Source organism: Glutamicibacter protophormiae (genome assembly GCF_016894325.1).
Classification (GTDB): Bacteria; Actinomycetota; Actinomycetes; order Actinomycetales; family Micrococcaceae; genus Glutamicibacter; species Glutamicibacter protophormiae.
In genome coordinates, this window is the sequence record NZ_CP069807.1 from 1 (window position 1) to 57,392 (window position 57,392).

Genomic DNA, 57,392 nt, shown 5'->3' on the forward strand with positions numbered 1-57,392 from the left:
AAGCATGCTCAAGCTTCACGATTTTTGCAACAGAGCCGTTTTGGCGTAGGTCGTGGGATCAAGAGAAGTGCCAGGCTTTTTCAGCTCTATATGCCCTGTCATGAGCCCGTTAACTCGTGCCCCATAGTCAGGCCGAACCGTGCCGGAATCTTCACGTACTTCTTTATGCATCACCGTTTTAAGGCTGAGAAGGTCACTTGATATTCCGGTTATCAGCTCTGTCACTGGCTGCGACAAAGCCGCTTCCGGCTCACCAGGGCCATTGAGCAAGTCTTTCGCTAATGCACCGTACTGTTCTACCAAGTCAGCGAGTTCAACCATAGATCAAACTCTACTTTGTCCAGCATTGAATGATGAACAATATACGTGCGTTCACCATTGCCAGTACGGGAGAAAGAATCAGGGATACTGGAAAGCATGAATACTTTTTCTGCAGTACCTGAAGATTCTGCAAAAAGTGATGGAACTAAGCGCAACTTGTCGCTAATGATTTTATTTGTAGTTGCGATAGTTGCTATGACGCTTCCATTGCCGTTGATCTTATTAGGAAGGCCCGCAGATGCCCTGGCTGTAATCTATTTTTTCCCAAGCGTATTTTTCATGGGCCTCATACGGGCCACAGCACAAAATGGTCAGGTAATGAAAATCCTTTGGAGGGTCGCCGGCCTCGCGTTATCCGTTGGGTTCGTATTTATTTTCGCGAATGCACTACCTAACAATGCATTGACTGTCACTCTTGCTGTCGCTGGATTAATTTTATGCCTCGTGTTTGAGCTCATTGCGCCAAGCAGTGTTATGAAAAAGCAGGTGTTTTAGGTCGCCAGCGAAGTGATCTAAAACGGTCGTTATTGAAACGCGCAGCGAACCCCGGCGACACGCCGGGGTTTTTTGTTTCAGAAACGTCTTTCAAAACTGATTCATTGCACAACCTGGCTGTGTACCGTTTTTGATATGGCAGTCATTGGATATGCGCGAGTTAGTACGCGCGAGCAGAACCCGGAGTCGCAGGCGGCCGAGCTGCGCGCGGCCGGAGCAGGGCAGATATTTACTGACCGTGGGGAGTCGAGCAGGGAGGCTGCGCGGCCGCAGTGGGTGGCGTGCAAGGAGCAATTGAAGCCGGGGGATACGCTGATCATCCGTGCCCTGGATCGCGTGGCCGGTGAAGAGCGAATGGCCATTGAGATTATCCGCGAGCTGGGGGAGCGTGGCGTGAGGATCAAAAGTCTTACTGAGCCGTTTTTGGACGTGGACATATCTACGCCGATGGGCGAAGCCATTGTGGGCATCATGGCGGTTATGGCGCAGCTGCGCGTTTCTATGATCCGGGAGAACACCCGCCGGGGTTTGGCGCATGCGCGCGCCCAGGGCCGGGTCGGAGGCCGGCCGCGCGTCATGGATGCAGACCGCATCGACACGGCGCGGCAGCTGCGCGAAGAGGGGAAGAGTTATGCGCAGATCGGCAAGATTCTTGGTGTCAGTGCAGCGAGTATTTACCGTTCGTTATCGAGCGAAAATCGTTGATTCAGAAATATAACTAATGTTATATTGGAAGTGAAGGAATTTCTATTTTGAGGTTTAGGAGGTTGTTATGAGCCAGTTGATGGAACGTCCGCAGCATGATGAAATGCGTGCGCGGCTGCTGAAAGCTCGGCAGCGTATGGAAGTTGATTCGCTGGACTATAAGCGGACTTTGAAGGCTGCTGCGGGCGGCATGACTCAGAAAGAGATGGCGGCGCTGCTGGGCATGTCTCAGCCAGCGGTGGCGAAGGCGTTGCAGCGTGCCCAGGCGGTACCGGAAGTGGTGGGCGAGTTCAACGCTGCAAGTCCTTATGAGGTGTGCCAGCGGTACGCGGCCGGGTTTATCGACCGTGAGGAGCTGGTGCGTGTGCTGGTCGCGTGGCCGTACAAGCCGACCCCTTGGGCGAACGAGTATGGTGAGTACGAAGAGAGCCTGGACGGTACGTGGGAAGAAGTAGGCGACGCGCTGCGGCATGAGCTGATTGATGCAGCTACTTACGATGAAGTGTTGACGAAGACGGCCGATTAGGCGGCGAGCAACCGAAGGGCGGATCGTTGGCTAACGACGAATCAATAGAACGACATTACGCGGCCCTGCGCCAGGTGCTGGCTGATCCTGATATGAATCCGCGCGGGGCATACTCGACGATCAGACAAGGGCAGTATTTCATCCAAAGCGGATCGCGGCCTCGTGCCACATCGGAACGGGAACTCTTGCACAAGAAGTGGATGCAAGAAGTGGTTGAGGACTCTGCTAAGCGCGGAGAAATCAAGCACGAGGGAAAAGCTATTGTGATGGCTGGGCCGCCCGGAGCTGGCAAAGGCACTGTGCAGCGCGAACGCTTGAATGATGTTCCTGGTTACGTTCAGTGCGACCCGGATATTTTCAAGGAGAAGATCATCCAGCACGAGCTGGATAGCGGAAACCTGGATCGTCTGAAAACGCCATTGGTGAAAGAGCTTGAAGCCCAGGGGCACAAGTTCGCTCCAATGGAGTTTGCTGCGTTGGTGCATGAAGAGTCGTCCATGCTCAGCGCCAAGCTACAGAAAGACTTGCGCAAGGACGGCACGAACTATGTCATTGATACGGTGCTCAAATCGCAAGGGTCGGCGCAGGAAGTTGCCGCTACTTTGGACAAGCGCGGCTACACCTACGATGTGGTGAGTGTGCAGGCCTCATTCGAGGAGTCCAAGGCCGGAATTTATGGCCGGTGGCAGGCCGGGCGCGATGCTTTTGAACGCGGAGAGAGTCAGCTTGGCGGCCGTCCGGTGCCATCTGATTTTGCGAATAATTTGGTAACGCCGGAGGGCAAGTCTGCTACCGAGGAAGCGGCAAGGTGGTTGGCTGAGAACGGCAAGGGGGTTGCCAGTTTCAAGCAGTTCCGTCGAGGTTCTGCGATCCCTGAGATTGATCAAGTGAAGCAGGATGGCAAGCTCATGGCGCGTCGTGCAGCGACGGCACGGCAAGGTTTTCCCAAGGGCCACGGGGTGCCGAAAACTATCGGGAAGTCTAATCGATCCGGTCGGGATCGAGGTACTGGAATCGGAGAATAAAGTCCGAACGATTCAGGGAGCTTTATCCTGGCGGGTTGCCATTACTAGAGGCCGTGCACGGGCCGCGATCACTCGTCGTAAGTGAACTCAGGTACCGCAGCTAGTGGCTTGTGTGCGGGCGGTCGATTGGTTCCTGCTGTCCATCATGTGTGCGAAAAAAGCAGCGGAGCGGGAGGGCTTTTTTCGTGCCCATGTGGGCAGGAGGCTACCTGACGTAACCAGGTTTAAAAAATGGGCCGGCACTCACCTTTGGGTGAGTGCCGGCCCATTGCTATGTGCTCGTTTAGCTCTCTGCTGGTGCAGTCGTTTGGTCGGCTTTTTTGCGAGGCCGGCGACGGGATGGGGAGCCAATTTTGTTCAGCTCGGTTTGCGTCCATCCCTTCTTCAATGCAGCGGCGAAAGCTTGCTTTTCGGCGGCCTTAGCTTGTTCCAGCTGCTGCTCGGCTTCCACACGCGCGGCAACGGCTTGGGCGATGTCGTTAGCGGCTTGCATGCGCAGGTCGTTTTGCGCTTGGAGCTGTTCGAGGATGCGGCTTGCTGCGTCACTCATGGCTTGAACCTTCCGATAGGACTGGGCTACTTCGGCTAGGCCGATCTGGCGAACTTGTGATGCTTCCAGCGTAGCGCGGGCATCTTCTTATGCCAACGCATGTTGCACTTACTAAAGACGAAGTGCCCCGCCGAAGAGGCGGAGCAAGCTATAGACTTAGCACGGCTAAGTTGCTTGTATCCTTGATCTTCGATTCTGCGGGTGGGACAATTGACCTTGTTAGGTCGATTGGCGTTGCACTGGGCGGGAGGTTGGTTCGCATGGCTCGTTTCGATTCGCGCAAGCGCCAGCCGAATGCGGCCGGTGGCCGTTCGGTGCGCCGCGAGGTGAAGCTGACCGTGGAGCAGAACCTGGCGTTGCAGGTCATGGCCGACGAAGTTGGCGTGTCTGTTCCTCGGTTGTTGGTGGAGTCAACGTTGTCGCAGTCTCGTGGTGAGACTGCCGCCGAACGTCATGAGCTGATCACGTCGCTGTTCTTGTTGCAGCGTGGCCTTGCTGCTGCGGGGAACAACATCAACCAGATCGCCAGGGCCGCGAATGCGACCGGTGAAATCAAGGGCGAGCTGCACGATTCGTTGGAGCATCTGCGGGAAACCGTGAAACGTATTGACGAGGTTTTGGAGTCGTTGAAGATCGTTGGTGATCCGGCATGATTCCGAACGTTACTCGCGGCGGCCGTATGGCCGGGTTGATGAACTACCTGGTTGGCCCTGGACGTTCCAATGAGCACGAGAACCAGCGGCTAATCGCTGGCGATGACCGCGTGACTTTCGCTTACGCTCCGGGCGTTGAATTGTCGAAGTATGATGCGTTTGAGATTGCCGAGATTCTGGATGCCCCGCGCAAGCTGCACGGCACCGAAGTGGCCAAGCCGGTGTACGCGAAAGATGACGTTGCCGGCGGGTTCTTGACCGATGAACAGGGCAAGAAGATCAAGGTCGGATCGACGCCAACGCATGTGTGGCACTGCTCGTTGTCATTGGCCGAGTCCGAAGGATCGGTGTCTGATGCGCAATGGAAGAGCATCGCAGAAGCCTTCGTTGAAAAGATGGGTTTCATTGACCCGGACGGTGCGAAGTCCTCGCGCTGGGTTGCAGTGCATCACGGGGCTTCGAAGAACGGCAACGACCACATTCATCTGGTGGTTCAGATGGTGCGCGAGGACGGCACCAAAGCGAATACCCACAACGATTTCCATCGTGCCCAGGTCGCCTGCCGCGAGCTGGAAAACGAATACAACTTGCGTGCCCTTGAATCCTCGGTGACGCAGCAGCAAGGCTTGTCGGGAGAGAAGCCAGCGGAGCGCGAACGGGCAGCCCGTGAAAGCTACGCGGTATCGGATCGGGTGGAGATTTCCCGCCGCATGCGCGCGGCACTGGCAAGCTCGTCGAGTGCTGATGATTTCATTCGCCAGCTGCCTCAGATGGGGGTGCAGGTTGCCCCGCATTTCGCCAAGGATTCCACGTCTCGCGTCACCGGTTACAAGGTGTCTTTGGGAACGAAATCCGGTGAGGATCAGGCAGTGTGGTACGCGCCGTCAAAGCTGGATCGCAGTCTTGGGTGGCCATCCATCAAGGCGCGTTTCAACGGGGCTGGGGTGCGCGAGGCGGAACAGTTCTTGGCTGACCGCCACAGCAGTGCTCGGGTGCAGCGCGCGTCCGGTTACCGGGCGTTCGATTTGTCGCAGTCCACTTCCGCGAAGTTGAATGGCGGACAGCTTGGGCCGGATACCTTGGCGAACATCTACGCGCGGTTGTCGTTGGAGCTGGAAGGGAACAAGCCTGGCAGCTTGGCACGGTTGAGCACGCACATGGCCAGGGCTGGGCAGGGCATGGGCAACCGTGCTTACGCTGCGCGTTTATCGTCGCGTTTCGGTTCGCGTTCTGCGGAGCAGGGCTGGATGGCGGTGCTGCGCCAGGCTAACCGCTTGTCGCGGGTGATGATGCAGGGCCGCATGGCCTCCGAACGTCCGCAACTGGCCCAGGCTGCGCAGCAGGTCGTGGCGATGGCGGAGAAGATTGTACGAGATGCCGAGCAGCGTCTACCGGCTCATGCGGTGGCGCAGCCGGGTGCGCGAATGACCAAGAAAGATCGGGATCACGGCTTAGGCCGGTGACCGAACAGAGATGGGAGAGTGCAGGACATGGAAAACGACGAAGAATCAGATATTTCGATGGAGTTCGGCCGTGTGCTGCGCATGGCCCTGGGCGCTGCGATGCAGGTCAAAGAAGCCGCCGACCGGCGCGCGGCGAACCAAGACCCCGAAGCCCAAGCTCACCGGTTGCAGCAGCAGGTCGCCTCGCTGTTGAAGAAGGACATGGCTTCACCGGATTTCGTGAAAATGAGTTCCCAGCAAATCGCTGACCGGATGACCGTGGCCTCGGAACTGTCGGCCCGCCATCCCGATGCCTCGAAAGCATTCATGGCCGGATCGGATCGGCTGCGCAACGCGCTGGGAATCAATATCGAGGACATTTACAAGAACCATCCCCAGTCGCCCATGGAACGCTACCAGGCGTTGCGCAATGCCATCGATGACTACCAAGCCAGCGCCCGACTAGACCATGAAGCGAACGCAGAACGCGGCCACGACGCACCAGAAGCTTCCACCCAGGCTGAGGCGAAGGAAGAACAATCCCAGGCCCGTGAAGAAGCTGCCGAAGGGCATCTGGACAAAGCTGAACAAGCAGAAGGCGAAACCCAGCTTGATGCTCGGGATCGTGATGCTGCCGAAGGCCGCGAAGCAGTCAACGCGCCGAGTTTGGGCAGGCCCGAAACGCAGCATGCGACCGGTGCCAGCGTGCATCCGGATGATATGGGGCAGGGATCTAAGACTGCGGCGGCCGTGCTCGCCCGAGCGAGGGCCGTCCACGGATTCCCCACCAAGCCCGGTGAAGCGGTGCGCTTCGGTACATCGAGCAGGCCGGCAGCGCAGCATGGCAGCGGGCAAGCACGAAAGCGTGGACAGAGCGCGGAGGTGACTCGGTGAGCTTCATCAATGATGAACACCTGGAACAGTCCGCACCAGCCGATGAAGGACAGGGCGAGGATGCGGAGCACCCGTTAGCTTTTGAGACGGAAGAGGAATGGCTCACCGGGTGGGCTTTGCCCAACTTCCGGCGGCGGCTGAATAAGGGGGAGTTCCGGTGGGATCCTGAATGGTGGCGTTATGAAGAAGCGATCACGCTGATCACCTCGTTGTGGTTGAGCTTCGAAAAAATGCGGTGGGAGGGCGCTACCGGCATGGCTTCGTACATGCGCGATTACTTCTATCCGTTGATGGGGGAGCTGACTTCACCAGATGGCCCGTTCTGGGATTACGACCCGCCGGTGCGCGAGGACGTGCCAGAGCAGTGGCCAGTCCAGGGCATGCCTGAGGAAATCAGGGAGTCCGTGAACTAGTTCCATGCAAGCGAAAGGTGCCAACACCCATTGGGTGTTGGCACCTTTCATTGTTGACGGGTGGCTACTGAACGAATTTCTCCACGTTCTCGTAGTAGTCCTGGGACAGCTTCACATCTTGGCCATAGGGCTTTTGGGAGAAGTGCACGAGTTCGAGCAGTCCGGCGGGAATGCCAGAGCCGGTAATGATGGCACGGCCTCTAGGCAGTGCGCCAAGGTCTGAGACTTCCAGAATGGATTCACGCTGCATCGAGCTGGACACGGAGCGACCGTTGCGGCCACTGGTGCTGGACGAGCGTTTGAGCACGTCGCGGGCACCGATCAGCTTTTCCAGATACGGCAGGAACTTATCGTCAGACAGGCCAGATCCGGCAACGCGGATATTCGATGCGCCCCAGAGCTTATCCATGCCGTCTTGCCCGTAGGCTTCCACGCCTTGCTTGTAGGACTGGAAGAACGTGGACACCACGATGCCGCGTGAACCGTAGTGCGAGTACACGTCGGGCAGCTCGCGCCAACGCACCACGTTCGCCGCCTCATCGAGTACGGCCATCATCGGTGTTGTTAGCCGGCCACCGGGCAGCGCGGCGGCAGTCTTTTCGGCGGAATCCATCACGGCCATCACCAATGCGGCGGTGATGGCGCGGGCCGTGCCCGCACCTTCCTTGGAAACCAGATACAAGGTATCGGTGCTCGTTGCGAATTTGCGGTGATCGAATTCGGGACGGGCAAAGTTCCCATTCGGGCGAATCCAAGGGGTGACTTCCTCGTAGGAAAGCACCGTGATCCATGGGCGCATCGTGCCATACACGCCATCACGCTGCTTGGGGGTCAGTCCTTGGATCTGCCAGAGAGCGGAGGAGAAATCCTGGTACCCGTGCTCGTCCAGCAGGTCTCGTGCGGTTTTGTCCTCGGGATCTTGCGCCCACGCGAACACGTCGGTGATCGGCCGGTTGGCAATCGCCGCAGCAAACAGGAAATGAGACAGCAGGCGCTTGCCATCCGATTCAAAGTACGCGTCGGACTTGGCACCGGCTGAGGTTTCCGAAGCAATAAACACATCGGCCAGCTTGACCGCAGTTTTCATATCGGTCACGAAGGAGAGCGGGTTCCACCACCAGGAAGGTTCTTCACCGATGATTCCCTGCACGTCGTGAACCCAGACGGTGCCCACGCGGGCGCGCGGGCCACGAGTCATGTCCACAATGTCGCGCTTGTTCGAGGTGGCCAGCACCGGCCCGCCGGTTTCCAGGATCTGCGGGACACACACGCACGAGGTCTTACCGGCACGTGGCCCCATCAACCAGATCTGCACCCATTCGTAGGAAGCAAACAAGCTAGCCTTGTTGTTTACCAGTTTGGCTAGAGGTACGCCTATACCGGCTTTTTGTGCTCCGAGGCGTTCCGCGTCGGCGCGGGCCGCTGGTTCTTCCAGGCTCTTGAAGTCCTTGGCGTGAGCCATTTCCTTGGCCAGGTGATCAATGCGGGAGCTGGTGCCCCGGCTGCGCCGCCACACCACCACGAGCATCACGATGACCGCCAGCAGGAGCAGCAGGCCGAGGGCGAACACAGCGATTTGCAGCCCGCCCACGGGCAGGTAGCCGCGTGATTGATCCATGAGGATCTGCACCGGATTATTCGATGAGTTCTCCACCGTGGGATCGAGGATCGCCCCAAGCGACCACAGCAGCACACCCATGATGCCTAAGGTGAGGATGCCGCCGCCAACCATCCATAGAGTGTCGTCGTTGGCTGGTTGGTTCTTGCGCCCTGAGCGCGGATCGGCGTTGAACATTATTTGACCATCTCCCACGCCCGGTTGGTATCAGAGATCTCGAATTCCAGATCGGTGAGTTGCGTTACGAACGGGGTACCAGGATTCTTGCCGACCTTCATGATGAAGTGCCCTGCACCAGGGCGGCGGGATGCCTTGTTGGTTTTCGGATCAACCACGGCTTCACCGGTCCAGTCGGTCATCAACGCTTTTTCCTTACTGGACAGGGCGAACACTTCTTCCAGGTTGCCCATTTCCGACGGTGCCAGCCCGCCCAGGAACACTAGCGCGGAGCGTTCCACGAACCCCCACGCGGTGGCCGTCAAGTAGTCCTTGGACAGTCTGAGGTCGTTCATGGTGTGGGTGATCATGACCTGCCCGATACCTCGCCCGCGATTCAGGCGGGTGATGGTGTCGATGAAGTGCACCATGTCATCGCTGGCGCGCAGGATGCGCCACAGCTCGTCCATGACCAGGAAGTAGGTGCGCCGCTGGCGTTTTCCCGCTGCCGCCAGGTGCTGCTCGGCAGAGACGGTGGCTGAGCCGAGGTTCCAGCACAAGGACTGTACGGCAGCGACCAACACTGAGTCGTTCTCGTTGACCCCGGAAATGTCGAACACCACCGGCACGCCGGGAGTGATATGCGCATCCGAAGGCTTGGCGAACATGTCCCCGTACGCGCCGGAAGGGCCGAGATTGATCAGTGCGTCCAGCAGCGCTTGGAGCCGCTGATCGTATTCGTGGTCATCATCGTAGGCCAGCACGTTCTGGCGCAGCACCTCAGGCCGGGAACGAATGAAATCGACCAGATCACCGATCAACGGCGCGCGACGCAGCTCGGGATCGAGTTCGTTGATCGCCACCGACAGGCAGGTGGATTCGTGCGGCTTCAAAGGCCGGCCCAGCATCATCGAGGCGATGCCTTCCATCAGGGAGCGGCGGCGGCTGATCATCTCCTGGATCGCAATGTCCCGCGCTTTTTCGTCGTCGATCTCGTTCAAGCTGGCCACCAGCGGCCCAAGATCCAAGGGGTTCAGGTGCCCCTGGCCGGGGGAGAAGGTGATGACCTGCCCGCCCAGGGCGCGGATATGCGGCACATAATCAGGGCGGGAGTCGGCCAGGATCATCGGCACCACACCCCAGGCGGAGAGCACTGCCAAGAGGCGGTGCACCAGCGAGGTCTTGCCTAGTCCTGGCTGGCCGAGGATGAACGCGGACGGGTTGGAAATGATGCCGTTGAGGAACCAGGAAATCGGGTCGCCGGTCACCAGGGTGTTGCGCAGCAGATGGCGGCCCAACGGGGCACCAATGGTCGGCAATCCGGCACCGTTGACGAAGGGCCAGAACCCGCACACTTGGACGGCTGAGCCTTGAATCTCTACCGGGTTTTCGATGTAGTTCACCGGCCCGCCGCCACGGCGGTTCCAGCCCGCATCGCCTGGGACATGCCGGGACTGGGCACCTTCGGCCAGCAGGCGGGAAAGCAAGCCTGGTTCCTTGGCTGGCTTGGGTGCTGCCTTCTTCGCAGAGCGTTCCAAACGGGCCACGTCGCGCTTGGACAGGGTGAGGCTATGGGACTCGGTGAGATGTGAGAGCGCCAGATCCTCAGGGCTAGTGTGCTGGCGTTTCTTCGAGAGTTTCAGGGGAGTCATTAGAACCACGTCTTAATCTCGTCGGGGATCATCATGTGATCAGGCACCACCATGCCCAAAGGCAAGCCAGCCTGGAAGGTCACTGCCTGGTTCGCCAACGCTTCGCGTACCCGCAGTTTCGCGTGGGACACCAGGCCGGGAACGGTGCGGTCGAACTTCTTCAGTTCCGCCTGATCCTTGACGCTGATCGTGATGATCAGCCCGAACCGGGTCAACCCGGAACCCAACGCTTCTTCCTGGGCTGTTTTCTGCGCTGCCGCCAAACGCTGGCGGGCACGCACGGACACGCGCTGCTGGGAGCCGGAGAACATCGCATCTTTCTGCTCGTTCTCCACCACGGTGGAGGTCTGATCCGCTGGGATCGGACGGTACAGCAGGGTCACGCGCTTGCGCAGTGCCCCCTCGCTGGGGGCGGTGAGGCGGGCCAGTGAGTTGGACATGAAAGCGCCGCGCGGGCCTTCATACATCGTCCAGGACTTCGACACGGCCCGGTCGTGCCGGTAATGGTCGAATGCGTCTAACGCGAACGATGGGCCAGCATCCTCCCACGCCAGGCCGGTGCCGCCAGCAGCTTGCGCTTCTTCCACGGCGACAGCGGTGGTCGGGTCATAGGCGACGCGGGTGAAGTCGATGATTTCCTGGGCCGTGTTAGGGCGTACTGCTCCGGCTCCGGTGTTGGCCAGCCCGGAAATGATGCCGGGGAGCTTGTTGCCGATTTCCTCGGCCATCTCTTCCATGCCCCGATCCCCGGCCTTGCCATCAAGGCGGCGGCCGTCAAAGGTCAGGGTAATGCGGGCTACGACCTCGGGAGCAGCGGAGTTATCAGTCTGCGCGATGCGTTCCACGACCTGCTTGGCGAACTCGGGTGCGTCCTCGCGGTGGTTATCAGCCAACAGCTTTTGCAGCCGCAGGCCCGAGTCCTGGGAGGATTCGATGGTGACCGAAGCGCCGCGGATTCCCTCGTCCAGGCCGCGTTGGGTCAGCCAGTTCGCCCAGTGCGCCACCTGGTTATCCACGTCGGCCTGGTCAATGAGATTATCCCCGTTGGGGAAGCATTCGAGCACCACGGAGTAGTTGTGGTGGCCACGGGAGGAGAGGCGGATCAGCCCGAAGGGGTTGCCGTAGGAGTCCATGGATTCAGTCAGCTGGGACTTTGCCATCAGACCGGGCAAGCGTACCTGCCCATCGGGGGTGAACCCGGTAGGGCCGGAAAGATAAACGTGCTTTTTGGATGCGACCTTCTGCCGCTGCGCTAGACGAAGCATGAGTCTCCCATAGATTGAACGGCCTTGTTTCTTTGTGACCAGAAGCAGCACGGCACCGAGGATGGTGGCCAGGGCGATGATGACAGCGGCCATGATCCAGCCGCGCGCTGCGGTGACAATGACGATCAGGACGATGGGCACCAGCATGAGGCTTTGGCCCATGGACAGGCCCAGCAAGCCTGAGCGGCGCGGCACGGTCAGGTTGCCGAAGGTGTTCGGTTCGATACGCGTATCTGTGATGGCCATGATTATTCGCCGTCCTCGTCTACAAGCTTGCTGGGATTTGCCCCGTTGGCGATGCCTTTAACGTCGCCCATTTTCTGCATTGCCTCGTTGAGCTTGTTTGGTGCTTTTGCTCCTGAGGGGCCACCGGAAGGTGGGGTGCTTGAGCCTGGGTCTTTCCCGCCCGCGGTTTGGGATGCGTTGCCGGAATCTGAGGAACTGGCCCCCGAAGGAGCGGGGGTAGAGGTAGAAGAAGTAGACCCGGTTCCGGTAGATCCGGTGCTGCTGGAAGTACCGCCGGTAGATCCCGCACCGGTAGATCCCGCACCGGCAGATCCGGTGCTGCTGGAACTGCTGCCGGTTGATCCGGCACCGGCAGATCCGGTGCTGCTGGAACTGCTGCCGGTTGATCCGGCACCGGCAGATCCGGCACCGGTAGATCCGGCACCGGCAGATCCAGTGCCGTCACCCGAGGAAGCGCTGCCACCGCTCACAGTGTCCGAAGCACTAGAACCGCCTCCCGTTGTTCCTGCGCCACTGCTGGAACTTCCAGTAACGGCGGAAGACTCAGCACCTTTCCCGGCTGCTGCCGTGGAAGCTGATGTTGAGGCTCCTTGTGTCGTTGTTGCAGCGCCCTTCCCGGCTGCTGCGGCCGCCGCGCCCGCGCCACCAGTTCCCGCGAGAACTGCGGCACCGGCTGCGAGCGTGACACCAGCGCCCAGCGCTGCACCGCCGGAGAATGCGCCCGCGCCAACACCGGCAGCAGGAACAATGAACTTGATCAACGCAGGCAACGCCAGTGCCGCCAACAACATAATCAGCAACGCAATGAGGGTGGCATGCATCGCCTCCGGAACTGAGGGTTCTTGTCCTTCTGGGGTGCCGGTCGGGGCAAGAATGCGCAGACCCAGCGAGTAAATTCCCGCCGCCACGGGTTTGAACAACAATAGGGCGACCAGCCAGCCGTTGGCTTTACGCCAGGCTTGCCGTCCCTGCTCGGAGCCACTGGCCGCAGCCAGCACGACGATGAATGCTGAGAGGATCAGGAACATCACGTCGCGAAAATACATGAACAGGAGGTTGATGATGGAGCCTAGAAGCAACAGGATATACAGCAAAAAAGCGGTGCCGGGGCTTGCGATGAGGGCCGAGACGGTGGGGAGCATTTGGGTGAGGTCCACTTCGCCCCCGGTGGATCGCTGCACAATCCATTTGGAGAACTCGTCCGAAGCCGTCAACAGCACCCCGATGCCGACAGCGTAGGCGGTTGCGGCGAGAATCAGGTTCACGATTGGGGTTGCCAAACCGATCAGGCTGTTCTTCACATCTTGGGACATGACTAGCTTGATCAGTCCGAGGAAGAATCCCAGAATGGCGAACCCTGCAACGTACCAGGACATATCTTCTCGAAGGCTGATGACTGCCGCGTTGTTCACGTCTGGGCTTGGTGAGTCCATCCAGAATGTGGAGATCTGTGACATGAAGGCCACAGCACCGTCAAACATGGACTTGATGAACTCGGCAATCGCGCTATCAGCAAGATTCTTTAATCCTTCGCCGCCTTTGCAAATGAGATCCCACGGACGGCATTTTGAATCGGCCATAATTGCACCTACTTCAAATCGGTATACGCGCTGGGATCGGTTGCAATGTCCCAAGCCGGTTCACCGGATGAAAGATCCAGCCGCCAATCGTTAGCATTTTCATCCCATAGAAGATCCACACGAGTTGAAACATACTGACTGCCCGCTGGGCCGATATATTCGACAGAAGCAGCATCATCTGAGCTATCCATAATGCGGTAGCCAGAGATTACGGGGTATTCGGAGGTTTGTTCCAGGGCCATCCACTGCTCAAAAAGTCGATCACGTTCTGGTGATTCAACTGCGGCTTCGATGATTCCGGCTCCCGAAATGTCTAGGAGTAGAGTCAATCCTGCGAAAATTGCGCCAGATGGTGTGTGGCTGAAACAACGCCAGAAATCCCCATCCATCTTCGCCGGCCCATGCTCCGTCGATACTGGAAGCAGCATCCCGGCAGGGTGCCGTTTCCATTCAGTAGCCGGGGCATCGTTCGGGAACGAGCTGTCGGTACTTAGTGCAGGGCAGTCCCCAGAGGCTGGCTTGGAAGCCGAAGCCGAAGGCGAATCCGAAGGGGAAGACGGGGAAGCAGTCTCAACCGGTACCGACGGGGCAGGAGCGGGCGGAGCTGTTTCTGGTTCAGAGCTGGCGCGGGGGAAGATGACTAGCCCCGCGATCACGATGACCACGATGAAGGCGAGGATACCGCCCCAGAGTTTCCAGTTTCTGCCTAATGGATCATTTTCAGCCATGAGGATCTTCTCTTTCTCTTAGACGGTTCACCGGTGCTTAGACGAAGACGTTGATGATCGTTCCCGCGCTAATGGCCAGGATGCAGACGATCAACGAGATGACCAGTCCCTTGAACCCGTTGATTTCCCGTCCGGTGAAGGACGCGAAGGCCAGGAAACCTGCCGAGGCGAGGAATCCGGCTACTCCGAGCAGGATCACGGCCCAGGCGATCCAGTTCAGGATCGTGGTAAACCCTTCGGTGCCTGGTGGCTGTTCCGGGGTTGGGTTGGGGATGCTGGCGGCCAGATCGATACCGAAAGCCAGGGTTTGCAGCAACATGTGTTTGCCTCTCTATGTGGTGGGAGTGTTCAAGAGTTTGATGATTCGCTTGATGCGCCCGGGTAACCGGGCCGGATCGGGTGGGGCATCCAGCCAGGGGTCCATCCAGGGGATATGGGTGCCTCGGGGAACCATGCGCAACAGACGCTTGGTGGCTTTTTTGCGGGCGTCACTGGTTCGTGGCCCTGCTTCGATCAGCACCAGGGCTGAGAGCTGGGAGCCGGTAAGCTGGCGATTGGCCCAGGAGCGGACGAAACGGTCCGCGGCGGACAGTCCGGTGTGGTCGGTGCGAGCGACTGCGATCACCGGAAGCGGCCAGGGGGCTTGGGTCCGGGTACTTTGCGAGAGGGGCCATGCTCTGCCTACGTCCAGGGCGGATTCGCCAAGGAGGGTGCTGAGGGTGGTGGCGCCTGCTCCGCCGTGCAGTCCCATGACAGCCAGGCCTTCGAAGGGACCAATATCAGTGTGCGGCCACGGGGAAGATGGGGCTTCCAGCATGGGGGACAGTCCTGGTGCAGTGGGCCCGGTGACGATGAGGTCATGGCCGAGAAGGTCATCTCGGATGTCATGACCGCTATCAGGCGTCTTATTTGGTCTTGTAGGCGCAAAAGGGTTTGGGATCCCTGACATATGCGGGTTCACCTCAGTAAAGTAATCAACCGTAAGTAGTGATTCGCTATTTACGCTAACTCGCATAGAAAACAGTGTCAATGTTGTAAAACGGTTACATTGTGAAAACATGTAAAACATAGTTTTATGGGGAAACATGACGTAACAGGGTTGACGCGGTTTTCGTACTCAAGCACATTTGGAGTGTGACCATGAACGACCCAGAAGCCGTTGAAGATCTCATCGCGGATTTGCCGGAATGGGCAACGACCGAGGAGATCGCAGACGTGATGCGTGTGAAAGCGCAGACCGTTCTGAAATGGAACAAGGAATACGGCCTGAAATCGGTGTCTATCGGATCGAGGGTACGCCGGTACAGGAAGAAAGACGTGCGCGACTTCTTGCTGAAAAGCGATGAGGCCGCCGACTAACCCAAGGAAGCTACGGGTGGCGAAAGAGATGACGCTGATCGATCCCCAGAAAGTCCCGGCCTTTCCGGTCTATACGCTGCACATCAGCGAAGACCGCCACAGGCTGACCTTGGATGGGGCACCGGTCCCCGTGCTCGAAGAGGAAGATTTCATCGAGGCAGGGAAAAACGCGGTCATCGCCAAACTCGCCACCCACCACTTCGGAGCTGTTCGTGTGCGTGCTATTGATGCTTCCACGAACAGCTCCTGGGACATGATCATCTCCGCTGATGGGGAAGTGCTCGATCTCTCCGAGCAACAAGAAGCCGAGCAAGCGAAGATCGAACGCGCGCAGCGCACGAAAAAACGCTTGTTCATTGCCGGGGCGAGCACCCTGGCGGTGCTCGCCCTCGGCGGCACCGGCACCGCAGTGGTCATCGCCAACCAGCCCGCAGCCACCGTCCCCGCCTACACCCCGCAAGGGGTCGGGGCCACGCTGCCAGCCGCGCCGCCGCCACACCACGAAGCGACCGCCGCGTGGAGCCACCCCACCCGCGCTGATGCTACGGTCAACCTGATCAGCCCTGACCGGCTGCTCACCGCCGACCCGGAAGGCACTGTCACCGGCCGCAACCCGTCCACCGGCCAGCCGGTCTGGCGCGGGGACAAAGCCCCGGAAGACCTGGCCAGCATCCACCAGGGCACGTGGGCCGGCAAGGAAGTCTATGCCGCCGCAGAACGCAACGAGCTGCGCCTCTGGCCAGTAGATATGCCCTACGACACCCCGAGCGTGGCACCAACCAGCATCGGGCTGGAACCAGGGCAAACAGCACGCACCGACACCCACACCCCCTACATCGAACTGGGAGACTGGTACATCCGCGTGCCCGACGGGGACGGCACGCTGCATGATGTGATGATCCCACCCGGTTCGACCGTGCTGGACGTGGCAGCCGATGGAACCATCACCACGATCAGCGCCACCAGAATCTACACCCTGGATAACACCGGGAAGATCCTAAAAGAGAAGAACTTCACCGCGCCAGACGGTGCCACGAAATACCCGGTACGAGTGTGGCTGCTCGACGACACCCACGCCCTGCTGGCGTGGGATGACACCGAACGCATCATGGGAGTGCTGAACACCAGCACCGGGTCCATGCTGTTCTCCGGAACGCCACGGGCAGTCCCCACTGCCACCGAACCCCTGCTGGTGGACAAGGAAGCGAAAACCGCAGCTATCGGAAACGTGGGAATCAGCTACAGCGACCAGGCAGCACTCATAGACCTTCCTGCCACTGACCTGTCAGCAATCCACGGCAACCTGATCTACGCGAACACCAGCAACGGGCCAGTCACACTGGACCTCGCCTCCCCGGAGCCCGAGCCGAAGACGTGGGCGAACTACCGTACCGAAGATCCAGCCCCGGCACTGGTCACCGATGACGCGGTGTATGTGGTGGCAACCCAGTTGGAGAACACCACCGTCTACCGATCCAACAAGACCAACGGCAGCACACGCCAGTAGGGAGGCCTGGTCATGGAAGAACAGGGCGGCGGAGCCAAAATCATCCTGGCAGTCCTCGGTGTCCTTCTCCTTCTGGTCATCACCCCGATCATTCTGTTCATGGGTGGAGGCGACAGCGAAGAACCCGATCCCAATGCCCCCTGTGTCATTGAAGGAACCCCCATCGGCAAGGGCAAAGACGGAACATCAACGGTGAAAATTCCCGAACAGTACCGGGACGCCGTAGAGCAATCAGCCAAAAGTGCAGGACTGCCCGTAGGGATCATCGCCGCGCAAATCCAACAAGAATCCGGCTGGAACCCCAAAGCAGTCTCCCCAGTAGGAGCACGAGGCATTGCCCAGTTCATGCCAGAAACCTGGGAGGAATGGGGCAACGGTAAAGACCCGTTCGATCCGTTCGCTGGCCTCGATGCCCAAGGCCGCTACATGAAACATCTCGCCGGACACATCGCGGATCTGGCCAGCAACGAGAAAGAAAAAATCCAATTCACACTGGCCGCCTACAACGCCGGAGCAGGCAACGTCCAGAAATACGGGGGCATCCCGCCCTTCGAGGAAACCCGCCACTACGTGGAAATCATCATGGGCAACGCCCAGATGGACTATTCCTCAACCTGCGAAGCGCCCGGTGGCTTCGACTTCGGTGACCTGACAGCGGACGAATGGGCACACCCCATGCCCAATTCACGCATGACCTCGCCGTTCGGGCCACGCGCCTGCCCGCTGGCCAGCTGCGCGGGCATGCCGTTCCTCTTGAAGCACGAAGGCATCGACCTGGCCGGATCAGACCCCTACTTCTACGCTCCCACGGACATGAAGATCACCTATGCCAGCAGAGGCAATGTTGATGAACTCTACGGCTCTTATGGCAACTATATTTTCGCGCAGATGACCGAAGCTCCTTACCTGGTGTTCGAGTTCCACGAAGCACAAGACAACTCCCTGCTGGTGAAAACCGGAGACGTAGTGAAGAAGGGAACCCCGCTGGGTAAGCCGGGTGCTACCGGAAATTCCAGTGGCATCCATGTCCACTTCCAGATCAACAACCCGAAAACCAGTGTGTTTGATCGCCCGGCGATCAACAACGGGACAACTTATGATCCGGTACCGATCCTTCGACAGCAAAAGGTGAACATCCAATGAAACACCCCAAAATCCTCGCCCTGGCACTGGCGGCAGGACTCGTCACAGGGATAGTCGGATGCACCCCCGTCAGCACCGAGACCGAACCAAGCAGCATTCCGAGCGTTGCCCCCACCACGGCCAGCCCCAGCACGCTTTCACCTAGTGCCAGCCACGAGCACGGGGATGCTGTGGATGATCCGGCCAAAATCGAGCTGGCGAAGCAAGCGGCCACGATCATGACTACTTGGGACCCGAATAAGGACTTCAACCGCACCGCCGCCGAAATGCGCGCCAGAAACCTCATGACCAGCGAACGGGCCAAGGAAGTCATCGCCCCGGAGCGGCCAGCGACCGGCGTTGAATGGCTGACCGCCGCAGAGAAGAAAGCGACCAGCAAGCCCACGGTGAAACTCATGACCGAGCACCACGAGCAAGACACGGTTGCGGTCACCGCCACCTGGCAATGGGTGACCAAGGACGGGGAATCCTGGGCCGGGGAAGGGAAGCAGACGTTCTTCTTCACCTTCACCGACACCGAACCGTACAAGATCCGTGACTACGTTTCGACTCTCCAATAAGTCCCTTCACCCGCAGCTGCTATCCGCTCCCCGGGAGGGAATGGACAGCACAGAGAGCCTATGGAAACTGCCATCAAGACAGATGGTATTGCCGCTGTGCTCACCCAGGGCAAGAATCCAACGAGGTATCACAAGTAAATAAGCCCGTGCCGTTGTGCTCAGCCGCGGCTGCGCCATCCAGGCACAGCCAGGTCCAAGGCCTCACGTCGCCACTCAGGCAAAGTCCCCTTGGTCCGGCCTTGATGCTGATTATGCAGCCAAACACCCAGGGAACGTTCGGTGTCTGAAGCATGATTGCGGTACCGGGGCAGGCATTGATGCTCCGCAACATATTGGCTGAGCGAAGCGAGTCGTGTTCGCCAGAGCTCATCCACTTCTTGCTGGCGCGGGTCATGGTTCCACCCTTCGATGCCCTGCAAGAGCACGATCTTGGAGGAGGGCAGTTCGCCTGCTTCGAAGAGCTTGCGTTGTTCAGCAAGCCAATGATGTAGTGATAGCTCGAGTCGGGTCCCTGTGGTGCGGGGAAGCCTGCCGTGTTCGGCTTGAAAGGCGGCGACCTCCTTGGCCCGGCGGCGCCAGCTGGCCGGCGGATCATTCTCTCGGCGGGCGGCCAAGGCCGCTGCATGCTTACTGCGGAAACCGGGCTCGTAGTGCTCGCGCCGCTGCAGGTGGTAATGGACCGTTGCCACATTGCGATGGCACGCCTCAGCGATCTCGCGGGCTGTCGACCCGGCGAGATACAGCTGATCCCACTCGGGATGCCTGGAAACATTCCAGCTAACCATGGCTTCAGGCTACAACACCATACAAAGCAAGAAACCATGGAACAGGCATCCGGGACCCTGAATCACGGGGCAGTAATCAGCAATGAGGGAGGAGCCAGGCACCCAAAACCGTCCACGTGTCTGATGGAGTTATTTCGACGAATGCAATGAGCACCCCACGCACTCGCGGAGCTACAAGCGAATCGAGAGAAACTGCAAATTCAGATTTCATCACACGCACGATGATGCTCGTCCTAGAAGCCATTCAGCTCTTCTGGTTTCCCAGTAGGGCATTCATTGGCCCCAGGGAAATCTGGCACGTTAGCGCCGGGACAAACCATTCATTGGTTGACACAATGGTTTGCTCGACAGTACCTTTGTGTCATGGGAGCGATGACTACGCGACAGGCAGCCGAGATCTTGGACGTCACTGCCGAAGCTGTCCGGAAAATGGTAAAAACCGGACGCCTGGAACAAACAGGGACAGTCGGGCGCATGCTCATGATCGATGCAGATTCGGTGCACCGCGTGCGACGCGAAGGCAAGCGCGCAGGCCGCTTGTGGACTGAGCAAACTGCGTGGGCCGCTCTCTTCCTACTCTCGGGCCAGAAAGTCACCTGGTTATCCTCAAGCGAATTGTGGAGATTGCGCAAGAAACTCGCCAGTATTTCCGCGGAAGAATTCCAACAGCTTGTACGCAACCGCTCTACACCACGCCGTTTCCGCGGTAGTGCCTCATCCAAAGCCCAGCTATCCAGAGCCATTGCGCTGACAGGTAGTGGAATCCTCGGGGACTACCGTATCGCCAGCTCGTTCGGTCTCGCTGCCGGCACGGCTGCGCTGGAAGGCTATGCAAAGACCGGATTCATAGATAAAAATGCGCGAAAACTGGGGCTCAGGGAAGATGCCTCCGGAGACATCCTGATCAGAGAACTCAATTTCGCACTGCCACTGGAAGGCGGTCATGTGCCAACAGCTGCCATCGCAGCTGATCTGCAAGATGCGCACTCCACCCGCGAACGTTCTGCCGGACGAACAAAAATTGAAGAGCTGCTGCATGCCCAATAGCGCACCCCAACGCCCAACCCTCAACGTCGAACTCCCTCCAGGAGGATGGCCGCACCCCTGGCCACAGTGCCTGGAACTGTCTCGCGCTTTAGACAGCTCGAAATGGACCCTCATCGGAGGTCTCATGGTGCAGCTGCATGCTGAAATAGCGAGGATCCCAGCCATCCGTCCCACAACCGACGTGGACGTGGTGCTCCATGTGGAAACAGGACTCGTGTCCGGGCCTGAGGTGAGCTATACGCTTTCTCAACTCGGGTATGAACTGCAACCGCCCCTGCACAAAGACTCGCCAGCCCACCGGTTCACCCGGAAGCGCGATGGGCTCAAAGAAACCGTTGATGTCATGGTCGCCGACCATGGAATTTCCAAACCACCGCTGAAAATCGGGGGCAGAGATCCGTTCCAAGTCACTGCAGGAACACAGGCCTTGAAGCGTACTGCCAACTGCCAGATCCTGGATTCTGCAGGAGATGTCATTAGTACGCTGAGCATCCCAAGCCCACTGGCGGCACTGGTACTAAAAGGTGCCGCATATCGAGAGGATACCAGAGATCGGGGTCGGCACCTGGAAGATGCCGCACTGCTATCGACAATCATCAGCGACCCCATCGCACTCGTACCAGAGCTACAAGGATCTGACCGGTCCCGAATCATTGGCCTCTATAAGCACCTCTCAGATCTCAATCACCCTGCCTGGGAATCTATTGAGGCAGACAGACGCCGCGATGGCCACTACGCCCTCGATATTCTCTCCAGCAACCCCCAAGACTTCTCATCGAACGAAGAACTAGGAACTGCCTTCTAGCACGAAGGCTGGCTCTACAGGACAAGTTGTTTCTAAGTGATCCGGTCAGAAGAAACACGCGAAGCCTATTTCGACGAGATGCGTAATTCATGAGAAATTGAAGTTAACGACGTTGAGGGTTGCATTGGTTCAGAATCGGAGATTATTCAGGGCATCGGGTATCGGCTTAAAACGTATGGGCGAACCCTTTAAACAGCATTTTTCACATAGCAGTCTCTGACCTCTGTCATAATCAAACATGCCATGAAGAATCCGATAAAAGCGCTTAAGCTAAAACCAAAAACAGCGAATTCACCTGCAAAGGTTTCTCCTGCCTGGGAACTTAAGGCTCTAACGCCGGAGTTTATTGAGTCTGAACATGCGCAATATGCGGCAACCATAGCCAAAAACATCAAGAAGGACGACGTTCGAAACATCGCCCTCTCTGGAAATTATGGCGTCGGCAAGAGCAGCATTCTTCGTCGAGTTTCGGAAGACCACAAGGGCCGCGTTGTTGAACTCTCGCTATCGACGCTGTCACCGATCGAGGCATCGCAGCTGGACGAATCTGTCCCCGTTCAAGCGACGACGCCGACAAACCGCATCCAGCAAGAAATTGTTAAGCAGCTTTTGTATCGTGCTGAGCCAAAGTCAGCACGCGCTTCACGCTTTCGAAGGATAGAACATTTCAGATGGTGGAGAGAGCTTGCGCTGTCCGTAGTTATGGGCGTCGGGGTTACGGTGGCATTTCTGATCCTAGGATGGGCATCGAAAATTGAGCACACCTTTCGACCCCTCTTTGAACTTGGACTCTGGATCTATCCGATCCTCATACTGCTCGCTTCTGCCGCAATCCTTGCTACCAGGATTCTTCTCCATGGTCGTATCCACATCAAACAGTTTTCCGCCGGTCCCGCAGCGGTCACTCTAGACGAGAAGTCAGTATCCTATTTCGATCAGTATCTTGACGAGATCGTCTATTTCTTCGAGACATCATCTCGCGACATCGTCATCTTCGAGGACATCGACCGCTTCAACGATTCTCATATTTTCGAAACACTTCGTTCTCTAAACGCCCTTCTGAATGCATCACCAAAAATTAAGAAACCAATTCGCTTCATCTACGCGATCAAGGACAGCATCTTCGACCGCGACGGTCTCAAACAGGAGGGGAGAAAGGTTGACGTAGCCCATGCCGGTATAGATGATCCGGCCCAAGCTGAAATCATTCGCGCGAATCGCACGAAGTTCTTTGACCTTGTGATCCCAGTGGTCCCATTCATCACCCATCGAAGCGCACGAAACCTCACAGCACAGATACTCAAGGACATTGAACACGAAGTATCAAATGACCTCATTGATTTAGCCGCCCGGTTCGTTCCTGACATGCGCCTGCTCAAGAATGTACGGAACGAGTTCGTGGTCTTTCGAGATCGAATCTTTTCCGGAGATGGCAAGCATCTCAATCTCAGCGAAACCCACCTTTTCGCCATAATGCTCTACAAAAGTACTCATCTGAGCGACTTTGAAGTGGTCCGCCTCGGTGAAAGCAAGCTGGACCAGTTATATAAGGCAAGCCGGGCACTGATCGTGGGCAACATTCGAGAACGCGAAAGTGAGCTACGCGCGGCCAGAGCAGCCGTGGCAAGCCGAAAGGCGGCCTCCGAGAAGGCCGTACGGCTCGGAAAACGATTAGTTTCGTGTATCGACCTGATGGTCCGGACAGCTAGGTTTCAACGGCAGTATGGGCAGTACTGGCGTGGTGGCAGCGCTGCGCACCCCGATGATTTCCAGACGGTTGAATTTTGGGAGGTCTTTGGCAGTCAAGAAGGCAACCCCACCGTCGGCTGGTACAACCCCCGTTATAGACAAGAAATCAAACTATCTCGCTCCGATGTTGCAGCGTTGGTAGGAGAAACGCTGAACGTAACTACCTGGGATCAAGCCGACGAGAAAGCCCACGCCGAACGTGTTCGTAAGATTGAAGATGAACTGAAATTCCTTCGCTCTGCGGATATGAATGACCTAATGCACCGGCCAGAATTCCGGATGGATTTCGAAGATGAGAAGTATCCATTCTCGAAAGTCGCAGAGAGCCTGTTCACTAAGGGGCTGGTATACAGTCTCATTCAGGACGGATACATCGATCGCAATTTCACGCTCTATACGTCGACATTCCATGGCAACCGCGTAAGCCCCGCTGCCACAAACTTCATCATTCATCATGTTGAACGGGACCTGATGGACGAGCAATTCGTCCTGACTGCAGAAGACGTAGAAGCAGTAATCCGCGAGCGGGGAGCTCGCTCACTAGCCGAAGCGGCAATGTTTAATATTGCGATCCTCGACCATCTACTTCGTTCGAATAACCCCGACGCTGAACTGATGGTTGCTGCCCTTGCACGCCTTGATAATGAGGGCAAACGCTTTTTGCAAGCCTACTTCAGCAGCGGAGCCTTCAAGGAGTTGCTTGCAAAGAAACTGACAGCACGGAGCCCCAATATTCTCGGGTACCTTGTTAGCGGCGTCGAGCTTGACGATGAGACCCAAAAGTCTCTCGTCAGTGTCGCATTAATGAGTCTTACCGAAAAGATGCACCAGACCGTAACCAATCCAACGAAGGACTACCTGCATACTAATTACGGGCAACTTGCATCTATACGATCTGAACCGCTTACGACAGTTCAAGCGGATCTCATAGCACTCCACTTTAAGGAAGCCGGTGTATTGCTTCCTGACCTTGCGACTACAAGTGATTCGGTACGTCCGGCCTTTGTGAAATACGGATTATACGAGATGAGTTTGGATAACTTGCGTGCCGCTGTGGGCGACGACCGTGGCCTCTCGCTCGATGAACTTAGAGCATTAGGCCATGAGGATGTGTATGCGAAGGCGCTTTCTGAGCTTTCGAACTATCTCGACGCAGTGGACGGACATTCCTCAACGAATAACTCTGTGGGGGGATTCGTTCCGGTGATTAAGGATGTGCTCGAAACTGCACCCGAATTGCTCGACCGCGTTGTCGGAGGAGCATCAGATGAGAGTCGTGTCGAGGACCTGGAGACGGTACCGCAAGAAGCATGGAGCATCTTAGCGGCACATAATCGCTTTTCCCCGACTTTCTCAAATATAACGGCTTACATCGAGCAGGTCGGCAAAATTGACGAACATCTAGCCTTCGTCCTGGAAAAGTCGCAGGCTGTTACAGCTCACGAAGACGTCGCTGAGAACGAGAAGCAAGATCTGGCCGTGAAGCTGATCGGCGCCAAAACTAAACTCGGGCCGATTTTGCGCGCAACTTTGGCAGAGAGCCTAGAGCTAACTGAATGGATCCCTTTAAGTAACGTGAACGTCGAGGATGGTGAGCTTTATAGGCAGCTAATTATGCGACGTGTCATTTCTGGCGAGGCAGAAACGTATGAGCATCTGCTTGCGGCAAACTGGAACACACGTGAACGGGTGATCACGGTTATGCCGGAATTCCATGAATGGATTACTCCAGAACTCGTTAATGATGACCTTGCCGTGATTCTCGCGAGCCCGTCGGTTTCTGAGCAAGCGAAGCGCGCTATTTTGAATCGAGCAAGCGAGTTCACATCTGCAGCAGGACGAGAAGAACTCACCGAAATTGCTCGGCTTGCACTGCTGTATGGGCTCCCAATAGGGTTCGACGTCGTTGCAAAGATGGCAGAAAATCGTATCCACATCCCCGATGTGATCGCGTTACTAAGCCCGCATCTCGGGTCAATATTGGACGAGCAGCTATTCGACCTGCTTCGCGCATTCGGTTCACCGTATTCGGAACTGACGACTGTGGGCCGAGACAAACCTAAGGTTGCTAATACCGTAGGAATTGTCGAACTATTAGAAGCTTTGCGCAGTCGAGGGGTTGTTGCGAGCTTCAATGACAGTAAAGACCCGATCATAGTAAGTAAGCGACACAAGGAGCTGTCCTGAAATGGAACTTATCGACCATAGCTTGGTGAAAACACGCGCTCAAGCATCCAAGTAAGCTAATGCCCGCATTATTGAACTCGGTGGGACTAATCCTGCCCGATACCGCTTGTGACAGTCCCTAAACCGTGGTGGTTGGGTCCCCGGAAAGTAGTCCAGTGACTTTGTGAGTATTCGTGTCCGACAATGGACACAGGAGGAATCACAGAAACAATGGCACGCAGACACACACCAGACCAGGTCATCGCTAAAGTCCGCCAAGGACAAAAGATGCTCAACGAAGGCCACCCGATGATCGAGGTCATCAAGGAACTGCAGATCACTGAAGCGACCTGGTACCGCTGGCTCAACCAGTACGGATCCGAGAAAAACGCCGAAGCCAGCAAACGCACCAAAGAGCTGGAAAAGGAAAACGCCCGACTGAAGAAACTGCTAGCTGATCAGATGCTCGCCACCGACATCCTGACCGAGGTAGCGAAGGGAGAATTCTAAGTCCCGAACCACGCCGTCGTGCTGTACGGATGGCGATGGAAAAATTCGGGGCATCCGAACGCTTCGCTTGTCAGATCTTGGGCCAGAATCGCTCTGCGCTACGTAAGAAGAAATCACCGATGAGCTTTGAGGAAGCGCAGCTCAGAGCCGATTTACGCGCCGTCGCGTCCGAGTATCCAGCCTGGGGCTGGCGCAAGGCCCGCTGGCACCTACTGAGCACTGAACGATGGAAAGACACTGTCTTGAACAGCAAGCGTGTCCGTCGGTTGTGGCGTGATGAAGGTCTGGTCTGTAAACCCAAGCGTCGAAAGAAGCGCCGTACCGGCCCTGAAGCCGGTGAGCAGAAGCGACTGACCGCAGAGCATCCAATGCATGTGCTCAGCTTCGACTTTCAATCGGATGTCACCTCCTGCGGACGTCACGTCCGCTTTTTCAACGTCATTGATGAGTACACGAGAACAGCATTGGCGATTGTTCCGCGGCGGTCTTTCAAGGCTGAGGACGTGGTGGCAGTTTTGGAAGGGATCATTGCCGAGACAGGGATCCAGCCGGCGTTCGTGCGGTGTGATAACGGGCCTGAATTCACTGCCGGCGCTTTGGTGAACTGGTGCAACGCTGTTGGGGTTTCTACTGCGTTTATTGATCCGGGTTCGCCTTGGCAGAACGGTTTTATTGAGTCGTTTAACGCCCAGTTCCGACGCGAACAGCTCTCGGGGGAAATTACGGACACCATGGCGGAGGCTAGGTATTTGGCTGATGAATGGAAGGACATTTACAATCAGGAACGTCCCCATGGTTCCTTGAATGGAAAGACGCCGTCCCAGTTTTGGGACGAATGGGTTTTAGAGAATCAGTTAGCTATCGCATAGTTACTGGACTGCTCAAAGGGACCCAACCAGGAAATCCTACTTAGTCGGAGGAATCGGGCGGCAATTGCCAGACATGATCGCAGTTGCCGCCTTACCCGACTCCGGGAACTTCGCTACAGGTCTTTCTTGCGGGCCGGGGTGTCGTTAGCCGTGGGATTCCACGCGTACAAGCCGCCAGCCACAGGGAGGAACAGTAGTGCCGGAAGCCATTGGAACGCGGCTAGTAGGACGAGGGCAGCTAGCAGGACGACTAGAGCGGCTATGTTTGCAGTCTTACTCATGTCATCTCCATGCGAAGTGGTTGGCGACTATTGATAAGCGAGTCTAGCCACACTTTGCATTGGTTGCAATCATAATCTTGAAACACTCATTTTTAGTACATCTGGGTTTGAAAAACACCATGGCTTCTAGGTCGATGATGTATTTTTTGAGTGAACACGTTGGCTCAGATCAAGCTCTTTATTCTCGCAGAGTCCTGACGCAACTACACCGGTTGGATGCCGGGGAATCGTTCAAATTTTTAAAAACTTGCTTGACTTAAAAATTGATCCCTTTTAGGTTTTACTTACTCGCCCCTGTTGCTCCGGAACGATACGGAAGCTCGTGATTGGCCGTGAGCCAATGAAGACGAATCTTTTCAGGTCTCTTACTGAGGTGAAGTACGCAATGTCGAGGATGAAGAAACTTTTGGCCCAACTCTGCGTGGTAGGCGCTTTGGCGCTTTCGCTAGTTGCAGCACCTGCTGTCGCAGAAACGAATTCAGCGCAAGCTGCGGTATCTGTTCAGATCAGCTGCAAATATACGGGAGGAGTCACCAGCTGCAACATGATTGTCCCGGGTGGGTACTGCGGTTCTGGACGCGGTGTTGGCGTCGGTGTGACGACCCACCGCAAGGGCGGAATCATCGTTTCAGCCCCGCTTTTCAAACGGATTTCCTGGCAGGGAGGTCAAACCCGGAGCTACAGCATTTACGTTGGGACGACTTTCACTGCCGTGGTAACGATGGAAGGTAACACGACGACTCGTCCATACCCAACATGTTCGCTCGGTTGAACTGCCACCGACTGATTCGCAGTTGCAGAAACTGAAAGTGCCGGACGTTCGTCTCAAACTAAGACGGATGCTCGGCCCTTTCATTTCTCCGCAGGCTTCGATGGCATTTTTGCCGTCTGTGCGGATGCTCCGGGCTGGGCACTCCCGCCCACATATGGTGCATGAGCATAGAGAATCGCAACCGCGTACAAAAAGGCGTATCCACCGGTGGCCAGTTCGCCACCGAAGCCAAGTCCGAAGCAACGGGCGTAGCACTCGCTCCGGCCCGCCAGGAGTTCACCGACCCTAACGATTTGCCCCGCATTCCCGTCACTCTGATCCAACAGCGTGTCAACGATTACGACGAGGATGAAGAGGTCGCCCGGATCGAAGTGGACGGGCGCACCCTGTTTGCAGGCATGCATCGCGACGACCTGGAAGCACTGATGGAGTCGGACGAGGAGCTCGGAGAAGGCGACCCCTTCTACACGCTTGCCGTTGAGCAGGGCATCACCCGTGAATGGGATGGTCCTATTACCGTGGTTTAAAAGCCGATAACCCATGTTATGTAAAGTTATAGCTGTCGTATTGTCAGAACATGCGAACTCGCGGTCCCTTCGATAGTTCATTGATAACGCAGGTACCCTATCCCAAAATAGGCATCAGCCAGATCTAATTTCGTCCCATAGCAATGCGCTCGTAAGCTCGATGGATTCTCTTGAGGCACATGGTGAGAACCATAAGTAGATGGCCTCCTGCCGCAATAGAGAAGCACGAGACAATACGGATCATTGTCTCTTCAGCGGGATCGAGGCTTGCAGGAGCACCGACCCACTCCATAGATCCAACAACTACTAAGAAGAAAACCAGCAGCAAACCCCAAAGCATTGCCCATAGGCAGTTGAACATTATCTCGTCCAATAGTTCCAAATCAGCATCAATGATTAACGGGTTATTGGGTAAAGAGGTTCTTAACTGGAAGAGGAAAACCGCGACCGCGAATAAAAGCCCGGATACTATAGAAATGCCCGCAACAGCGTTGTCTACTTTTACCAACCTGAAGTCTAGAAACCAAGCGAGAGTGCTTACAGCTATGGGTACGCCTAGTTGCATCAAATAATCCGGGGCATGTATTTTTCCTGTTTGCCCGTTCCTGAGGGTTGTGAAATGACCTCTAGGAATTTGCCAGAGGGACAGCTTCCCCATGTTTTGCTCCTAGACTCTCGCTCCAGCGCGGCTCCCAGCTTATTTTGCCAGTTATTCCCGTAATCTCAGATAACTGCTCTACGCACTTTGCCACTAGCTCATCCACACTTAGCTGCTCCGCGTTGTCTTCGTTGAGGACCAGCCGAAAGCTCGGAGCGCCTCCGCCCTCAACTAAAAATTTCTTTTGTCGCTCACCATCGACTAGGGTGACATAAACATCTTCCTTCTCATGATCCTCGTCAACTGGAATACCAACGACTCGCTTTGCGGCACTCTTGTCAGTTGCCAACTTCCCAAGAAGATCTCGATCAAAGAAAGCACGGCGCCGCGGCCTTGCGATGTGGGATATGACCCCGACTTCGACGTGCACCCCATCTGCAGCATCGACTGACTTTCCCTCGACCCGGAGTTCGACCTCTTTCAATTTCGCATGTTCCGCCCAAGCGTCGCTTTCCGATACGGTGGAGCAGTCCATCTTGATGAGCTTTAGTAGTTCAGCTATATGTGTAGAAAACAACTGGCGAATTCGTATCCCGCCGGAGCCGCGGCGTGAAGATTCTGTCATCAAGAATGCGGAGCGTCCTCTTTCGGGAACCAAAAGAAGCGTCCGAGTTGTTCCAGTTGGTGCATGGCGAGACGAAAGCTGGAATTCCGATTCGCCGGTTTCTGAATCGACTACCTCCCCGGATTCACCGGTGGAACCCACTGAGGTTTCAACTACTACGACCCGCGAGGAATACCTGGATATACCGGTGACATTGACCCAAGTGTTCTTACTTTTATCGACGGTATCCTCTCGAGTCAGCTTGCTTAGCCAATCGGAGAATATGGCTCTGTTGCAAAAATCGTGAAGCTTGAGCATGCTTGGCGGAGATTGGACGGACGGAACGATGACGGATTTCAAGTGGCGCCATTTCCAGGGTGATGTGATCCTGTGGGCGGTGCGCTGGTATTGTCGCTATCCGATCAGCTATCGCGACCTTGAGGAAATGCTGGCGGAACGCGGCATTTCGGTCGACCATACGACGATCTATCGCTGGGTCCAGTGCTACGCCCCGGAGATGGAGAAGCGGCTGCGCTGGTTCTGGCGGCGTGGCTTTGATCCGAGCTGGCGCCTGGATGAAACCTACGTCAAGGTGCGGGGCAAGTGGACCTACCTGTACCGGGCAGTCGACAAGCGGGGCGACACGATCGATTTCTACCTGTCGCCGACCCGCAGCGCCAAGGCAGCGAAGCGGTTCCTGGGCAAGGCCCTGCGAGGCCTGAAGCACTGGGAAAAGCCTGCCACGCTCAATACCGACAAAGCGCCGAGCTATGGTGCAGCGATCACCGAATTGAAGCGCGAAGGAAAGCTGGACCGGGAGACGGCCCACCGGCAGGTGAAGTATCTCAATAACGTGATCGAGGCCGATCACGGAAAGCTCAAGATACTGATCAAGCCGGTGCGCGGTTTCAAATCGATCCCCACGGCCTATGCCACGATCAAGGGATTCGAAGTCATGCGAGCCCTGCGCAAAGGACAGGCTCGCCCCTGGTGCCTGCAGCCCGGCATCAGGGGCGAGGTGCGCCTTGTGGAGAGAGCTTTTGGCATTGGGCCCTCGGCGCTGACGGAGGCCATGGGCATGCTCAACCACCATTTCGCAGCAGCCGCCTGATCGGCGCAGAGCGACAGCCTACCTCTGACTGCCGCCAATCTTTGCAACAGAGCCCGGTGTGGCGGGCTTCGTGATGCCTGCTTGTTCTACGGCACGTTTGAAGGCGCGCTGAAAGGTCTGGTCATACATGTGATGGCGACGCACGACACCGCTCCGTGGATCGGTCGAATGCGTGTGCTGCGCAAAAACCCAGAACCACGGCCAGGAATGCCCGGCGCGCGGATACTTCCGCTCAAGGGCGTCGGGAAGCGCAACGCCGCTGCGGCCCTCGGCCTGGTCCTTCAGCCACCATGCCCGTGCACGCGACAGCTGCTCGCGCAGGCTGGGTGCCAAGCTCTCGGGTAACATCAAGGCCCGATCCTTGGAGCCCTTGCCCTCCCGCACGATGATCGTGCCGTGATCGAAATCCAGATCCTTGACCCGCAGTTGCAAACCCTCACTGATCCGCATGCCCGTTCCATACAGAAGCTGGGCGAACAAACGATGCTCGCCTTCCAGAAAACCGAGGATGCGAACCACTTCATCCGGGGTCAGCACCACCGGCAAGCGCCGCGACGGCCGAGGTCTTCCGATCTCCTGAAGCCAGGGCAGATCCGTGCACAGCACCTTGCCGTAGAAGAACAGCAAGGCCGCCAATGCCTGACGATGCGTGGAGACCGAAACCTTGCGCTCGTTCGCCAGCCAGGACAGAAATGCCTCGACTTCGCTGCTGCCCAAGGTTGCCGGGTGACGCACACCGTGGAAACGGATGAAGGCACGAACCCAGTGGACATAAGCCTGTTCGGTTCGTAAACTGTAATGCAAGTAGCGTATGCGCTCACGCAACTGGTCCAGAACCTTGACCGAACGCAGCGGTGGTAACGGCGCAGTGGCGGTTTTCATGGCTTGTTATGACTGTTTTTTTGTACAGTCTATGCCTCGGGCATCCAAGCAGCAAGCGCGTTACGCCGTGGGTCGATGTTTGATGTTATGGAGCAGCAACGATGTTACGCAGCAGGGTGACGGTGTTCGGCATTCTGAATCTCACCGAGGACTCCTTCTTCGATGAGAGCCGGCGGCTAGACCCCGCCGGCGCTGTCACCGCGGCGATCGAAATGCTGCGAGTCGGATCAGACGTCGTGGATGTCGGACCGGCCGCCAGCCATCCGGACGCGAGGCCTGTATCGCCGGCCGATGAGATCAGACGTATTGCGCCGCTCTTAGACGCCCTGTCCGATCAGATGCACCGTGTTTCAATCGACAGCTTCCAACCGGAAACCCAGCGCTATGCGCTCAAGCGCGGCGTGGGCTACCTGAACGATATCCAAGGATTTCCTGACCCTGCGCTCTATCCCGATATTGCTGAGGCGGACTGCAGGCTGGTGGTTATGCACTCAGCGCAGCGGGATGGCATCGCCACCCGCACCGGTCACCTTCGACCCGAAGACGCGCTCGACGAGATTGTGCGGTTCTTCGAGGCGCGGGTTTCCGCCTTGCGACGGAGCGGGGTCGCTGCCGACCGGCTCATCCTCGATCCGGGGATGGGATTTTTCTTGAGCCCCGCACCGGAAACATCGCTGCACGTGCTGTCGAACCTTCAAAAGCTGAAGTCGGCGTTGGGGCTTCCGCTATTGGTCTCGGTGTCGCGGAAATCCTTCTTGGGCGCCACCGTTGGCCTTCCTGTAAAGGATCTGGGTCCAGCGAGCCTTGCGGCGGAACTTCACGCGATCGGCAATGGCGCTGACTACGTCCGCACCCACGCGCCTGGAGATCTGCGAAGCGCAATCACCATCTCGGAAACCCTCGCGAAATTTCGCAGTCGCGACGCCAGAGACCGAGGGTTAGATCATGCCTAGCATTCACCTTCCGGCCGCCCGCTAGCGGACCCTGGTCAGGTTCCGCGAAGGTGGGCGCAGACATGCTGGGCTCGTCAGGATCAAACTGCACTATGAGGCGGCGGTTCATACCGCGCCAGGGGAGCGAATGGACAGCGAGGAGCCTCCGAACGTTCGGGTCGCCTGCTCGGGTGATATCGACGAGGTTGTGCGGCTGATGCACGACGCTGCGGCGTGGATGTCCGCCAAGGGAACGCCCGCCTGGGACGTCGCGCGGATCGACCGGACATTCGCGGAGACCTTCGTCCTGAGATCCGAGCTCCTAGTCGCGAGTTGCAGCGACGGCATCGTCGGCTGTTGCACCTTGTCGGCCGAGGATCCCGAGTTCTGGCCCGACGCCCTCAAGGGGGAGGCCGCATATCTGCACAAGCTCGCGGTGCGACGGACACATGCGGGCCGGGGCTCTGTTGCAAAAATCGTGAAGCTTGAGCATGCTTGGCGGAGATTGGACGGACGGAACGATGACGGATTTCAAGTGGCGCCATTTCCAGGGTGATGTGATCCTGTGGGCGGTGCGCTGGTATTGTCGCTATCCGATCAGCTATCGCGACCTTGAGGAAATGCTGGCGGAACGCGGCATTTCGGTCGACCATACGACGATCTATCGCTGGGTCCAGTGCTACGCCCCGGAGATGGAGAAGCGGCTGCGCTGGTTCTGGCGGCGTGGCTTTGATCCGAGCTGGCGCCTGGATGAAACCTACGTCAAGGTGCGGGGCAAGTGGACCTACCTGTACCGGGCAGTCGACAAGCGGGGCGACACGATCGATTTCTACCTGTCGCCGACCCGCAGCGCCAAGGCAGCGAAGCGGTTCCTGGGCAAGGCCCTGCGAGGCCTGAAGCACTGGGAAAAGCCTGCCACGCTCAATACCGACAAAGCGCCGAGCTATGGTGCAGCGATCACCGAATTGAAGCGCGAAGGAAAGCTGGACCGGGAGACGGCCCACCGGCAGGTGAAGTATCTCAATAACGTGATCGAGGCCGATCACGGAAAGCTCAAGATACTGATCAAGCCGGTGCGCGGTTTCAAATCGATCCCCACGGCCTATGCCACGATCAAGGGATTCGAAGTCATGCGAGCCCTGCGCAAAGGACAGGCTCGCCCCTGGTGCCTGCAGCCCGGCATCAGGGGCGAGGTGCGCCTTGTGGAGAGAGCTTTTGGCATTGGGCCCTCGGCGCTGACGGAGGCCATGGGCATGCTCAACCACCATTTCGCAGCAGCCGCCTGATCGGCGCAGAGCGACAGCCTACCTCTGACTGCCGCCAATCTTTGCAACAGAGCCGAGAATATATCTAGGAGATCGCTACCCAGAAGATCAGCCGGTGCGAAAACACGGCCAGCTCCTTCACTCTTACCCTTCTCACGAAAAGTTAATTCATGAATCGTAAGCACTCTTCTGGCCATCTGCTCCCCCACAATAATCGAATCTAAATCTCAAGAGAAACCTACAGCATCAGACCCACATTCAGGGATATTCGATCAGAGTATGGATGCTCGGAAAATCTTTAAGCACATGAAGTAACTGCACGGCTCGGTTGTGTCTAAATCGTTCGTTTATGACACACCAAACCGTGCGCTCTGCTGAAAAGCAAGGACAGTTGAAAAATCAACAGATTTTTAGGCGTGCTTCGCCGCAAAACTCAGTGTCACAAACTATGTGCCGATACACACCTGTTCGCACGAGTATTGATACATTTGGATACATGGGACACCTCCTCGGGTACGCCAGAGTCTCTACCGGCGACCAAGATGCACAACTTCAGCTCGATGCGCTCACTGCAGCAGGCTGCTATCGCATCTTCACCGACACCGCCTCCGGGGCCCTCGAGTCACGTCCCGAACTCGATAAACTCCTGGACCAGATACGGCCAGGCGACACTTTGGTGGTCTGGAGGCTCGATCGACTCGGTCGCTCCATTCGCCACCTGATCAATCACATGGACGCGCTGCAGCAACAAGGCATTGAGTTCAAATCCCTGCAGGAGAACATCGACACCAGCTCCTCCGGCGGACGACTCGTCTTCAACATCTTCGCTTCACTCGCCGAATTCGAAAGAGACCTTATCCGCGAACGCACCAACGCCGGGCTCCAAGCAGCCCGAGCCCGCGGCCGCACTGGCGGACGACCACCATCCCTGTCCCCCGACAAACTACGCACCGCCAAAAGACTTTATGAACAGAAGGACATGACAGTTGCGCAAATAGGCGAAGTTCTAGGTGTCAGCCGTAGCACGGTTTACCGGGCGTTGGGTAAAGCACCGGAATAGCAAAGACAACTGAAGCACTCAATCACCAATAGCCTTCTTGACTAATACAGCCAGCCGCAATGCCATTTTCGGCCAGATCTGCTTACGCTCTATGCTGGCCATAACTTGGTTACGAAAAATCGCGAAACGAGGATCCGGCCTTCCATCGCCTCTAGCAGTTCCTCCATCCATAATTGCGGAACAGTCCAGAAGCGTCTCAAAAATCGAAGAGCCGCCAAAGTTCACTGTTCCAGCTATGCGCAATCAGCTTCCACGGAACATGATAAGTGGACGAATAAGACACCTCATACTGACCTGCCCTCAGTATTCTCCGCTCGTTTCCAGATCCTAACCCGGAGTAGAGCCCCACTCGGCAGCACGCTAATGAAATCGAGGAAATCACTACTATCAACCGATGATGGACGAAGGAGCGATCGGTGCCGTTTGCCACAGAAAGCCCCAAGAAGCGGGTTGTGGCATATTTGGAATCGTTAATTTACCATGTAATATTATTACAACTTGGGATTTCTGGGGTCAAAAATACATGGGGGGCAACAACTTGGCCGACTTTAATATGGACACAGCGGTACGACTACACACAGCATTGCTACCGCTCACAGAGCCCCTGCACGAGGCCTTTGCTCTGGCTGTGATTGATGCGCAAACTTATATCCCGCCATACAAAAATGCCGGACGCATGGCTCACCTTCGATCTGGAGTGATTCGTGCCGGTGTTCGTGAACACTTAACCAATGCCCCTGCAGCCAGTTGGTCGCTCGGTGGAAACCCTGAACTTATGGGACAGATTTCACTCGTTCACAAGGAAGAGGGCATCACCATGCGTCTACTCAAGTCTGCGAAGCAGACCGCAGGGGTCCCTCACGCCGGTTCAAATCTCACACGCCGAGCATATTGGCGAAATACGCCCATGCTCGAATTCGAAACCGGCACACTTTTCCCAGATCCAGGCTTTCACCGCCTTCTCGCACTCTGGACACCGCAAAACGACGGTACTGTTTCACTTCGAGTCGTACGACCCATCAAGGAAGGTCGATATGGAGGCACCGTGGAAGTCGATTTCGCAATGGAACTGGCGCCCAACCGAAGCGACTTTGAGCAACTCGAATTCGTCGGCGAGCCTGCTCACGAAGAAGACCTATTCAATCCCCAAGTAGCGGAGGACGAAATTTCAGGTGAGGAGGGTGTCTAACGAGCCAGGTGTCCGCCTACTAACGTTGAGGCATCTACTCGGCATCAGCCAGGCCGAACTTTCACTGGCAACAGGAATCAGCCAAGCGCAGATTTCACTCATGGAAAGAGGGGACCGAACTCTTTCACCCACTGCAGCACAGTCCATTGCCTTCGCGACCAACACCCCTATCACTTTTTTTGAGATGGATGCTCAGCCATTGCCAGGACCCCTTACCTACCGAAAGTTGGCCTCAGCAGGAGCAAAGGCTGCGGTCGAAGCCCGGTTCAACGAAATCGAGCGTATCGCAAATCATATGGGTACTGCTGTCGATTTCGTTCGCCCAAACCTGCCCCGCGCAGCTGCCACTGAGGAGTCACTCATCACTGGCGAAGACATGGAATTCTACGCGAAAGCTACACGCACAGCTCTAGGGCTGAACACCGAAACCCCAGTGCTTAACCTGACCCGTTCATTGGAACGAAAGGGAGTTATCGTTGTTCCCATTTCCGACCGATCTGAAGATCTTTTTCCCAAGCACGAGGGTCTTTCGCGGCCCACTTATCCCAGCCATCGCCCGTTCATAACATATGTGAGTGGCGGTTCTGGTGACCGCGAGAGGTTCAGTAAGGCCCATGAGCTCGGCCATTTGATCCTCCATGGCGATCGCATCCTGCTAGACGAGAAGGCCAAAGAACAGGAAGCGAACGAATTTGCCGGCGCATTCCTTCTACCGAAAAAATCCATGCAGAATGAGATCAGCGAGACTCTTAACCTGAGCGGCTACCTCAAACTCAAAGCCACTTGGGGTGTATCTATCCAGGCAATCATTGCCCGTGGGCACAAACTCGGGCTCCTAAGCGACACCAGACGGAAATCACTCATGGTGCAACTTTCGTACAAAGGTTGGCGTAAGGAAGAGCCCGTCAAAGTTGCCCCTGAAGAACCTATACTCCTCCGACAAATGTTGACTAGGATGTTCGGTTCCACTCCATACACCAAGGCAGCGCAAAAACTCGGAATTTCACCCAAGTTTCTCCGACTTTGGGCTCCTGGGGCAGAGGAAAATAATGCCTCAGAAGGCACACCACATGTAACCTCCCGCGAAGAAGACAACAACGTGGTGCAACTCTTCGGAACACGTAGAAACTAAGCCATTTAGGGCACGTATAGGATCTCAACTGCGAAGCATACGGATACATCCGCTGACTTGGGACTTCAGTGGACACCTACGAGATAAAATGATCAGTTAAAGCAGAATCCCGGCCGTTTGATCGGCCTTCAGAAGAAGACTACAGGGACGGTTCCGGGATGTTCTCTTTCATTCTAGACGAATCGGATGTTGATGGCCAACCTACAAACGTGGAGTTTCCATGAGCTTCATTTTGGGACCGCACGCTTAAGGCACTACCTTGACGAATGCGGTGAGAATCAAGATCTAGCTATGCAGCTTTACGAGTGGAATACAGAAATTTCGGCTGCTTTCTGGGAATCATTCACTCACCTCGAGGTGGCGCTGCGCAATGCCATTGACCGACAGATGACTGTTCGGCACATAACCAAAGGGCGCGCGGGGCATTGGATATTTGATGACGCACGCGAACTCGGCCGGGATCGAGGGCGGGGATCTCGCCGCCATGCATACCCCTATGCTGATATCGATACCGCCATTGGACGTGTTCGAAAGAACGGGATGCCACTGGACTCAGGACAGATCATCTCAGAAATCTCCTTTGGTTTCTGGCACCAAATGGTGTCAAAGAGTCAAATGTTCCTGTGGCCCGATTTGGTAGGAGCCTTTCCTCATATGAAAAGCCGTAACCAAGCCCTTGTCAGCGCTAAGGTTGAATCACTCAGGTCGTTGCGAAACAGGATAGGGCACCATCATCGAATTTGGGCCGCAGATCTGCCTGCAAGATTTTCCGACCTCCACACCTTGTCCGGATACATAGACCCAGACTTGGAAACATGGATCGAAGAAAACAGTCGTGTGCCAACACTTTTGACTAGTCGCCCTAGAGCTACCTAGAAAAAATCATTCCGAAAGAATGCCCCTTACCTATAGGTATCCGCATAGAGATTCTTCACCCATCGCGTAATAGCAGAGTTTTTCACTAAACGAGTCATGCTCGCAGTTTTCTCTCAACGCTGAGAATTCTTCACCGCGAACAAGACGCAGGGCAACTTCCTTAGGAACCAAACTCTGAGCCCACAGCGCGCATAGCCGATTGATCGGACAACACGTCCTGGAAATAAGATCGGGGCGTCGTAAGAACCTTTACCACAAGAATGGATAAGACCGCAGTCGAATGCTAAATTTTTCCAAAAACATACCCTTAAATCTTCCAATCAAAATGTCGGAAAGGCAGTGAAAATTTGATAAGTGACTACCTCCGAGTTATCCAACGGTTCAGCGAAGAGATTGAGGAAGGCACACAATGGCCACGGACGCGCTGCCCCTCATGCCGGGAAGGATACGTGAAGTGGGGTAAGCCAGAAACCGCTGAAAACAAAATTTCTCGTAGCTACCGAGGACATGACGCATGGGAGCCAGAATGGATTTCCGGAACGATGCAACTTAGCGGTCGTTGCGAAAATAGCGAGTGCGAACAGATTGTCACGGCGGTCGGAAGTTTTAGAGTGGATGTATCTCGTGATCGACCGATAAATGATCCGGACGAAGGATATCAAGGTCAAAGGTACTCCGAATTTTACAAGATTGATTACTTTAACCCTCCTTTGCTCCTAATAACGTTGCCGGAAGATATACCTAGGGATGTGCGTCGAGCTATCGATAGAGCCCGCCCCCTAGTCTTCGTAGACCCAAGCTTCGCAGCAACTGCCCTACGAAATTCTGTCGAATGCTTTTTAAGCAACGAGGGCGTACCAGCACGCAACTCCAAAGGCTCATACACGCCATTGCACCAAAGAATCAAACAATGGAAAACGAAAACGGGTAATCAGAAGGTCGCAGAATTACTACAAGCAGTCAAGTGGATTGGCAACGAGGGAACTCATGAGGGAACATCCCTCACAGTTCAGGAAATACTTGTCAGCTTGGAATTCATTGAGGCAGCCTTCCACGAGCTCCTAGTTGCACCTGGAATTAGCCAAAGAGTTCAAACTGTAAATCAATCGAAGGGGCGCTTTGGCTAAATTACTACCATCGCCGCTAATTGACCACATCTTATAATCGACGTCTTCCATTGAGGACAATGTATCTCAACCTAAGAGTTGTAACACGCCTTGTTGGATGCCACTCCCCTGAAGAAAATCCGCGAGAAATCAATGCTCCACTATTCTTACAACTATGTGTTGCAACTGACGGCCTAAAATCGTGTCGCCGTCGTTAGTTGCGAGACACTTTTAGCGGGCCACGGTCAGTGCGGATCGGCTATGCTGCGTTTCGACCAAAGACCAAACCCTTCAGTAGCCTCTGAACCCGATCGTAGGGGTCGTCCTGTGCGATGACCCCGTCGTCCACGGCCAGCCTAAAAAGCTGGGCCGCGCGGATTGAACAACATCCTTATCGCTCTGCACTCGGACGATACCTTGGCGATTCCAACCTTTGACCGTCACTGGCTGTGGACTCACAAAATGCTCGATCATACTGGATTTAGAGACCAAGCATGAACACTGACTGGAATTAGCTGCTAGATTCCGAAAATTTATGAATCACGACCAAGAATTATGTTCTTTTGAGCCTCAAACTCGGACTCGCTTAGGTGTCCAGCTTCCTTCATTTTTATCAGCCTTTCCAACTTTCCAAGCAAGTCGTCATCCGAAGATCCACTCAAATTATTTTGTGTTCCCTGCGTTGGCGTCGCAGTAGTATCACCAGAAGGTGTCGTACTTACCGGCGCGACTGTTTCGCTGCTGGCACGTACTGCTGATTCGATTTTCGCGCACCAGCCGAACGCATCGGTTCTCGCCTTGAGGTAGGCAGGATTATTTTTAGGTAGCCCACTGCCAGGAGCATCGAGAAAAGTTATCTCGATCAAGGACCATCGGGCATCGTTAAGGCTGAGGCGCAATAGAACTTTGTTCACGTGCTCCCGACTTGTCTTAGAAGTACCTAAGCCACCGATGACGGCTCCTGTCCCTCCTGCGATTGCTCCACCTACAATGGCGGAACCGATCTGACGACCACGCCCAGCAGGCGTTACCGTAATTCCGTCTTCAACTACATCAACGCCAATTACGGAGGTATGGTCTAAGAGCATCCCTGAGGTATACGAGGGACGAAATAGATATGCCTGCCCTTTGCTCCCCTGCCCCAACACATGACCATCACTTGCTTGGCTGAGGATCGGCCCACTCACGCCTTCGTCAAGAAGCCACTTCACACGAAGAGGGCGCATCTGATCGATATTGCTTTGCGTTTTGACTTGCTGTTTAGTGGGCTTCCCAGCCTGCATAATTAGGCCAACGACCACAAAGACTACGAGTAGAGCAAGAATAATTTCCAATGACCCATCCTGAATGGCAAAAGTTCCAGGCGTAGGAACTTTGTGAATAATCAAAATCTGATTATCCCTGATCATGCGATGAGTTTTCTAAAACGACGGCAGGTCAACAAATTTAGAGTCGGTGCGTGTCGCACCTTCCTTAGGGTTACTGATAACCCTTAGACTGCTGTCATGACTATCAAACGGCGACCTCGTGGGACGCTCCATGAGCCTACATCCATTGGGTGGAAGGTTGAGAAGGCCAGCAAAGATCGTTTTGCTGAGCTTGCTGAGAAGTCGGGATATACAAGCGCCGCTTTTTTTGACCTCATGGTGAAAACAGTCGAACTTGATAGCCGAGGTATCCCAACGTGGGTTCCTCAGGAACTCGAAAAGGACCAGCTGCCTATCGACAAGCCTTAAACAGAAAAGCCCGCGCAAAGCGCGGGACTGAAATTCTGAATCCGATCTGAACACTTTGCCGAGTACAGCAGATCGAGATTTACCACGAAGCTTCCGGTTACCAGCCGGACGCTCCCCTTCCTTTACCCTCCAAAGAGAAAAGGACTTATGTGTCTATAGTAGCGCCTCCGCGCGCCCAATCAAGCACCAGCACCCCCGAAACGCCGCAAAACACCGCGATCCACACCACAAAACCACGCTGGTGCACCCGCCCCACCGACGGCCGCATCGCCGCCATCCTCGCCCACACCGCCAAACGACACCGCCCCTTTACCAAGGCAGAAACCCCCGAAGGATTCACTGTCAAGGGGAAAAGCCAGTTCAACGCGGCCAAAGAAGCCCTCGCCACCAAACACGCCCACACCCCCGCCCCGATACACATCAAGCGGGTCTCCCGTGCCCAGGAAACCTCGCCTCGCGCGATTGCCTGGGCCATCCCCACTGGCAGCAAGAAAATCGACCACACCGCCCAAGCCTGGCGCGCCACACGCACCCTCGACGCACTGCTCGAACGCCGCGCAGACTGCAAACGCAACATCCTCGCCGTCCTCTGGGTACTCCTTCGCTACACCGACCACGAGAGCATGACGGTGCGCATCACCTGGGACACCATCGCTTCTAAAGCACGCGTATCCCGCTCCACCGTAGGCAACGCTCTCAAATTCCTACGCACCCACGGCATCCTCGGCATCGTCGCCTCCGGCCGCAGCGCACAATACGCCGCCAAAGCTGGCCAGCCAGCGACCAACGAAGCCCCCGTCTACGTCGTGTGCCGCCCCATCGGCCTCGGACTCCGCCCCCAGGACTCCGAAGACACGACCACAACCCGCCAGACCCACCACACCCCCAACAACACGGCCTGTGGAAATAACTTAGAACCCCTCCCCGTAGGGGGGTTAACCACTTACGAAGTAAGTTCCTACACGCGCACGCGCGAGAAAAACACTCACAATGAGCCGCTACGCGGCACTGAAAAGATTTTTGGGCACGGCTCCGCCGTGCGAACTCACCACAGCGATGATCGACCAGTCGAACTGTGGCCAGCTCACAGAACTATCAGCTCTAGAGGACAGGGGTTATCGGCTGCCGCTGAAATCTTGCGTCGAATGCCAGATTTTGCCCGTTTTTCCAAGAAAAACGTGCTCAACATGTTCAAGCCATTCTTCAATGCCGGATGGACAATCGCAGATATCCAGCACGCCTTGGAATGGCGCACCACACCAGGCCTGCACGGCAAGGAAGCCTGGGGAGTACTCCCCCAGCACAACCGTGAAACTCAGTCCTACATCGACTACTGCCGGATCTTGCGCGCAGCGATCCTGCACCGCATGAACCAATGGCGCACCGCCACCGGAGAAATCATGCTCAGCCGATCCCAGCGAGCAGCAGCCGCCAGCAGCCACGCGCGCGCCGCCGCCCGAGCCGCCGCCGAACGCCGCGCCCAGCAAGCCGCGCAGCGCCCGCAGCTGCGCACCACGGCCTCCCGAGGTGCCGCAGCCGCACGCGCCGCCCTGGCCGCCGCACGCCGAACCAGGGCATGTTCCTAGCCTCCTGCCCACATGGGCACGAAAAAAGCCCTCCCGCTCCGCTGCTTTTTTCGCACACATGGTGGACAGCAGGAACCAATCGACCGACCGAACACAAGCCACACGCTCAGAACTCGAGTCAGCACACGATATGCGAGCATGGCATGTGCACGGATCTCTAGAAAGCAGCACTCATGACACGAAACCCATAACAAGCAACGCACTATCTCACCCAAGCGCGCGCTGCAATCATCTTTGGACTCATCTACCTGGTATTCCTTTCATCACGCCAGGACGTGACGGCTGGATCTACACAAGCGCCGCAGGAACAATCCTCGTGATGGGCGCGGCCGCACGCGGCCACTACCGACTTAGCCAAGAAAACCAACCACAAACAACCGAACTACGTTGGTTATACGAAGCTGTCATCCTCGGGTTCTTCGTATCTTTCGCTGCTGCGATAGGTCGAAATATCACCTAGATCTCGTAACTTCATAACACCTCGCGCACAGACCAAGAACCAGTGCGCGGATGCTCCACCAGCTCCCAGGTCACAAGATCCGACCTGGGATTAGCGCCAAGCCGCACCTGCACCAGCCACACCGCATAATCAATCCGGTCAGCGCTGCCCTTCTTAATAGTGAAGCTCGTATCTTCCCACCACTTCACTCGTTCATAATGATGGGTAGGTTCCACGACAACCTGCCAGACCCGACCGCCCCGCCGAATCTTCCAAGGCGCGGAGGCCGTCGTAAAAATAACATCAACAAGCTCGACAGACATAACGAGCTAACCGTACTCCCCTGGCCTGACGAATAAGCAAAAGCCCTGCGAACAAAAAAGTTTGATACTTTGCTATTCATATAGCTTGAAAGTTTGCTAGCAAGCTATTATGCTTGTAATCAAGATAGGAAAATATCTTGCAAGCAAACTTGCAAGTAAGTTTTCAAGTTTGTAAGTTTGTGTGCACAAGGATTTGTGTACAAGGATTAGGAGGCAGAAATGGCTACCACTATTGCGCTTGTGCAGACCAAGGGCGGCGTGGGCAAGACAACTAGCTCGATTTACCTCGCCTGTGCGCTGATCGACTTAGGGTATACGGTCGAGCTTTGGGATACAGATATGCAGGGCTCTGCAACAGAATGGGCCGAAGACGCTCATGATGCAGGTACACCACTGCCGTTCCCCGTCGAGATCGTGAACATCGCCAAGCTGAAGAGGCTCGCAGGGAAGAGCGCCAAGGATTTCGTCATCATTGACACTCCCCCAGGCGATCCGGCGACTATCGACGCGGCGATCAAGGCTGCCGATGTAGTCATCATGCCAACCGAGCCGGCCGTTATGGATCTAAAGCGACTCGTTGCCACGAACGCGAACCTGCCGACCGATACTGCACGCATCGCCCTTTTCACTAAGGTCAATGAGCAAACGGTCGCGCTCCGAGACAGCTTGGAATACCTAGAAGATAGCGACCTGGCCCTATTCAATACACGAATCAAGCACCGCCAAGCATTCAAGACCATTCCAGGTGAAATTCCGGCCGACCTGATGGGCTATGAAGAAGTCGCCAAAGAACTAATGGAGGCACTGTCATGAGCAGCCTTAAAGACAAGATGAAGCCAGCCGCGAAAACCGCAACTCAAAAGGCGGGTTCAGTGAGCGAGAGTTTCAGGACTCCTGAAACACCTGAGCAGGACATGAAGCCGCTCAACGTGAGGATTCCAAAAGAGCTTCATACCCAAATCAAGCTCTACGCCGCTGCTAACGACATCAAGCAACAGGTTCTCGTGGCGCAAGCCATCCAGGAATTCCTAGAGAAGCACTCCTAAGCCGCTCATGAGACAATAGACTAACTTCCTTTCCTTGGAAGTAAACCGAACCCGACCGCCTTCCTATGCGGTCGGGTTCACTTTTTGCGCCCATAATCCTGCGTCGGGTTTTCCTTGCCCCGATGCCCGATTGTTGCACGTCTGAAAGCCCAGTCAAGGGCGCTGCGCGTCGCTACGCGATGGGCTAAAGCCCACCCCTGACAGAACTTTCAGACGTGCAGTTTGGCATGTATCGGAACAAGGGGAACCCATGCAATCATGCGCAAATGTTGCGTTGACCTGTCAGGCAAGTTTTCTACCATGCTTGAAAGCTAGCAAAAATCTTTCAAGAAAAACAGCAAACTAGCTTGCTAGCAAGCTAGCAAACTGCTAGAATTGAAGTATCAACAGGGGATAGGAACTCCACCGGAAAGCCCGGCAGAGCCCCGGTTGAAAACCAAGGAAAGGCAGTCACAATGACTAGCACCGTATTCACTGGCCCGAACCTGCCATGCGATGACCGCACGGGGGACGGCTATGACTACATCGACACGGCCGAGAAGGCCGGTTGGACGGTCATCTCGCAGTGGGGAGGCGAAGGCTACGACTTCGGCGCATGGCCCTACATCATCGGCTTCGCCCGTCAGGCCACGGATACCAAGGGAAATCGCCACTTCGGCTATGGTCTTTACGTCGAAGGTGACACTACCACCAAGTATTTCGACAACGTGGAAGCATGCAAGGAAGCCATAGACCGCGACGCGCATTTCTTCTGGAAAACCGGACAAAGCGACGGCCCTAAATGGGTTCCCGAAGAATTTGAGAAGCTACCCGCAAAATATCGCGGACTTCCCAACGACTAGCTGACAGCCCCGCCGAAAGGCGGGGCAACCTACCCCTGAAAGTAGATCCCCAATGGCCATAGTCGCCCCATATGCCGTACTCAATTGCCCAGCGACTCAGATCCTCGGCTTCTACGGCACTGAAGAAGAAGCAACCGCAGCAGCAGCAGAATTCGGGCAATGCAGTTTCGCCTATAAGCTCAGCCCCCAAGAAATCACCGCACTTGAAGCCCAGGACTAGCGCCCAGGAGAAAAGCCATGAAAAACCCCGTCACCGTCTATAGCAAGCCTTCTTGCGTCCAGTGCAACGCCACCTACAGGGCTCTAGACAAAAAAGGTGTCGAGTACCAGACAATCGACATCAGCAAGAATGCCGAAGCGCTCGAATATGTCCGCTCATTGGGATACATGCAAGCCCCGGTAGTGGTCACAGGCCAAGAACACTGGTCAGGATTCCGGCCGGATAAGATCGAGAGCCTCTAAGCGGGTTTTCCTTGCCCCGATGCCCGATTGTTGCACGTCTGAAAGCCCAGTCAAGGGCGCTGCGCGTCGCTACGCGATGGGCTAAAGCCCACCCCTGACAGAACTTTCAGACGTGCAGTTTGGCATGTATCGGAACAAGGGGAACCCATGCAATCATGCGCAAATGTTGCGTTGACCTGTCAGGCAAGTTTTCTACCATGCTTGAAAGCTAGCAAAAATCTTTCAAGAAAAACAGCAAACTAGCTTGCTAGCAAGCTAGCAAACTGCTAGAATTGAAGTATCAACAGGGGATAGGAACTCCACCGGAAAGCCCGGCAGAGCCCCGGTTGAAAACCAAGGAAAGGCAGTCACAATGACTAGCATCTCAAGCAACGCAGGCATCGCAGCCGCCGTTCGCGCCAGCCTCAAGTTCGACCCGCAAGAATCCGTAGCCCTTATGCTCTGCACCGAGGGTGCCGTGCTGGCCACCCTGCGCGTCGACCTCGTGGCCGATGGGCAGGTAGCCCACTGGATCAACGCAATTCGCGGAATCCTCGGCAAGGTGTCCGCTGGCAACGCCATCGACGCAACTATCCTGGTTGCTTACGACGAGCGAGGACAGCTCAAGGGCACCCAGTACGACGCACTGGAAGACCTACTAATGGAGGTCGGCGCACCGATTCGGCGCGCGGTGCTCGTTGCCAACGGCCAAATCCAGGACTTCCATGGTGACGGAACCGACGCAGTTCCCTACGCAGAGGTTGAAGCCGAAGCCATCACCCTCGAGCACCGACTGATCGGCAAGAACCCACTGCGCGCCAAGGACATCGAGCACTGCGAAGAATCCAGCATCGAGGTGCAGGCCATCGCAGGAGCCCGAGTGGCCGAAATCAGGAACATGGGAACCGACCTTGCGGAAATCGCCCCCAAGATCGGCCATGAAATGGCTGTCCAGATTGCGATCTACCGCGAAGCCGGGGAAGTGACCGAGGAAGTCGCCGGATGGCTTGCCGGAACGTTCCATGTGAAGGCCGGCCGAGACCTAGCTGTGATGTCCAGGGACGTTGTTGAGTCGGTCGAAGGGTACGCCGCCAATCGCAGAGTGGTGTCGGTGGTGGTTGTAGAAGTGGAGCCAGCCGGGCAGCGCCAGGCGTCGTTCGGCCTCTGAACCGTAAAACCTGGCATAGGCCCAGCCGTCCCCGAGCGTGCGGTGGAATCGCTCGATCTTCCCGTTCGTCTGCGGCCGGTAGGGGCGTGTCCGCTTGTGTCGGATGCCGAGCCGAGCGCAGAAGTCCCTCCATGCGTGGGATCTGTATGCCGACCCGTTGTCGGATAGGACTCGCTCGACGGTCACGCCTCGTTCGGCGAACCAGGCCACGGCGCGTTCGAGAACTCCCACCGCTGTGCTCGCCTGCTCATCCGACCAGATTTCTGCGTATGCGACGCGGGAGTGGTCGTCGATGACTGTGTGAACGAACGCCGTCCCGGTGCGCGGCTTGTGATCTTTTCCTCGTGGTAATCCCGGAGTCGCGAGCTTGTTCCGTGCGCCTTGCTGCCGACCTACGTAACGATGTCCACCGCCGTCGGGGATGTTGCCGAACTTCGTGACATCGACATGAATCAACGATCCCGGATGAGGATGCTCATATCGCCGCAATGGCTCGCCAGTGACACGATCGATATGCGAGAGGCGGTTCACGCGGCAACGGACGAGGACCGCGTGAACAGTCGACGTCGAGAGACCAAGTCGCGCAGCGATCTGGGCTGGCCCCAGTCGAAGCCGCCAGCGCAGGTTGATGATCTTCTTCTTGACATGCTCGGGCGTCCTGCCTGGGATCCGGTGCGGCTTGCTGGAGCGATCCTGCATCCCAAACTCACCCTCTTCCCGGTAGCGGCCTGCCCATTTCCGGGCAGTGATCGGGGAGACCATGAACATCTTTGCGGCGATCGTGGCCGGATAGCCGTCTTCGACAATCAGCCGGGCTAACCGGAGACGGGCACGAGGAGTGAGAAGAGCGTTCGGATGGGTCATCAATTGGCCTCCGCCGCGGTCTTCGTAAGCGCGCGTCTGGTGAGAAGCATGATGACGAGAGCGATCGCTGTCAGCACCGAAGCGACCCAAACCGGCGCGAGCAGCCCCAGCCCGGTCGCGAGCCCGAGCGCACCAAGCACGGGCCCCGCTGCAGCTCCGATATTCAATGCTGCGGTTGCGTACGAACCGCCCATCGTTGGCGCACCCGATGCTGCATACAGCACACGCGTGATCAGAGTACTGCCGACGCCGAACGACAGGAATCCCTGAACGAGGACGAGGACGATAAGCGCGACGGGATGAGATGCGACCACTGCCAACACGATCCAGCCTGTCAGCAATAGCGGTCCGCCGACTGCGAGCACGAGGCCAGGTCGTTGATCTGATAGTCGTCCTGCGATCGTGACGCCAAGGAACGATCCGATGCCGAACATCACCAGCGCGACGGACACCCACGCTTCGGCCAAGCCCGCGGTCTCGGTCACGATGGGTGCCAGGAAGGTGAATGCCGCAAAGGTCCCTCCGTTGATCAGCGCTCCGAGTACCATGGCCAGGATGAGCCGCGGCGTCGCCAACTGGCTGAGCTCGACACGGAGCCTTGGTGAGGTCGCGCTAGTCTCGCTCCGACCAACATTGTTCGTGACGCCACGAATGACTCCAACGGCCGCAGGAATACAGAGGATGGCGATCGCCCAGAACGTCGTTCGCCAGCCCAGCGCTGTGCCGAGCAGTGCCCCGGCGGGGACGCCCACGACGGTTGCGATCGTCGTGCCGGAGAGCAGGATCGACAGTGCACGCCCCTTCTGGTTCGCTGGCACGAGGGTAGTGGCCATGCTCAGTGCTACGGCGAGGAGTCCTGCGTTTGCGAGAGCGCTGAGCACCCGGGTGATGAGCAGGAGAGAGAACACTGGTGTCATCGCTCCGATGACGTGGCTTCCCGCGAACACGAGAAGGCAAACGATCAATGTGAGCCGCGGTGGCCAACGGCGAGCGAATGCCGCCATCACTGGCGCGCCGACGACCATACCGACTGCGAATGCGGAGGTCAGCAGGCCCGCAGTGCCGACCGAGACGTCAAGTTCGGTCGCGATCGCGGGGAGCAATCCCGCGAGCATGAATTCTGAAGTGCCCATGACGAAGACCGCCAGGGCAAGCATGTAGAGGGCAAAAGGCATCGAGTACTCCGAGGTGTGAGATCAAGAAATGGTTCTTCTTGTCACCACGGCCAGCGCCCCGGGTACGCCAGACATACGCCCACACAGATCGTGGGCGTCGTAACTAGTGGTTCAAGGGGCTGGCGGTGTGACCGACAACCCCTGACCTGTCTGATTCGGGACTCGACATGCCCTAAACTCTAACATGCCTTCAATGGCGAGCGGTCTGGACAGATACTTCTTGAATCGGCACGGTGTCATTACGGGCGGGGGCCAGAACAACGTCCCTAGACATCACATCTAGATGGCGGTCGTCTACAGCGGCGCAATCTTTTAACCAAAGTGGACAGCGCGTCCGCGATCAGTCCCCGCTCCCCTGATCGTCGAAGGCAGTAGCGTCGTGACGGTTTCGATGCGCGTGATGATCGCGAGGGATGGCTACAAGCACCTCCTGCGCACGGTCGCGGCCAAGGACGACGACCGCGAGCCAACCCCGTAGGGCCGGCAAAGTAGTTGCGTTTCGATCGGGTAGTTTCTGCGGTTCCCAGATTACGGGCTTAAGGGTCGTTCGTGCTGTCCGCACAGGCCTCAGTCAACCTGCGTCTCGATGCAGTAGCGTCGCAGTTCTGCGATCATCGCGGTCTTGGGGGTGCTGACGAAGCGGAACGCATGGCTGAAACGGACGCGCATTCCTCCAGCCTCGAGGTAGCCGTCGCAGGAAGCGCGTCGTCCGTGGGTGACGACAGAAATGACCTCCACCCGCTCGGGAGAACGGCGGGCGCACCTCTCGGGCTGCACTGGGGCCGCTGTGTGTGGATTTCTCGATGAGCGTCCAGCTCATGTCATCGGCAAGCCACTCGGAGAGGGCCTCCAGCTCTCCCTTGGCCCGGTTCACAACGAAGTCTCCGTCAACGCACTTCCGTGAAGACTCATGGTGCTATGGCTCGATCCGATGCGCCCGGCCTTTCTCCGCGATCGGCACGCACATTTCGATGGGTCTATCAGGCTCCCAGCTGACCTGTCCTTGGTAGATGATGCCGAGTTTCCCGGTGGCGCCGTCTCGCTAGTCGGCCATGGCGAAGCAGTGTCGCCGCCGTGTTGCTCCTGCTCACGTCTCACAACTCACATCGAGTCGCCGCTCGCCCATGAGCCGAACTTCGGGGACGCTGCTGTACCACGCATGATGAGAATCACGCAGGGCACGTAGAGTGCTGCGGCGCAGAGCCAGAGGAAGCCGTCGGCGTTGATGTAAGTGAGCGCGAAGATCGTTGTGAAAGCGACCGGTCCGAAGATCGATGTGACGCTGTTGATGCTGGCGAGCACACCCTGGAGGCGCCCTTGGTGCTGTTCATCGACGCGCTGGGAGAGAAGGGTTTGCAGAGCGGGGAGGCCGATGCCACCGATCCCCAGTGCCGCCAAGATAGGCGCCATGGAAAATGCGTCAGTGACAATCGCCAGGCCTACGAGACCCAAGGCGTCGGTAACACACCCGATGATGACTGTTTTTGCCTCACCGATCCACTCCACGATGCGGCCAGTAAGGAGGGCCTGCACGAGAACCTGTACGATCCCGAAGACGGACAGGGAGATTCCAACTTCGACGGGACTCCAGTCGAGGCGGTGTTCAGTAAACAGCACCCAGGTCGCACCTGGAGCCTGCCCAATGAATTGAACAAGGCCGAATGCGACTAATAGGAAGGTAATCCCAGGCACCGCGCTGAGGCCGGGGCGACCACGATGCTGAGCGAGCGACGCAGAGCGCGCAGGGGAATCAGGACGGGTCTCGCGTAACAAGATAAAGGTGAGTGCCAGATTGCTCGCTGAGAGAAGAGCAGCGAGCAAAAACGGCAGATGTGGCGAGATGGCACCGAACAGTCCACCCATGGCTGGCCCCGCGATCATTCCGCCGCCATAGCAGGCACTGAGTAAACCGAAACGCTTGGCGCGCTGGTGGGGTGGCGTGATGTCGGCGATCACGGTGGCGGTGACCGCATTGGTCGCTCCGGTTATCCCAGCCACTGCACGGGCGATATAGAACACCGACAGAGCGGATGTCGTGGCGAGCACGAGATAGTCGACGGTCGCACCGGCCAGGGAAACAAGCAGCACCCGGCGGCGGCCGAATCGGTCCGACAGTCTTCCCAGTACGGGGGCAAAGATGAACTGCATTACCGCGTAGAGCGCGATCAGCACTCCGACGTTCAGCGGAACCGCATCAGCGGTGACCCCTGCCTCGTGTAGCAGTGCGGGGAGAATCGGCATCACCAGGCCCATGCCGGCGGCGTCGAGGCTAGCCGTGATGAGGACCGTGGCCAACGAGCCACGAGCGGAAGTGAGAGATGACACCTTATCAACGATAAAGTTATCGATGATAAAGTGCAAGCATGGCTCAGAAACAAGCGCGACTCGATCGTGCAGCAGTCTTGCGCGGTGCGAGGCATGTGCTCAATAACACGGGGATCGACGGTTTCACCACGCGGGCACTGGCTGCGCATCTGCGGGTGCAGCAGCCAGCGCTCTACTGGCACTTTCGGACAAAGGGCCACCTGCTCGGATCGCTCGCAGCTGATGTGCTTGATCGCGAACACCACGCCTCACTCCCAGAGTCAGGGGAGCGCTGGGACGACTTTCTCCTGCGCAACGCGCGGAGCTTCCGGACAGCGCTTCTGGCAGTCCGGGATGGAGCACGGCTGCACGCAGAGTTTCACCGTCAAAAGAGTGACCAGATGCCAGCGGGCTCGGATGCCCCCGAAAGTCAGATCGAGTTTCTCGTGTCCGAAGGATTCGCTGAGGTCTCTGCGGTCCGAGCTCTCATGGCTATCAGCCGCTATACGGTCGGTTTCGTACTAGAAGAACAAACAGCGCTCGACAACGGATGTGAGCCTGTCGATCAAGACCTAGATTTCGAGTTCGGGTTAGTTGCAATGGTTGAAGGGCTGGCATCAAAGCGATGAGGGATGCTCGCGCTTTGGGTCTCTGCGTCAGTAAGGTCAATCCTTTCCCGCTCCCGCAGCAGCTCCTCCGCGATACTGACGTTTTGCTCATGGCTACGGAGCTCACTAACGAGCAAATCAGGGACCGTATGCATGTCGCGTCGCGATCGCGGAACGGCACATCAGCAGCATCTTCACCATGCTCGACCTTAACGAGCGCACAGGAAACAAGCGCGTCATCGCCGTCCTCGAGTACCTCAAGAACTAAGCGTCGAGTGCGTGACCGGCGCGATGACCATAGGTAACGGCGGTTTAGCATCGGTGCCGCATCTTGACACGACTCAATCCGCGACAGCTAACCTCCGCATATGGAGTTCGACGGAATGGAGATCCCCGACGATATCGAGGTCACGGTCTGGGGGAGCAACGAGCACCGGCTCTGTAACGTCTGCCGCGCAGAATGCGACCCCGAGCCGAGCGGCGCCGACGGGTACGGCGTGTGAATCGTCTACGTCTGCCGCGACCACGGAGTCCAATCCGTCGTGGACCCATTCGAGCATCTCCGTTGAAGCGCGCTCTTCGCTATCTCCCTGCATTGACGCAAACATCGCGCTCTCCGCCTTCCGAGGGTAGATCCCAAGATCTGCGGCGCACCTGCCCAGTGTGACGATCTCGATCAGGGTCATGACCGCTGGGGACGGGTACCGGTACCTGCTGAACGCAGTTGTCGCTGGCGACGGGGATCGCGATGCGTCGTCAGCGCTGACAAGGTACTACCTTGAAGCAGGAACGCCTCCCGGCATCTGGCTCGGGGCCGGCCTCCCAGGACTCGCCGGAGAGATCGCCGTCGGTGCCTCGGTGAGCGAGGAGCAGTTACGGCGCCTCATGGGGCACGGGCAGGATCCGAACAGCGGCGAGCAACTGGGGCGTCCGTACCGAAAGTTTGCCACCGCGGGCGAGCGGACGCAGCGCCGCCTCGATCAGCTCCCGAAGTCCCTTACCGCAGGTGAGCGTACCGCGCAGCAAGCGCTGATCGAGGCGGAGGAAGCACAGAAGCCAACGAATGCGCCGGTCGCAGGGTTCGATCTCACGTTCTCGGTCCCGAAGTCCGTCTCGACCCTCTGGGCAGTTGCCGACGGCGGCACGCAAGCACTCATTGCCCAAGCTCACCACGCAGCGATCCGAGACATGATCGCCCTACTCGAGCGCGACGTCGCGATGACCAGGGTCGGCGCGAAAGGGGCGCGTGGCGCCGTCGCGCAAGTCGACGTGCGGGGTGTGATTGCGACTGCCTACGATCATTACGATTCTCGGGCCGCGGATCCACAACTCCACACGCACATTGTCGTCGCCAACCGCGTGCAAGCAGCTCATGACGGGAAGTGGCGCACGCTCGATTCTCGCGCTATCCACGCCGCCGTCACCGGCCTATCGGAGCATTACAACGCGGTCCTCTCGGACCATCTCACTCAGATCCTCGGCGTCGGGTGGGAAGCCCGTGAGCGCGGTGCGGGGCGCTCCACGGCGTGGGAGATCGTTGGCGTGCCGCAGGAGCTGATGGACGAGTTCTCTTCCCGTACTCGCGATATCGAGCAGGTCAAAGACCGGCTGGTCGACGACTACGTCTCGAAGCACGGGAGGCAGCCGTCCCCGAAGCTGGTGTGGCAGTTCCGGCAGCAGGCCACGCTCGAGACTCGGCCCCCGAAGCAGCAGCACTCTCTCAGCGATCTCACCTCCCAGTGGCGAGAACGCGCGACCGCGTTGCTGGGTGAGGACGCGCCAACCTGGGCGTCGGCACTGCTCGCCGGTAGTGAGCACGAACCGTTGCTGCGGGCAGACGATATCCCGTTGGAGGATCTCGAGGAGGTCGCCGAGGTCGTGGTGCAGCAGGTCGGTGACCGGCGAGCGACGTGGAAACGGTGGAACCTCCACGCGGAGGCCGTGCGACAGACGATGGCTCTCCGCTTCGCGTCCGCGAACGACCGGGACGTCATCACCCAGCAGATCGTCGATGCCGCAGAACGGGTCTCGCTGCGCCTCACTCCGCCCGAGCTCGCGAAGAGCCCCTCGCTGTTTCGTCGCGCGGACGGGTCGAGCGTGTTCCGACCCAAAGCCGGAACGGTGTTCTCCTCCGAGCAGGTGCTCGCGGCAGAAGACCGACTCCTTGGCGCGTCGAATGATCGGTCGGCGCCGACCGTACCGCTGGCATGGATCGAGGACGCTGCCAGAACGAAGAACCGCGACGGGCACACCCTGTCGGTGGACCAGGAGCAGGCGATCGCGAAGATCGGCGTCTCCGGCCGCGTCCTCGACGTACTCGTCGGCCCCGCAGGGACTGGGAAGACCACAACGATGCGTGCCCTGCGCCGAGCCTGGGAGCGACGCTACGGGCCAGGCTCGGTGACCGGGCTCGCGCCCTCGGCCGCTGCCGCCGACGTCCTCGCCGGGGATCTGGAGATCGGGACGGAGAACACGGCGAAGTGGCTGCATGAGCATCGCCTCGGGAAATGGAACCTCACGCGCGGACAGCTCGTCATCATCGACGAAGCCTCCTTGGGTGGCACGTTCGCGCTCGATGCCATCACCAGTCACGCCCAGCAGGTCGGCGCGAAAGTGCTGCTCGTGGGCGATTGGGCGCAACTCGCAGCGGTGGACGCGGGCGGCGCGTTCGGGATGCTCGTGCGTGACCGCGGCGACGCCCCGGAACTGGTCGATGTGCGTCGCTTCCGAAACGACTGGGAGAAGCAGGCGTCCCTGCAGTTGCGGATCGGCGACACCGACGTCATCGATACCTACATTGCGCACCAGCGCGTCACGCCGGGCGGATATGACGAGATTCTCGAAGCCGCCTACCAAGCCTGGCGCACAGACCTCGCAGCGGGAAAGAGCACGGTGCTGATCGCGGAAACCCTCGACACGGTCTCTGCGCTCAACACCCGCGCCCGCACCGACCGAATCCTCCAGGGCGACGTCGCTGTGGACGGCGTCAAACTCCATGACGGCAACGAAGTTTCCCGCGGAGATCTCATCATCACCCGCGAGAACAATCGGCGCCTCTCGCTCGGGCGAAGCTGGGTGAAAAACGGCGACCGCTGGCACGTCGCCCATGCGAACGACGACGGATCCCTCACCGTGCGGCGGGCAGGATCGAAGCGGCGCACCACGATCACGCTGCCCGTGAGCTACGTCGCCGAGCACGTCGACCTCGGCTACGCCGTCACCGCGCACCGTGCCCAAGGGGCCACCGTCGACACCGCACACGCGGTCGTCCACTCACCGGAAGTGACCCGAGAATCCCTCTACGTCGCGATGACCCGCGGCCGCGAATCCAACCGCGTCTACGTCGCCACCGACGAGCATCACCTCGAGGAGCATCAGCACCGTGAGGACCTGCAGAACACCGCCCGGAGCATCCTCTACGGGATCCTGCAGCACCCTGGCGCAGAGCTCTCCGCACACGACACGATCACCGTGGAGCAGGACTTCTGGGGCTCACTCGAGCAACTCGCGGCCGAGTACGACACCATCGCACAAGTCGCCGGACAGGAACGCTGGATCGCCCTCCTGCACGCCGGAGGCCTCACGGCGGAGACGATCGACGAGCTCGTCGAGACAGACGCCTTCGGGATCCTCACCACCGAGCTGCGCAGGCTCGAAGCCGACGGGCACGACATCGACAGTCTTCTCCCGCGCATCATCCAGGTTGGAGGACTGGACGAGGTGCAGGATCTCGGGTCGCTGCTGCGTTACAGGCTCCAGCGCATCACGGCGGCCTACCAGCCTGCTCCGCAGCGGACCGCCAGGATGATCGCCGGCCTGGTCCCGCGCGCGACCGGGATCACCGATCCCGCGATGAGGCAAGCCCTCGACGAGCGGGAGCAGCTCATGGAGCAGCGCATCGATGCCCTGGTCGAGAAGCTCCTCAAGCAGCCAGAGCCCTGGTTGACGGGACTCGACGAGACCGCTCCCGCAGAGGGTGAGGCTGCGGCACGGGCGGTCATTGCGTACCGCGACCGGTGGGGCGTCACCTCGAGCAGCCCACTCGGAGCGGTGCCCGGCGACGATGCTCAGCGCGTCGACTACGAACGCGCCCAGGGCGTGCTCGTGAGCCTTCAGCAGACCGAGCACTCCCCGGAGGAAGTGCGGTCCAGACGGAGTCAGAGGCGGTCGATTTCCTGATGTATGCGGCCGATATTCTTAGTGCATGACGCCAACGAACCGCGCGCGGATCTCTCGCCAGACGCGCTCAAACGTGTTCGATTGGCTCTCGCTTTCCGAGTACGACTGGTCGGGGCGGCTGCAGCATCCGCAGTTCCTCGCCCGGCTCTACGACTTGGAGGAGCTGCCGAGCAGAGACCACAGGTACCGCACTGCCAGCGGCGACATCTACCAGCACATGGTGAACAACTGGGACTGGGAGGATGACTGGGTCTTCAACGACGACCGTTTCCAGCTTCGTAACGGCAGCGACGAGACGTTCCTCAACTTCTTAGCCGAGACAGTCCATCCCATTGTCCGCGACGATCCAGACGCCGCTGCCGCGATGGTCGCTGCCTACAATGACACCCTCCGCCGAGATGGGTATGAGCTCATCGAGACAGACCGTTTCGGAGATCGCATCATCTATGGCTGGCGTCAGATTTCCGCGTATTACGCCCCAACCGAGCTAACGCTCGCCAAGACGCCCGACCTCACCGAGAACTCTGTGCTGCGCCGTCACCTCGATCTAATCAACCGCGACCTCAGCTCAGATCCCGCTGCGGCGATCTCCTCCTGCAAGAACCTCCTCGAGAGCCAGTGCAAGATCGTGCTCACGGATCTGGATATCGAGTTCTCCGAACGAGACGAGCTCCCGGCTCTTTTCGCAAGCACCGCATCGGCACTCGCGATCAATGCCGACGCGGTAGACGGCAGCAAGCGCGGCAGCGACGCCCTCCGCAAAGCGATGCGCGCCCTCTCCACTCTCGTGCAGTCCGTCGCGGAGGCACGCAACTCAATCGGCGACGGGCATGGCTCCGTCAACGAGAGCCCCGCGACTCCACGACATGCACGCCTCGTGTTCAACTCGACTGTTGCAGTCGCGCAGTTCATCGCCGACACCTGGCACGAAACCTCCCATGAGCAAAAGGCTGCGCTGGGCTCCTCCTTCTGACGCTTCTCCACTCCAATCCGCAAGCGGAACTCCACCGCTCTTCCGCACTCCAACCGAGCAGCGTAGACTGCGAAATGGCAGGACAGACCACGCGCGAAGCCTGACGTCGGGCGGAGCAGACCGCCCCAAGAAGCCTCGGGGCACTCACCACACAGGACCAGCCACATCGAAGTGCTCCCGTGTGAAAAGTGAGGCCATCATGAATCTCATGCAGCGTCTGTGGAACGCCAGCGTCCGCACCCGCATCTTCCTGCGCCGCCGCAGCCGTACTTGTCATGCTGACACCTATCGAGGACAGCAGACACTGACCCAGTGCGCTCCGGTGGCCACCACTTCGTGCCACCGGAGCGCGCTGACCGCGGCGGCATGCCCGGGCGCATGTCGTGCCCTGGGTTCGGTTCCGTGGTGAGGACGAGCCGCGGGCGCGGGCATCTGTTGCTGGACATCCAGCAGGCCGACGGCCAGACCATCCTGGTGTAACTGAACGCGAGCATGGCTGGGCAGATCGTGGTGGTCGCCGGCTATCGCTGGTCGCCCGCGTGGCGGGCCGCATATCGGGCCCACGGTTCTGCGGACTTTTCGGCGTGGAGGAAGGCGACGTGGT

At 57.6% G+C, this 57,392-nt stretch carries 54 protein-coding genes and 2 pseudogenes; 36 read left to right on the forward strand and 20 right to left on the reverse strand.

Annotated elements, in window-relative coordinates:
* Window positions 1-15: 15 nt before the first annotated feature.
* Window positions 16-321 carry a type I restriction enzyme HsdR N-terminal domain-containing protein gene (locus JQN66_RS17785; RefSeq protein ID WP_204677734.1) on the reverse strand — a complete coding sequence of 102 codons (306 nt, stop codon included), beginning with the start codon at window positions 319-321 and terminating at the stop codon, window positions 16-18.
* A 96-nt stretch (window positions 322-417) separates the two neighbouring features.
* On the opposite strand from JQN66_RS17785, the gene JQN66_RS17790 reads away from it, so the two are divergent.
* The 4 genes from JQN66_RS17790 to JQN66_RS17805 all read left to right on the forward strand — a co-directional run bounded on the left by JQN66_RS17790 (window position 418) and on the right by JQN66_RS17805 (window position 3,072).
* Window positions 418-816, forward strand: coding sequence for a hypothetical protein (locus JQN66_RS17790; protein ID WP_204677736.1), 399 nt, complete (start codon window positions 418-420; stop codon window positions 814-816).
* A 135-nt stretch (window positions 817-951) separates the two neighbouring features.
* Window positions 952-1,521 (forward strand): recombinase family protein, encoded by a 570-nt coding sequence (locus JQN66_RS17795; protein ID WP_204677785.1) that lies wholly within the window; start codon window positions 952-954, stop codon window positions 1,519-1,521.
* Between the two features lie 67 nt (window positions 1,522-1,588).
* Entirely contained in the window at window positions 1,589-2,047 is a 459-nt protein-coding gene (locus JQN66_RS17800; protein ID WP_128471518.1) for a sugar-binding transcriptional regulator, read from the forward strand.
* 26 nt (window positions 2,048-2,073) lie between these two features.
* Window positions 2,074-3,072: a zeta toxin family protein gene (locus JQN66_RS17805; RefSeq protein ID WP_204677738.1), complete on the forward strand. Its 999-nt coding sequence runs from the start codon at window positions 2,074-2,076 to the stop codon at window positions 3,070-3,072.
* Window positions 3,073-3,355: 283 nt separating this feature from the next.
* Here JQN66_RS17805 and JQN66_RS17810 read toward each other — a convergent pair whose 3' ends face one another.
* On the reverse strand, window positions 3,356-3,622 hold the full coding sequence (locus JQN66_RS17810) for a hypothetical protein (RefSeq protein ID WP_128471520.1): 267 nt from the start codon (window positions 3,620-3,622) through the stop codon (window positions 3,356-3,358).
* 260 nt (window positions 3,623-3,882) lie between these two features.
* On the opposite strand from JQN66_RS17810, the gene mobC reads away from it, so the two are divergent.
* The 4 genes from mobC to JQN66_RS17830 are packed head-to-tail and all read left to right on the forward strand — an operon-like array spanning window position 3,883 to window position 7,024.
* Window positions 3,883-4,275 (forward strand): plasmid mobilization relaxosome protein MobC, encoded by a 393-nt coding sequence (mobC, locus tag JQN66_RS17815; protein ID WP_204677740.1) that lies wholly within the window; start codon window positions 3,883-3,885, stop codon window positions 4,273-4,275.
* On the forward strand, window positions 4,272-5,738 hold the full coding sequence (locus JQN66_RS17820; RefSeq protein WP_204677742.1) for a relaxase/mobilization nuclease domain-containing protein: 1,467 nt from the start codon (window positions 4,272-4,274) through the stop codon (window positions 5,736-5,738). Before mobC ends, JQN66_RS17820 begins: the two co-directional genes overlap by 4 nt.
* 27 nt (window positions 5,739-5,765) lie before the next feature.
* Complete coding sequence (locus JQN66_RS17825; protein ID WP_204677744.1) at window positions 5,766-6,611, forward strand: hypothetical protein; 846 nt, start codon at window positions 5,766-5,768, stop codon at window positions 6,609-6,611.
* On the forward strand, window positions 6,608-7,024 hold the full coding sequence (locus JQN66_RS17830; protein ID WP_204677746.1) for a DUF4913 domain-containing protein: 417 nt from the start codon (window positions 6,608-6,610) through the stop codon (window positions 7,022-7,024). The genes JQN66_RS17825 and JQN66_RS17830 overlap by 4 nt, the downstream gene beginning before the upstream one ends.
* A 64-nt stretch (window positions 7,025-7,088) precedes the next feature.
* Here the strand turns inward: JQN66_RS17830 and JQN66_RS17835 are convergent, their stop codons facing one another.
* From JQN66_RS17835 to JQN66_RS17865, 7 genes are read right to left on the reverse strand one after another with little or no spacing between them, the layout of a single operon-like run.
* On the reverse strand, window positions 7,089-8,819 hold the full coding sequence (locus JQN66_RS17835; RefSeq protein WP_204677748.1) for a type IV secretory system conjugative DNA transfer family protein: 1,731 nt from the start codon (window positions 8,817-8,819) through the stop codon (window positions 7,089-7,091).
* Window positions 8,819-10,450, reverse strand: coding sequence for a hypothetical protein (locus JQN66_RS17840; RefSeq protein WP_073708051.1), 1,632 nt, complete (start codon window positions 10,448-10,450; stop codon window positions 8,819-8,821). Before JQN66_RS17840 ends, JQN66_RS17835 begins: the two co-directional genes overlap by 1 nt.
* Window positions 10,450-11,961: an SCO6880 family protein gene (locus JQN66_RS17845; RefSeq protein ID WP_204677750.1), complete on the reverse strand. Its 1,512-nt coding sequence runs from the start codon at window positions 11,959-11,961 to the stop codon at window positions 10,450-10,452. Before JQN66_RS17845 ends, JQN66_RS17840 begins: the two co-directional genes overlap by 1 nt.
* A gap of 2 nt (window positions 11,962-11,963) precedes the next feature.
* Complete coding sequence (locus JQN66_RS18650) at window positions 11,964-13,541, reverse strand: hypothetical protein (protein ID WP_204677752.1); 1,578 nt, start codon at window positions 13,539-13,541, stop codon at window positions 11,964-11,966.
* Between the two features lie 8 nt (window positions 13,542-13,549).
* Window positions 13,550-14,269 (reverse strand): DUF8175 domain-containg protein, encoded by a 720-nt coding sequence (locus JQN66_RS17855; RefSeq protein WP_204677753.1) that lies wholly within the window; start codon window positions 14,267-14,269, stop codon window positions 13,550-13,552.
* A gap of 37 nt (window positions 14,270-14,306) precedes the next feature.
* Window positions 14,307-14,588 carry a hypothetical protein gene (locus tag JQN66_RS17860; protein ID WP_204677755.1) on the reverse strand — a complete coding sequence of 94 codons (282 nt, stop codon included), beginning with the start codon at window positions 14,586-14,588 and terminating at the stop codon, window positions 14,307-14,309.
* A gap of 12 nt (window positions 14,589-14,600) precedes the next feature.
* The gene (locus JQN66_RS17865; protein WP_204677757.1) at window positions 14,601-15,086 is read right to left on the reverse strand and encodes a DUF6668 family protein; all 486 of its coding nucleotides are present in this window, start codon (window positions 15,084-15,086) and stop codon (window positions 14,601-14,603) included.
* A 323-nt stretch (window positions 15,087-15,409) separates the two neighbouring features.
* On the opposite strand from JQN66_RS17865, the gene JQN66_RS17870 reads away from it, so the two are divergent.
* From JQN66_RS17870 to JQN66_RS17885, 4 genes are read left to right on the forward strand one after another with little or no spacing between them, the layout of a single operon-like run.
* Window positions 15,410-15,628: a helix-turn-helix domain-containing protein gene (locus JQN66_RS17870; RefSeq protein ID WP_128471534.1), complete on the forward strand. Its 219-nt coding sequence runs from the start codon at window positions 15,410-15,412 to the stop codon at window positions 15,626-15,628.
* A 16-nt stretch (window positions 15,629-15,644) separates the two neighbouring features.
* A complete protein-coding gene (locus tag JQN66_RS17875; RefSeq protein ID WP_204677759.1) occupies window positions 15,645-17,135 on the forward strand; it encodes a hypothetical protein in 1,491 nt (496 codons plus the stop codon).
* 12 nt (window positions 17,136-17,147) lie between these two features.
* Window positions 17,148-18,278: a transglycosylase SLT domain-containing protein gene (locus tag JQN66_RS17880; protein ID WP_204677761.1), complete on the forward strand. Its 1,131-nt coding sequence runs from the start codon at window positions 17,148-17,150 to the stop codon at window positions 18,276-18,278.
* Window positions 18,275-18,838, forward strand: coding sequence for a hypothetical protein (locus JQN66_RS17885; RefSeq protein WP_204677763.1), 564 nt, complete (start codon window positions 18,275-18,277; stop codon window positions 18,836-18,838). The genes JQN66_RS17880 and JQN66_RS17885 overlap by 4 nt, the downstream gene beginning before the upstream one ends.
* A gap of 158 nt (window positions 18,839-18,996) precedes the next feature.
* Here JQN66_RS17885 and JQN66_RS17890 read toward each other — a convergent pair whose 3' ends face one another.
* Window positions 18,997-19,623, reverse strand: coding sequence for a helicase associated domain-containing protein (locus JQN66_RS17890; protein ID WP_204677765.1), 627 nt, complete (start codon window positions 19,621-19,623; stop codon window positions 18,997-18,999).
* 372 nt (window positions 19,624-19,995) lie between these two features.
* Here JQN66_RS17890 and JQN66_RS17895 point away from each other — a divergent pair, with 372 nt between their 5' ends.
* From JQN66_RS17895 to JQN66_RS17915, 5 genes are all read left to right on the forward strand, one after another.
* Window positions 19,996-20,670 carry a helix-turn-helix domain-containing protein gene (locus JQN66_RS17895; protein ID WP_204677767.1) on the forward strand — a complete coding sequence of 225 codons (675 nt, stop codon included), beginning with the start codon at window positions 19,996-19,998 and terminating at the stop codon, window positions 20,668-20,670.
* A 124-nt stretch (window positions 20,671-20,794) separates the two neighbouring features.
* Window positions 20,795-21,475, forward strand: coding sequence for a hypothetical protein (locus JQN66_RS17900; protein ID WP_204677769.1), 681 nt, complete (start codon window positions 20,795-20,797; stop codon window positions 21,473-21,475).
* A 243-nt stretch (window positions 21,476-21,718) separates the two neighbouring features.
* Window positions 21,719-25,411 carry a YobI family P-loop NTPase gene (locus JQN66_RS17905; protein ID WP_204677771.1) on the forward strand — a complete coding sequence of 1,231 codons (3,693 nt, stop codon included), beginning with the start codon at window positions 21,719-21,721 and terminating at the stop codon, window positions 25,409-25,411.
* A gap of 210 nt (window positions 25,412-25,621) precedes the next feature.
* A protein-coding gene (locus JQN66_RS17910) for an IS3 family transposase (RefSeq protein ID WP_204677773.1) occupies window positions 25,622-26,769 on the forward strand; the annotation gives its coding sequence in 2 pieces (ribosomal slippage) (window positions 25,622-25,892 and window positions 25,892-26,769; 1,149 coding nt in all).
* Between the two features lie 1,214 nt (window positions 26,770-27,983).
* Window positions 27,984-28,349, forward strand: a complete 366-nt coding sequence (locus tag JQN66_RS17915; RefSeq protein ID WP_204677775.1) for a hypothetical protein — start codon at window positions 27,984-27,986, stop codon at window positions 28,347-28,349.
* 124 nt (window positions 28,350-28,473) lie between these two features.
* Here the strand turns inward: JQN66_RS17915 and JQN66_RS17920 are convergent, their stop codons facing one another.
* Both JQN66_RS17920 and JQN66_RS17925 read right to left on the reverse strand, forming a co-directional pair.
* Window positions 28,474-29,007 (reverse strand): hypothetical protein, encoded by a 534-nt coding sequence (locus tag JQN66_RS17920; RefSeq protein WP_204677777.1) that lies wholly within the window; start codon window positions 29,005-29,007, stop codon window positions 28,474-28,476.
* Window positions 28,976-29,911: a hypothetical protein gene (locus tag JQN66_RS17925; RefSeq protein ID WP_204677779.1), complete on the reverse strand. Its 936-nt coding sequence runs from the start codon at window positions 29,909-29,911 to the stop codon at window positions 28,976-28,978. Before JQN66_RS17925 ends, JQN66_RS17920 begins: the two co-directional genes overlap by 32 nt.
* On the opposite strand from JQN66_RS17925, the gene JQN66_RS17930 reads away from it, so the two are divergent.
* A complete protein-coding gene (locus JQN66_RS17930) occupies window positions 29,898-30,662 on the forward strand; it encodes an IS6-like element IS6100 family transposase (RefSeq protein WP_001389365.1) in 765 nt (254 codons plus the stop codon). The genes JQN66_RS17925 and JQN66_RS17930 overlap by 14 nt on opposite strands.
* A 54-nt stretch (window positions 30,663-30,716) precedes the next feature.
* Here JQN66_RS17930 and intI1 read toward each other — a convergent pair.
* Window positions 30,717-31,544 (reverse strand): annotated as a pseudogene (intI1, locus tag JQN66_RS17935) (class 1 integron integrase IntI1); the annotation flags it as partial.
* A gap of 101 nt (window positions 31,545-31,645) precedes the next feature.
* On the opposite strand from intI1, the gene sul1 reads away from it, so the two are divergent.
* The 8 genes and pseudogenes from sul1 to JQN66_RS17975 all read left to right on the forward strand — a co-directional run bounded on the left by sul1 (window position 31,646) and on the right by JQN66_RS17975 (window position 39,125).
* A complete protein-coding gene (gene sul1 / locus JQN66_RS17940; RefSeq protein ID WP_031966051.1) occupies window positions 31,646-32,497 on the forward strand; it encodes a sulfonamide-resistant dihydropteroate synthase Sul1 in 852 nt (283 codons plus the stop codon).
* Between the two features lie 127 nt (window positions 32,498-32,624).
* Window positions 32,625-32,978, forward strand: a pseudogene (locus tag JQN66_RS17945) (hypothetical protein); the annotation flags it as partial.
* A gap of 19 nt (window positions 32,979-32,997) precedes the next feature.
* Window positions 32,998-33,762 carry an IS6-like element IS6100 family transposase gene (locus JQN66_RS17950; protein ID WP_001389365.1) on the forward strand — a complete coding sequence of 255 codons (765 nt, stop codon included), beginning with the start codon at window positions 32,998-33,000 and terminating at the stop codon, window positions 33,760-33,762.
* 475 nt (window positions 33,763-34,237) lie between these two features.
* Window positions 34,238-34,801 (forward strand): recombinase family protein, encoded by a 564-nt coding sequence (locus JQN66_RS17955; protein WP_204677781.1) that lies wholly within the window; start codon window positions 34,238-34,240, stop codon window positions 34,799-34,801.
* Between the two features lie 394 nt (window positions 34,802-35,195).
* Complete coding sequence (locus JQN66_RS17960; protein WP_204677783.1) at window positions 35,196-35,990, forward strand: hypothetical protein; 795 nt, start codon at window positions 35,196-35,198, stop codon at window positions 35,988-35,990.
* Window positions 35,983-37,122, forward strand: coding sequence for a helix-turn-helix domain-containing protein (locus JQN66_RS17965; protein WP_204677701.1), 1,140 nt, complete (start codon window positions 35,983-35,985; stop codon window positions 37,120-37,122). Before JQN66_RS17960 ends, JQN66_RS17965 begins: the two co-directional genes overlap by 8 nt.
* A 192-nt stretch (window positions 37,123-37,314) precedes the next feature.
* A complete protein-coding gene (locus tag JQN66_RS17970) occupies window positions 37,315-37,998 on the forward strand; it encodes an Abi family protein (protein WP_204677703.1) in 684 nt (227 codons plus the stop codon).
* 449 nt (window positions 37,999-38,447) lie between these two features.
* On the forward strand, window positions 38,448-39,125 hold the full coding sequence (locus JQN66_RS17975) for a DUF4145 domain-containing protein (protein WP_204677705.1): 678 nt from the start codon (window positions 38,448-38,450) through the stop codon (window positions 39,123-39,125).
* Between the two features lie 512 nt (window positions 39,126-39,637).
* Here the strand turns inward: JQN66_RS17975 and JQN66_RS17980 are convergent.
* Window positions 39,638-40,513: an SHOCT domain-containing protein gene (locus JQN66_RS17980; RefSeq protein WP_204677707.1), complete on the reverse strand. Its 876-nt coding sequence runs from the start codon at window positions 40,511-40,513 to the stop codon at window positions 39,638-39,640.
* 476 nt (window positions 40,514-40,989) lie between these two features.
* On the opposite strand from JQN66_RS17980, the gene JQN66_RS17985 reads away from it, so the two are divergent.
* Window positions 40,990-42,426 carry a hypothetical protein gene (locus JQN66_RS17985; protein WP_204677709.1) on the forward strand — a complete coding sequence of 479 codons (1,437 nt, stop codon included), beginning with the start codon at window positions 40,990-40,992 and terminating at the stop codon, window positions 42,424-42,426.
* 471 nt (window positions 42,427-42,897) lie between these two features.
* Here the strand turns inward: JQN66_RS17985 and JQN66_RS17990 are convergent, their stop codons facing one another.
* A complete protein-coding gene (locus JQN66_RS17990) occupies window positions 42,898-43,188 on the reverse strand; it encodes a hypothetical protein (RefSeq protein ID WP_204677711.1) in 291 nt (96 codons plus the stop codon).
* A 219-nt stretch (window positions 43,189-43,407) separates the two neighbouring features.
* Here JQN66_RS17990 and JQN66_RS17995 point away from each other — a divergent pair, with 219 nt between their 5' ends.
* The 5 genes from JQN66_RS17995 (at window position 43,408) to nrdH (ending at window position 45,538) form a co-directional block, all read left to right on the forward strand.
* Window positions 43,408-44,001, forward strand: a complete 594-nt coding sequence (locus JQN66_RS17995; RefSeq protein WP_204677713.1) for a ParA family protein — start codon at window positions 43,408-43,410, stop codon at window positions 43,999-44,001.
* The gene (locus JQN66_RS18000; protein WP_204677715.1) at window positions 43,998-44,234 is read left to right on the forward strand and encodes a toxin-antitoxin system HicB family antitoxin; all 237 of its coding nucleotides are present in this window, start codon (window positions 43,998-44,000) and stop codon (window positions 44,232-44,234) included. The genes JQN66_RS17995 and JQN66_RS18000 overlap by 4 nt, the downstream gene beginning before the upstream one ends.
* A 455-nt stretch (window positions 44,235-44,689) precedes the next feature.
* Window positions 44,690-45,076, forward strand: coding sequence for a hypothetical protein (locus JQN66_RS18005; protein WP_204677717.1), 387 nt, complete (start codon window positions 44,690-44,692; stop codon window positions 45,074-45,076).
* A 52-nt stretch (window positions 45,077-45,128) separates the two neighbouring features.
* On the forward strand, window positions 45,129-45,296 hold the full coding sequence (locus tag JQN66_RS18010; protein WP_204677719.1) for a hypothetical protein: 168 nt from the start codon (window positions 45,129-45,131) through the stop codon (window positions 45,294-45,296).
* A 17-nt stretch (window positions 45,297-45,313) separates the two neighbouring features.
* Window positions 45,314-45,538 (forward strand): glutaredoxin-like protein NrdH, encoded by a 225-nt coding sequence (gene nrdH / locus JQN66_RS18015; RefSeq protein ID WP_204677721.1) that lies wholly within the window; start codon window positions 45,314-45,316, stop codon window positions 45,536-45,538.
* Window positions 45,539-46,559: 1,021 nt separating this feature from the next.
* On the opposite strand, the gene JQN66_RS18020 is transcribed toward nrdH, so the two are convergent.
* From JQN66_RS18020 to tet(33), 5 genes are all read right to left on the reverse strand, one after another.
* Window positions 46,560-47,549 carry an IS481-like element IS5564 family transposase gene (locus JQN66_RS18020; RefSeq protein WP_167380529.1) on the reverse strand — a complete coding sequence of 330 codons (990 nt, stop codon included), beginning with the start codon at window positions 47,547-47,549 and terminating at the stop codon, window positions 46,560-46,562.
* Window positions 47,549-48,724 (reverse strand): chloramphenicol efflux MFS transporter Cmx, encoded by a 1,176-nt coding sequence (cmx, locus tag JQN66_RS18025; RefSeq protein ID WP_204677723.1) that lies wholly within the window; start codon window positions 48,722-48,724, stop codon window positions 47,549-47,551. The genes JQN66_RS18020 and cmx overlap by 1 nt, the downstream gene beginning before the upstream one ends.
* A 21-nt stretch (window positions 48,725-48,745) precedes the next feature.
* On the reverse strand, window positions 48,746-48,799 hold the full coding sequence (locus JQN66_RS18750; RefSeq protein ID WP_011113070.1) for a chloramphenicol resistance leader peptide: 54 nt from the start codon (window positions 48,797-48,799) through the stop codon (window positions 48,746-48,748).
* A gap of 492 nt (window positions 48,800-49,291) precedes the next feature.
* Window positions 49,292-49,501 carry a hypothetical protein gene (locus JQN66_RS18035; protein ID WP_204677726.1) on the reverse strand — a complete coding sequence of 70 codons (210 nt, stop codon included), beginning with the start codon at window positions 49,499-49,501 and terminating at the stop codon, window positions 49,292-49,294.
* A gap of 324 nt (window positions 49,502-49,825) precedes the next feature.
* On the reverse strand, window positions 49,826-51,049 hold the full coding sequence (gene tet(33), locus JQN66_RS18040; protein WP_204677787.1) for a tetracycline efflux MFS transporter Tet(33): 1,224 nt from the start codon (window positions 51,047-51,049) through the stop codon (window positions 49,826-49,828).
* Between the two features lie 38 nt (window positions 51,050-51,087).
* On the opposite strand from tet(33), the gene JQN66_RS18045 reads away from it, so the two are divergent.
* From JQN66_RS18045 to JQN66_RS18060, 4 genes are all read left to right on the forward strand, one after another.
* The gene (locus JQN66_RS18045) at window positions 51,088-51,657 is read left to right on the forward strand and encodes a TetR/AcrR family transcriptional regulator C-terminal domain-containing protein (RefSeq protein ID WP_010154754.1); all 570 of its coding nucleotides are present in this window, start codon (window positions 51,088-51,090) and stop codon (window positions 51,655-51,657) included.
* A 642-nt stretch (window positions 51,658-52,299) separates the two neighbouring features.
* A complete protein-coding gene (gene mobF / locus JQN66_RS18050; protein ID WP_040504913.1) occupies window positions 52,300-55,815 on the forward strand; it encodes a MobF family relaxase in 3,516 nt (1,171 codons plus the stop codon).
* A 25-nt stretch (window positions 55,816-55,840) separates the two neighbouring features.
* Window positions 55,841-56,788, forward strand: a complete 948-nt coding sequence (locus JQN66_RS18055) for an abortive infection family protein (RefSeq protein ID WP_081473272.1) — start codon at window positions 55,841-55,843, stop codon at window positions 56,786-56,788.
* Window positions 56,789-57,124: 336 nt separating this feature from the next.
* The gene (locus tag JQN66_RS18060; RefSeq protein ID WP_204677728.1) at window positions 57,125-57,268 is read left to right on the forward strand and encodes a hypothetical protein; all 144 of its coding nucleotides are present in this window, start codon (window positions 57,125-57,127) and stop codon (window positions 57,266-57,268) included.
* Window positions 57,269-57,392 lie beyond the last annotated feature (124 nt).

Coding starts and splice junctions, on each gene's coding strand:
- JQN66_RS17860 (WP_204677755.1), bottom strand. CDS start 14,588: ATGTTGCTGCAAACCCTGGCTTTCGGTATCGATCTGGCCGCCAGCATC.
- JQN66_RS17930 (WP_001389365.1), top strand. CDS start 29,898: ATGACGGATTTCAAGTGGCGCCATTTCCAGGGTGATGTGATCCTGTGG.
- JQN66_RS18005 (WP_204677717.1), top strand. CDS start 44,690: ATGACTAGCACCGTATTCACTGGCCCGAACCTGCCATGCGATGACCGC.
- JQN66_RS17890 (WP_204677765.1), bottom strand. CDS start 19,623: ATGGTTAGCTGGAATGTTTCCAGGCATCCCGAGTGGGATCAGCTGTAT.
- JQN66_RS17880 (WP_204677761.1), top strand. CDS start 17,148: ATGGAAGAACAGGGCGGCGGAGCCAAAATCATCCTGGCAGTCCTCGGT.
- JQN66_RS17970 (WP_204677703.1), top strand. CDS start 37,315: ATGGCCAACCTACAAACGTGGAGTTTCCATGAGCTTCATTTTGGGACC.
- mobC (WP_204677740.1), top strand. CDS start 3,883: ATGGCTCGTTTCGATTCGCGCAAGCGCCAGCCGAATGCGGCCGGTGGC.
- JQN66_RS17915 (WP_204677775.1), top strand. CDS start 27,984: ATGAGCATAGAGAATCGCAACCGCGTACAAAAAGGCGTATCCACCGGT.
- JQN66_RS18045 (WP_010154754.1), top strand. CDS start 51,088: ATGGCTCAGAAACAAGCGCGACTCGATCGTGCAGCAGTCTTGCGCGGT.
- JQN66_RS17870 (WP_128471534.1), top strand. CDS start 15,410: ATGAACGACCCAGAAGCCGTTGAAGATCTCATCGCGGATTTGCCGGAA.
- JQN66_RS17820 (WP_204677742.1), top strand. CDS start 4,272: ATGATTCCGAACGTTACTCGCGGCGGCCGTATGGCCGGGTTGATGAAC.
- JQN66_RS17980 (WP_204677707.1), bottom strand. CDS start 40,513: ATGATCAGGGATAATCAGATTTTGATTATTCACAAAGTTCCTACGCCT.
- JQN66_RS17950 (WP_001389365.1), top strand. CDS start 32,998: ATGACGGATTTCAAGTGGCGCCATTTCCAGGGTGATGTGATCCTGTGG.
- JQN66_RS18010 (WP_204677719.1), top strand. CDS start 45,129: ATGGCCATAGTCGCCCCATATGCCGTACTCAATTGCCCAGCGACTCAG.
- nrdH (WP_204677721.1), top strand. CDS start 45,314: ATGAAAAACCCCGTCACCGTCTATAGCAAGCCTTCTTGCGTCCAGTGC.
- JQN66_RS17825 (WP_204677744.1), top strand. CDS start 5,766: ATGGAAAACGACGAAGAATCAGATATTTCGATGGAGTTCGGCCGTGTG.
- sul1 (WP_031966051.1), top strand. CDS start 31,646: ATGTTACGCAGCAGGGTGACGGTGTTCGGCATTCTGAATCTCACCGAG.
- JQN66_RS18055 (WP_081473272.1), top strand. CDS start 55,841: ATGACGCCAACGAACCGCGCGCGGATCTCTCGCCAGACGCGCTCAAAC.
- JQN66_RS17990 (WP_204677711.1), bottom strand. CDS start 43,188: ATGTCTGTCGAGCTTGTTGATGTTATTTTTACGACGGCCTCCGCGCCT.
- JQN66_RS17835 (WP_204677748.1), bottom strand. CDS start 8,819: ATGTTCAACGCCGATCCGCGCTCAGGGCGCAAGAACCAACCAGCCAAC.
- JQN66_RS17800 (WP_128471518.1), top strand. CDS start 1,589: ATGAGCCAGTTGATGGAACGTCCGCAGCATGATGAAATGCGTGCGCGG.
- JQN66_RS17795 (WP_204677785.1), top strand. CDS start 952: ATGGCAGTCATTGGATATGCGCGAGTTAGTACGCGCGAGCAGAACCCG.
- JQN66_RS17865 (WP_204677757.1), bottom strand. CDS start 15,086: ATGCTGGAAGCCCCATCTTCCCCGTGGCCGCACACTGATATTGGTCCC.
- JQN66_RS17840 (WP_073708051.1), bottom strand. CDS start 10,450: ATGACTCCCCTGAAACTCTCGAAGAAACGCCAGCACACTAGCCCTGAG.
- JQN66_RS17855 (WP_204677753.1), bottom strand. CDS start 14,269: ATGGCTGAAAATGATCCATTAGGCAGAAACTGGAAACTCTGGGGCGGT.
- JQN66_RS17900 (WP_204677769.1), top strand. CDS start 20,795: ATGGTGCAGCTGCATGCTGAAATAGCGAGGATCCCAGCCATCCGTCCC.
- cmx (WP_204677723.1), bottom strand. CDS start 48,724: ATGCCTTTTGCCCTCTACATGCTTGCCCTGGCGGTCTTCGTCATGGGC.
- JQN66_RS18650 (WP_204677752.1), bottom strand. CDS start 13,541: ATGGCCGATTCAAAATGCCGTCCGTGGGATCTCATTTGCAAAGGCGGC.
- JQN66_RS18020 (WP_167380529.1), bottom strand. CDS start 47,549: ATGACCCATCCGAACGCTCTTCTCACTCCTCGTGCCCGTCTCCGGTTA.
- JQN66_RS17845 (WP_204677750.1), bottom strand. CDS start 11,961: ATGGCCATCACAGATACGCGTATCGAACCGAACACCTTCGGCAACCTG.
- JQN66_RS17960 (WP_204677783.1), top strand. CDS start 35,196: ATGATGGACGAAGGAGCGATCGGTGCCGTTTGCCACAGAAAGCCCCAA.
- JQN66_RS17955 (WP_204677781.1), top strand. CDS start 34,238: ATGGGACACCTCCTCGGGTACGCCAGAGTCTCTACCGGCGACCAAGAT.
- JQN66_RS17895 (WP_204677767.1), top strand. CDS start 19,996: ATGACTACGCGACAGGCAGCCGAGATCTTGGACGTCACTGCCGAAGCT.
- JQN66_RS17995 (WP_204677713.1), top strand. CDS start 43,408: ATGGCTACCACTATTGCGCTTGTGCAGACCAAGGGCGGCGTGGGCAAG.
- JQN66_RS18000 (WP_204677715.1), top strand. CDS start 43,998: ATGAGCAGCCTTAAAGACAAGATGAAGCCAGCCGCGAAAACCGCAACT.
- JQN66_RS17790 (WP_204677736.1), top strand. CDS start 418: ATGAATACTTTTTCTGCAGTACCTGAAGATTCTGCAAAAAGTGATGGA.
- JQN66_RS17920 (WP_204677777.1), bottom strand. CDS start 29,007: ATGGGGAAGCTGTCCCTCTGGCAAATTCCTAGAGGTCATTTCACAACC.
- JQN66_RS17785 (WP_204677734.1), bottom strand. CDS start 321: ATGGTTGAACTCGCTGACTTGGTAGAACAGTACGGTGCATTAGCGAAA.
- JQN66_RS17885 (WP_204677763.1), top strand. CDS start 18,275: ATGAAACACCCCAAAATCCTCGCCCTGGCACTGGCGGCAGGACTCGTC.
- JQN66_RS17810 (WP_128471520.1), bottom strand. CDS start 3,622: ATGAGTGACGCAGCAAGCCGCATCCTCGAACAGCTCCAAGCGCAAAAC.
- JQN66_RS17905 (WP_204677771.1), top strand. CDS start 21,719: ATGAAGAATCCGATAAAAGCGCTTAAGCTAAAACCAAAAACAGCGAAT.